Below are 57,671 nucleotides of genomic sequence, written 5' to 3'. Positions count from 1 at the left end.
GCGCATCGGGTTGTCAGTCTGGTGCGCGACAAGATCAGCCTCGAAAAGCAGGCTGCCCAGAAGGTCGTGTTGTCGGTGAAAGTGGGCGATGCCACGCGCAAAGTCGGGGTGATTACTCTGCCGGCGTTCTATGAGGATTTTGAGGCCCGGCGCAAAGGAGACAAAGACTATAGAAGTGCCAGCCGCGATGTCAGAAAGCTCCTCGACGAACTGAAGCAGGAGAAAGTCGACAGCGTTCTCATTGATCTGCGCAACAATGGCGGCGGCTCCCTGGAGGAGGCGATTGACTTGACCGGCCTGTTCATCGGCACAGGACCCGTCGTTCAGCAACGCGACAGCGACGGTAAGGTCGCGATAAGAAGTGCCGACTTTCCAGAGCCTGTCTGGAAAGGTCCTGTGGGTGTGCTGATCAATCGCGGGTCTGCTTCGGCGTCGGAGATCTTTGCTGCGGCAATCCAGGATTACGGTCGAGGCGTGATCGTTGGCGAACCCAGTTTTGGCAAGGGCACCGTTCAAACTGTCGTCAATCTCGATGATATGGCTCGCAACAACAAGCCGGAATTCGGCGAGCTGAAAGTGACAATTGCACAGTTTTTCCGGATCAATGGCGGCACGACGCAGCTACGCGGCGTGACGCCCGACATCAGCTTGCCGGCACTCTCCGATCCGACAAGCTTTGGCGAGACCAGTTATGACAACGCCCTGCCGTGGGCGCAGATCAAGCCCGCGAACTACGCGCCCGCCGACACCGTGATGAATGTGCTGCCGACACTACAAGGCCGCCACGATGCACGGGTTGAGGGCAATCCGGATTTCCAACGCCTGCTGAAGGACATTGCAGACGTTAAGGCGCAGCGCGAGAAAGGGGTTATCTCCCTCAACGAAGCCGAGCGTCGCAAAGAGCTGGCTGATAGAGAAGATCGGCTCAAGTCTCGAGCGCAAGCCGGCGATGGCGGAAATACCGGTGAAGACGATGGTCTCTATGCCAACGAGCGCAGCCTGAGTGCTGATATTGCCCTAGAGAACGCCCGCAAGAATGCGAAAGACGTCTTGCTGAACGAGACCGCCGCTATTCTCGCCGACGCGGCGGACTTGGAGGAAGGCGTTCTAAAGGCGGCCACAAAGTAATAGGCAGACACGGGTGAAGGATAATTTTTGACCGCCCCGAGCACACCAATTGGGCGCAAACAGAGATTCGGTGAGCATCGTGCGAACCGCGTGAGGCGTTTGGCTGGTCGCCGAGAACTGGTGGATGGCGGATTAAAGATCTTTCCAGCTATGAAAGACGGCGGCTTGACCCAGATATTCGCCGTCTGAGCGCGCAAGCTGCCAGACGGTTGCGTGTTCAATCCAGAACCGTCGCCCGGATTTCGCGATGCGAAGGCCGCGATAGTTGTCAACGAAACCCTGGGTCGAAACGCTGTCTAGAAAGCGCTGCCTTTCTTCACGCTCAGGAGCCTCCGCAGAAAGGCGCGACGGCATCCCGATAAACTCGTCCCAAGTATACCCGAAACAATCCTGGGCGGTTTTGTTCGCGTAGACGAAACGCGGATCATCGGATCGATCGTGTGCGAGCACGGCAAAGGGAGCGGACGCATAGAGCCATAGGCTGTCCCTCGCCGGATCTATCAGATTGCGACCTGTCATCTGACGAAAGCTTGCAATGATCAGCAAGCCGATCTCTTGCGCTTCATGAGCGGTCGTCACACGTTCCCTTCTGGCGCACACAGCTGGCCGGTCCGTACTTGCAGGCTACCATACAATACACTGTCCGCCGGCAATACGGCGTCGACCGTAGCTGCCACTCTGGTTTTCGGCCGGCATTTGTCGGCGTAGGTGGTGTTTCTGATGGTAGGAGCACCGCGAAGAATTCTGCAAATCTATGTTGAGTGCCGCTGAGCGGCTTCGCGCGCGTTCTTAAATTCCGGACCCGTCGAGCTCTCGCTCGTCTTCGCCTTCCCAAGGGGAGGGCATAGAGGTGCGAGTGAGATTGGCCGAAGGCATCGGCATCCAGCACTTCAATTCCGGCTCAGCGTATTGGATGATGCGGCCGGGCGAGGAATCAGAGGCGCGCCATCCTTCTGCACCGAACTGGTCGCCATTCGACCAATAGGCGAGATCAACTTCAGCCGCCCCCTGTTCGGACGGGCGGATCGTGACGAGGATCCGACTGCCGTTTTTCGGCGCGCTTGCCATGTGGCGCCAGGGGTCTGGCTCAGTCATCATTTTTCCTCCTGCCTTGCTTTCGGTTGCAAGTGTCGCCTCGCCATCGAAAACGGTCAACTCACACTTTGCGCAACCCACCGTCTATCCAATGACTGTCCGCCCAGGTTGCCCCGAATTGAAGCATGCCATTGTTCTCCGTCGGGCCTTGGCATCGGCCTTGTCCGGGAATGCGCTAGCTTTGCCCTATCGTGATCTTGACCTCGTGAAGGTGAGTGCCGGTGAGGGGAGCCGCTTAGACCGCGCAACGCTGATGACTGCCGCAACCCCTATCGAAGCGGCCGCACTCCAAACCAAAAGCACCTCAGGGCCCGAGAACCGTGAGAAAGAGCCTTGCCGGTTCCTTTCCGGTGTTGGTGAACCAATGCTCCATGTCCACGCGCAGCGTGGCCGTATCGCCGACGTTCAAGATAACCGTTTCCTGAACCGTGCAGACCTCCAGCTGACCAGCAAAGACATGAAATATCTCGCGGGTTCACCGCCTGGATGCGGCACAGGTCTACCGCAGGGCGCTTGAGACCGGCGTGACGGAGAGTGTCTATCATGCGGTGGCCGGCCAAACCGTTGCGCTCAAGGAGATCGCAGAGGTCATCGGGCGCCAGCTCGGCCTGCCGGTCGAGCCCGGCCGCGCGAGCATTTCGGCTAATTCGCCCACTTTGCAGCGGCAAACATGCCGGCCTCCAGCGCCAGGACCCGCTCACTTCTCGGCTGGCAGCCGCGCGGCCCGGGGCTCATCGCCGATCTCGATCAGCCCGTCTACTTCCTGGGCTGACGCCCGGTCGCTATACACCGGACGTCAAGAAATTGACCTTGCGTGCGTGAACTCCCCTTACGTGGATGTGTATCCCGTCTTGACGGTTGTGTAGAATTCGGCGGCATAGCGCCCCTGCTCGCGCGAGCCATGGGAGGAGCCCTTGCGGCCGCCGAAGGGCACGTGAAAATCGACGCCGGCTGTCGGCAGGTTGACCATCACCATGCCGGCCTCGGCGTTGCGCTTGAAATGCGTCGCGTGTTTCAGGCTGGTGGTGGCAATGCCCGAAGACAGGCCGAATGGCGTGTCGTTGGCAACGCTGAGCGCCTCGTCATAGTCCTTCACCCGGATCACCGAAGCGACCGGTCCGAAGATCTCTTCTTGGCTGATGCGCATCTGATTGGTCGCCTCGGTAAACAACGCCGGCTGCAGGTAGAAGCCAGGCGTGTCGCGCTTCAGCAACTCGCCGCCGAAGGCGAGCTTCGCGCCTTCCTGTTTGCCGATGGCGATATAGTCTGTGTCCTGGTTGAGCTGGCTCTGGTCGACCACCGGTCCAATGTGAGTGCCGGCCTTCAAGGCATCGTCGATGACCAGACCCTTCATGCGCTCGCCCATCGCCTGAACGAAGCGGTCGTGGATGCCTTCGGTCACGATCACCCGCGACGATGCGGTGCAGCGCTGGCCGGTGGAGAAGAAGGCGGAGTTGACGGCGGCCTCGACTGCAACAGTAAGATCGGCATCGTCGAGCACCACGAACGGGTTCTTGCCGCCCATTTCCAGCTGGTACTTGCGATTGTGCTCGACCGAGGCGAGCGCCACGCGTTTCCCTGTGCCGGTCGAGCCAGTGAAAGTGATCGCCTGGACGTCGGGGCTGTCGAGCATCGCCTGGCCGACGACCGAGCCCTTGCCCATGACCAGGTTCAACACGCCCTTCGGCAGGCCGGCGCGCACGAGGATATCGACGATCGCCCAGGAGCAGCCGGGCACCAGTTCGGCCGGCTTGAAGACGACGGTGTTGCCGTAGCAGAGCGCCGGCGCGATCTTCCAGGCGGGAATGGCGATCGGAAAGTTCCAGGGCGTGATGATGCCGACGACGCCGACCGGCTCGCGGGTGATCTCGACGCCGATGTTCGGGCGCACCGAAGGGATGACCTCGCCGGCCAGCCTCAGCGCCTCGCCGGCGAAGAAGTCAAAGATCTGGCCCGCACGCACGGTCTCGCCGATGCCTTCGGCCAGCGTCTTGCCCTCTTCGCGCGACAAAAGCCGCCCGAGTTCGTCCTTGCGCGCCAGGATCTCGTCGGCGGTCTTGCGAAGGATGGCGTGGCGTTCGAGAATGCCGGAGCGCGACCAGGCCGGAAACGCAGCTTTCGCCGCCGCAATCGCAGCCTTAGCATCTTCGGCCGAGGCGCGGGCATACTCCCCGATCACGTCGTTGGTGTCAGACGGATTGATGTTACGGACCATGTCGTTGCCGTCGATCCATTCTCCATCAATCAGGTTGCTGTGCATCATATCTGTCCTCCACGACGGTGAGCGCTTGAAATGTCCGCTCGCTTATCCGACGGGCACGGGGCTCAAACAAAGAACAATCTTTCGAGCCTGCCGTTGCCGAAAAGGCAAAGCCGCGAGAAGTCTGTGTGTTGCCATATCGGCAATGCTTACCGCGAAAAATTGTGCTTTATGAGATGCCAAATCATCATCATCATCGCTCCCATAACAAGCCAGGGGAACGATATGTCTCATTTCATGATGAACCGCCGGGGTTTCCTTTCCAATGCCGCTGCAGTCGGTGCGATTGCAGCGACCCACAGCCTGATCAATGTTTCGCCCGGTCGGGCCGCCGAGCCAGCCACAATCCGGATGCAACTCGGCTGGCTGCCCTCCAACGGGCTCCTCGGGGAACTGGTGGCTCGCAAGAAGGGCTATTACGCAGAGAATGGTGTCGAACTGGAAATCGTACCCGGCGGGCCGAATGTCGATGGCGTTGCCGGCGTTGCGGTCGGTCAGTCGACGATCGGCCAGATTTCCTCCAGTCCGTCTGTCATGCTCGCCCGTTCGGCCGGTGCGCCGATCAAGGCATTCGCGGCCGGTTACCAGAAACATCCTTTCGCCTATTTCTCCCGCAAGGCAAATCCGATCGCCAAGCCACAGGACATGATCGGCAAGACGATTGCCGCGATCCCGACCTCGGTCATCCTGCTGCGCGCACTTCTCGCCAAGAACGGGATATCGGAGGACCAGGTCAAGATCGTCAACATGGGTTCGGACATGAACCAGCTGGTAACCGGTCAGGCCGATGCGGTCTGTGGATGGCTGACCAATGTCAACGCTCTGAAGGTTCTGGGAGACGATCGGGTCGACCTGACGCTCTGGGACGGCGGCATCCGACTTTATGCCAATGTCTACTACACAACTGACGACCAGCTGGAAAATCACGCCGACCATCTTGCAGCATTCGTGTCGGGTGCAGCACGCGGATGGAACTATGCGCGCGAACACCAGGAGGAGGCGGTCGACATCCTGCTCGAATCCTATCCGAACCTTGACAAGGCAAGCGAGCTCGAGGCCATCGGGCCGCTGATGAAATTCGTCTTCAACGAAACCACTGCCAAAGTCGGCTGGGGTGGAATGGAGCGTGTGAACTGGGAGGAGCAGATCAAGACCTATGCGGACCTCGGCCAGTTCAAGGGGCCGGTTCCCAATGCGGACGACGTCTATACGATGGCCATCCTCGATGCCACCGCCGACGTCCGCAAGAGCGTAGGTTAAGGCGATGCTTGAAACGCTTAGCAGACCAAAGCCGGTGTCGGTCGACACAGCCAACGGCTCCGCAGTGTCGGTGACAAACCTACATATCCGTTTCGGCGCGGATGATTCCAGCTTCACCGCACTCTCCGACGTTTCGGTCGAAATCCCGACCGGCTCGCTCGTAACCATGCTCGGGCCTTCCGGCTGCGGCAAGTCGACGTTGCTGCGGACGGTCGCCGACCTTGTGCATATCAGCGACGGGTCGGTGTCCGTGCATGGCCAGACACCGCGCAAGGCGCGCGAGGGCCGCGATTTCGCCTTCGTCTTCCAGGAAGCGACGTTGCTGCCCTGGCGCAACGTGATCGACAACGTCCGCCTGCCGCTTTTGGTGGGCAAGCGCGAGGCGGGCGCGACCTATGCGGACCCGGAAGAGTTGATCGCCCTCGTTGGGCTGAAAGGGCGCGAAAAGGCGATGCCGCACGAATTGTCGGGCGGCCAGCGCCAGCGCGTGGCGATCGCCCGCGCGCTGGTGACCCGCCCACGCATCCTGTTGATGGATGAACCGTTCGGAGCGCTCGATGAGATCACGCGCGACAAGCTGAACGAGGAACTGCTGCGCCTGTGGCAGGAAACCGGAACCACGATCCTGTTCGTCACCCATTCGATCCCCGAGGCCGTCTTTCTCGGCCAACACGTCCTGATGCTTGCCGCCCATCCCGGTCGCGTCAAGGAGTTCATGAAGGTCGATCTGCCCTATCCGCGAACCCTCTCGATGCGTGACACGGTCGAGTTCATTCGCGTGACGGCCCACCTGCGTACACTTTTGGGAGAATGTTAATGGCTAATGCTCTTCCTTCGCATGCGGAAGGCCGCGCTTTGGTAGACCGCAACAGGTTCAAGATGCTTGACTCGGTCGGCGCCGTGGCCCTGCGTCACCTACCTGCAACGCTCGCGATCCTCGGCTGTATCCTCTTGTGGCAGCTCGTCGTCTGGGGCTTTGCGGTGCCAACGTTCATGGCACCCGGACCACTCGACGTGATCGAGGCCTTCGGCGAAAACGCCGGTGTGCTGTGGTCGAATTTCTTGCCGACGCTGATGGAGGCGGTTCTCGGCTTCGTGTTCGGCAATGTGGTCGCCGTCCTGCTGGCGGTCTGGTTTGTCTATAGCCCGCTTGCGGAGCGGGCGTTCTACCCGATCGCGGTCATCGTCAAGTCGATACCGATCATCGCGCTTGCGCCGATCCTGGTGCTGCTCGTCGGCAATGGCATTGCGCCGAAAATCATCATCGCCGGCCTGATCTGCTTCTTCCCGACGCTCGTCAACATGGTGCAGGGATTGAAGTCGGCGAGCCCGGCAATGCTTGATCTCATGCGCATCCTGTCGGCCAGCAATTCCGAGATTTTCTGGAAGGTTCGTCTTCCAAGCTCGCTGCCCTTTCTTTTTGCCGCGCTGAAGATTGCGGCAACGAGCAGCGTCATGGGTGCGATCGTCGCGGAGTGGATCGGATCGAGCTATGGCCTCGGCGCCCTGATCATCGAGGCGACCTACAATTTCCGTTCGCCGCTGCTCTATGCGACCGTGGTGATCGCTGCCTCTCTTGCCGTGGTTCTCTTCTTCGCCGTCTCGTTCGCGGAATCGAAGATCGTCCGCTGGAAACCGACGACGGACCACTAGGCCCCAAAACCCTTCTCTGCCGGACCGGATAATCGGTCCGGCCCACCGATGATGTCACTGGCTGTGAGCGCCCTCACATTTCGCCGGACACGCCCCCTATGGAGGAAAGACAATGGAAACAATCAGGGAACCCTTGCGCAACGCCAGGATCGTCGACCGCTCGGACGTGGTCGTGGTTGGCGGCGGTCCGGCGGGCATTTCCGCCGCCGTGTCGGCGGCACGCACCGGCGCCAGCGTCACCCTGCTCGAGCGTTATCCCTATGTCGGCGGCCTTGCCGCAGGCGGCATGGTTCTGGTGCTCGATGACATGGTCAACAGCGTTGAAATCACCGTGCGCGGCATCTGCATGGAGATGATCGAACGCATGAAGACGCTCGGCCTTTGCGTCACGCCGACCGATGGCGACCGGCAGCTCGATCTTCGCGATACGCCGGAAGCCTGGCGCCGCTGGGCACGCTGGGGCTTGTTCGACTTCCATACGCCGTCTGCGCCGCATCCGATCTGCTACGCGGCGGCATTTGATCCGGATGCTTTCAAGCGCGTTTCCTACGATATCCTGCGCGAATCCGGTGTCAAACTCAGGACGCACAGCTGGTTCTCGTCGGCGATCGTCGAGGACGGCACGATCAGGGGCGTGGTCTGCCAGACCAAGGCGGGGCGCGAGGCCATCATGGGCGACGTGGTGATCGACGCATCGGGTGACCTCGACGTCGCCGCCGACGCCGGCGCCCAGCATACGGACGGCAACTTCATCCTGACGACCGTTTCCCGCTGGGGCGGTATCGACACCGAAGCGGCCGAACGTTTCGAGTTCGAGGAGCCGGAAAGGTTCAAGGCACTCGATCACGAGGCCAAGCGGCTGATCGGCGGTTGCTGGTCGTTCTGGTGGCTGAAGACGCCGCTGCCCGGCGTGATCTGGCTGAACTGCCCGCACATGCCGAAGCTTTCCGGGCTCAAGGTCGAAGACCTGACCTATGCGGAACTTGAGGGGCGCACCCGCATCGCGCGCCTGCTCGATTTCGCCCGGACGAATTTGCCCGGCTTCGAAAACGCCCATGTCATTGACTTCGCGCCCCAGACGGGCGTCCGGCAGTCGCGCCTGCTCCAGGGCGAGTATGTCGTTTCCAAGGACGACGTAATGAACCGCCGTCACTTCACCGATACGGTCTGCCGTGGTCGCGACTACTACACGCCCTACCGGGCCATGCTGCCGAAGGAGGTCGATCAACTGATCGTTGCGGGCAGACATTACTCCGCAACGATCCAGGCTCAGAAGTCGAGCCGCGAAATACCGCCATGCATGGCAATGGGCGAGGCGGCTGGCGTCGCTGCCACCGTGGCGCTGAACGCCGGCGTGAAGGTGCGAAACGCCGATGTCAGGGCGATCCAGAAGCAGCTGCGCGCCCAAGGGGCGGACCCCGGGGACGTGCCATCCGAAAACGCAACCTATCTGGAGGCCGCAGAATGACATCTCTTCCCCTCGACGGTATCCGCGTCGTCGATTTCACCCAGGTCATGCTTGGTCCTTGCTGCACGCAAATGCTGGCCGACTACGGAGCAGAGGTCATCAAGGTCGAAAAGGCCAAGATCGGCGATCTTTCGCGCTGGTCGCTCGGATCGGATCCGGATGGCCTCAACAATCCCGTCTTCTCGTCGCTCAACCGCAACAAGAAGAGCCTGGCGCTCGATCTCAAACAGGACGAGGCGCGTGCCGCGGTGCGCGCCCTCATCGACACCGCTGACGTCGTCGTCAACAATTTTCGCCCCGATGTCATGGAGCGCATGGGTTTTGGCTATGAAGATCTCAAGAAGACCAATCCGCGGCTGATCTACGCCGTCGGAACCGGCTTCGGCTTGGAAGGCCCCTATCGGCACAAGGGTGGACAGGACATTCTCGCGCAGGCGCTTTCGGGTGTCATGCGGCGCAAGTCGGATGCGAGCCACCCATTGTCGATCTACGCAACGCCGCTTGCCGACTATTCGGCCGGCATGCATCTGGTCCAGGGCATTCTGCTGGCCCTCCTGCACCGCGAGAAAACCGGCCAAGGTCAACAGGTTGCGGTCAGTCTCTACAGTTCCATGCTCGCCATGCAGATGCAGGAGGGCACCACGCACATGATGCGGGAGAAGGACCTGAACTGGGGCGCCTTTCCTCTGACGGGCGTGTTCGAAACGACCGACGGTGCCATCGTCATGGTCGGCGCCTTCAAGCCGAACCCGCTCAGGGACATCTGCATCGCTCTGGAGATCGAGGACCTGTCCCTGCAGCCGCAATTTGCGGACTTCGACGCCCAGATGCAGCGCCGCCCGGAATTGCAGCAGGTCTTTCGCGAAAGATTTGCTCAAAACAACAGCGCGCACTGGCTTGCCCGCCTGGAGCAGGTGGACATTCTGTGTGCACCAGTGCGCTCGCTTCCAGAAGCCCTCGACGACGAGCAGACGACGATCAACCGCATGATCCTGGACGCCGGCAAAACGCAGGCCGGTCCTGTGCGCCTGGTTGGTTCGCCGATCGACATGTCCGCGGCGACTGTGACGGTGCGCATCGCACCGCCTGCACTCGGCGAACATAACGACGAGATCCTATCGGCGCTTGCCGTGCGCCAGGGAGATGCGGCATGAGCGTCGATTTTATTGTAAAGGATCGCATTGCCAGCGTCACGCTCTGCCGTCCGGAACGGATGAATGCTGTGGACGCGGCGACCGAACGCGAGCTGGAGGCGGTCTGGCAAGAGATCGAATCGCGCGACGACATAAGCTGTGTCGTGCTGACCGGCGCCGGAGAACGGGCATTCTGCGCCGGAGCCGATCTGAAGGGAGCTGAGACAAGCGGTCTCGATTACTGGAGCGAAAGTCGGCCGAACGGCTTTGGCGGGCTGGCTTTTCGCCGCTCGCTCGATGTTCCAGTTATCGCCAGGGTCAACGGCTATGCGCTCGGCGGCGGCTTCGAGATGGTGCTCGGTTGCGATATCATCATCGCCTCGACGACGGCGGCTTTCGGCCTGCCGGAGGCTCGCGTCGGACGCCTGCCGCTCGATGGCGGCATGGTCCTTCTGCAACGACGGATCCCGCACAATCTCGCGATGGGCGTGCTGTTGACGGGCCGACGGTTCTCCGCCGCCGAAATGCAAGGGTTCGGCATCGTCAACGAGGTCGTCGAGCCGGGGGAACTCGACGCCGCCGTCGTACGCTGGACAAATGAAATTGTCGCCTGCGCGCCCCTTTCGCTCCGGGCGATTAAGCAGACGGTCAATCGCACCGGCCATCTTTCGCCCGCCGAGGCTCAAGCGCTGCGCACGCCCGCACTGGTGAAGGCGCTCAAAAGCGAGGACGCCCTGGAAGGTGTCAGTGCCTTCCAGGAGAAGCGTGCGCCCGTTTGGAGGGGACGGTGAGCGTGCTATAGGTCGGGGCCCAGGGGGAGGGAAGGTTCCAATCGAATGCACGCCAGCATCCTGAAATACTTTGTCGCGGTCGCGCGGTCCGGGTCCATCCGCAAGGCCTCCGAGGAGCTCCATGTGGCATCCTCGGCGGTCAGTCGCCAAATCAAGAAACTGGAGGACGAACTCGGCATCGCCCTGTTCGAGCGGCTCTCCCACGGCTTGAAGCTGACCGTTGCAGGTGAAAACGTCCTGCGCCACGCCCGAGGCACGCTTGAGAATTTCGAGCTTCTGCGCAGTGACCTCGGTGCGTTGCAGGGAAAGAAGACCGGCCGTGTGCAGATGTCCTGCCTCGACAGCCTGGCGATCCAGTTCCTGCCGGACATGGTCAACGCCTTTCACCGCATCCATCCCGGAGTGAGCTTCCATATCCATACCGCCGGTCACGGCAATATCAGCAGCCTGGTGGCCGAAGGCGACGTCGATATGGGGTTGACCTTCGATCTGGCAAGGCCCGATGACACGGAGATGCTCTTCCGCGTGCCCATGCCGCTGATGGCTTTCGTCGGGCGTGGGCACCCGCTGGCCAGGCAGCGGGAAGTCTCGCTCGCCGAGTGCGCTCAGTACGATCTTCTGCTGCAACTCGACACACAGCCGATCCGTTCGCTCATCGAAATTGAACTTTCCGTCTTCGAGCGGACCGGACGGCCCTTTGTACTGTCGAACAGTCAGATGATGCTCAAGCCCTTCATGATCTCCGGCCAGGGCGTGGCTTTCTTTACGCCGATCGGTTTCCTGGCGGAGATCAAGGCGGGTGACCTCGTGGCCATACCGCTTTCCGGGTCGCGTCTTCAAAACCTGCACGTCGGAATCCTCGTGCAGCGGCGTCGCCAGCGCACGCACGCGGCCGAGGCGGTCATCGAGTTCGTTGGCGCGGAACTGCAGAAGTTCAGCGATCAGATCATGGAGGCTATCCGCACGTGAGCGCAGGCGCGGTCCCCGGACGACTTCTCTTGCGTCCCGGTCATGGGGCCGCACGGCGCGAGCAGGATCTCTTGCGGCATCTGCCGAGCGGCGTTTCACCGGCAGCGATCCCGGCCGATGCTCTGCTTATGCCGCCTCCCGTCAACGCCCATGACCATGGCTATGGCATCCGCACGCTCGATTTCGGCAACATTGATGATGCCCTGGAAGTCTGGATCCCGGGCCTTCGGCTGCGGCCCAGAACCGACCCTTACCTCGAAGCGCTCGTGGCGTTCTCCCGGCTGGCGCTGACGGGTGTCGGTGCGACCATGCATTGCCACAACTCGCTGAACATCGACCGGCTGGTAGAAGAGGCTGGCGCCGTGATGCGCGCCGCTCGCGATGTGGGCATAAGGCTCGCGCTCTCCTGTCCGCTGCTCGACTATGATCCTTGGGCCTATGACGGTGGGCCGCAGCGACTGCGGCCGTTTCTCGCGCCGGCAGACTGGGATGAGCTCAGCGCTTCGATACCGCACTATGCGCCGCCTTCTGTCCAGATCTCGGCGGCCGACGCGGTCGCTGCCGCAAACACCAGCCCGCTGATCGATGTTCAATACGGTCCGATCGGGCCGCAATGGTGTTCCAACGCCCTGCTCGAAAGCATCGCGGAGGCATCGGCGGCTACGGGCAGGCGCATTCATATGCATCTGCTTGAAAGCCCACGGCAGAGGCAATGGCTGGACCGGCGCTTCCCGCAAGGGGTCGTGCGACACCTCGACGATATCGGCTTCCTCTCGCCGCGCCTCGCGGTTGCCCACGGCGTTCAGTTGCGACCGGACGAACTGGAGCTTCTGGCTGCGCGCGGCGTGCAACTCGTTTCCAATCCATCGGCAAACTTGCGTCTGCGTTCGGGCGTGGCGCCGCTTGCCGCGATGCCGGAAACTATGCCGGCTATCGCTTTCGGTCTCGATGGGACCGGTTTCGACGATGATCAGGATCTCTGGCGGGAACTGCGCCTTGCCCATCTCCTGCATGGTGGCCAAGAGGTGACGCGGACCTTTACCGCCGCCCGGGTGTTCGACGCGGCGATCGAGGTCGGCGCCCGGGTCGTGAATGCTCGGGGAAATGACGATCTGGTGCTCGTGGACTACGGCGCACTGATCGCCGACAGTCTCATCGACGACCTGGATGAGGCGGAGATTTTGCTCGCCCGGATGACGGGGGCTCATGCGAAGGGGCTTTACGTCGGCGGACAGGAGATCATGCGCGATGGAAAGCTGACCAGGATCGACTATGAGTGCGCCCGGGCCGATCTGCTGCAGCAGGCACGCGCCGACCTTCCGCGGCTGACCGGCGAGCGTCAACGTGTGACCAAGCTCGCCGCTGCGACGCGGGCCTATTACTCCGGCTGGTGAACCTCAACAGCGAGAAGGTCAAGCGACGACCGGTGAGCCGCAGCGAGCTGCGGCTGCGGCGGCGCGGCATTCAACCAGACCGGATTTCCCGATCTCTTTGCGACCAGATATTTGACGGCCGGGATCAGCGGGTTGGCGGCTATCGCCTGCCGCAGCCGGAGCACGCGATCCTGCAAGGGAGCATCAGCCTGGTCTTTCCAGAGTTTGGCAGAGAGGACCGGAGCGATATTGACCGTTGCGGATATCGTGCCGGCGTAGTTGTCGGCGCCGGCATCGGCGAGCGTCGCCTCGTTGCTGGGGAACACGGCGAAATTCGGGATCTCGGCCAACTGTCGGGCGTAGTCGAGCTCGCCTGAGCTGTCCTTGGCGCCCTTGATGCGGTCGGGAAACGCCTCGGCAAGCCTCGAAACAAGTGCAGGGCTGAAGGTGATGCCTGTCATCTGCGGAAAGTTGTAGAGATAGATCGGGATCGGGCTTGTCGCCGTGCCCCGCACAAGCCGCTCAAACCAGGCGAAAAGTCCATCGTCGGAGGCCGGCTTGTAGTAGTAGGGCGGCAGGACCAATGCCGCCGCATAGCCGAGGCGATCGGCCAGTACGGTAAGCGCGATGGTTGTTTCGAGGTCCGGCGTACCGGTGCCAACCATCAGTCGTTTCGTATCGAGCGCCTCGGCAGCGGCCATCATGACCGCGCTGCGCTGCTCGAAAGACAGCGAGTTGGCTTCGCCTGTTGTCCCCAGCACATTCAGCCCGTCACAGCCATTATTCAGGCACCAGCTGGCATGTTCGACAAAGGCCGCGGTATCGATCCGGCCCTGATCGTCGAACGGCGTCGGCACGGCGGCAACGACGCCACCGAATTCGGTCACAGACATGTCTCGTTCCTGTAGTTGAGGTGTTGCTATGCCGCTGTTGCGGCTTTCTCGAAGCTGGCAACAAATGGGTGGTCCAGCGCTGTCGAACACTCCTTGCTCCATCCGCCAGGCGACCCCATTGCAGTAACGTCGGGGCCGAAGAATTCCTTGTTGACGCCGATGAAATGACGCTGGCCTTCAGGGATTTCCTGGTCCCAGACAATGGCATCGACGGGACAGATCGACAGACAGAGCCCGCAGTTGATGCATTCATCGGGGTGGATGTAGAACGTACGACCACCCTCGTAGATGCAGTCCACCGGGCAGGCCGCGGTGCAGTCGCCGTCCTTCACGTCGATGCAGGGCTCTGTAATGACATAGGCCATCTTGCTTGCCTCTGAGGAGTTGCTTGCAAGAGCAATCTTTCAGAGTTTCTCGTGGCGAAGAAGCATAGATATTCGCAACAGTCGTTGCCAAAAAGGCAACGTTTGGCCGCTGGCGGCATTCCGCCGCAATCCGTTCAACGTGTCATTTGCGCTTGCTCGCCAATTCGATAGATGACGATATGGCCAGAGACGGGCTCCTTACGGAGCCCGCTGCTCCTCTATTGCGCGGTAGCGCCGAGATCGACCTTCTCGAGAAGAAGGGCAGGGTGCTCTGCGGCTCCGACCAGTTCGAGCGCACTGATGCCGGCGGCGTCCTTGGCCTTGGCCGTCAGGGTAAACGTTCCCGGCTTGTTGATGAACTCGGAAAGCGCCATCGCAGCCTCCTGCAGTTTCGGTTGAGTGGACGCAAACTGTTGCAAGCCCGCCGTCGTCATCATCACGAGGATTCCGCGCACGCTGTCTTCGGTCATGGCGTTCTCATCGGCATAGAGTTTTATGCCCTTGGCCATGATCCCCTTGTCTTCGATCTTGAGCTTAGCCTCCCGGACCGTGAGGCCGAAGAGTGCCATCTGTGCCGCGGTCATGTCGCCGGAGAAGACGTCCTTGGTGACACCGCCCATGATCCCCGAGAAGGATAGGCTGCCCATGTCCTTGCCGCTCAAGGAAATCTCCTTGATGACGAGGTTCTCCTTCGGCTCGTCCCAAGCCAGTTCGAAGTTGGAAGAGAGGATCAGCTTGTCGAGACCGAGCTGTCGCAGCGCCTTGGAGGCTTCGTCTTCGGCGTCCGACGGAACGGGCACGCTGAGATCTTGATAGGCGACGCGGACTTCCGTCGGGATGCCATTGCGGGGCTTGGTCAATGCCACCTCATAGCTGTCCAGTGTGAACCGTATGCGCTCAGGAACGGAAGGCAGGGTCGCCTGGTCCGCTGGTGCCTCGTCCGAGGGAGCGTCCTGGTTGTCGGCGCCATCAGACGGATCCGCGTCGGGCAATGTCTCGGCGCTTGCAGATGGGTCTGTGTCACCGCCGGGCGCGCCTTGTTCTTCCTCGCCGGCTTCGCTTTCCGCCACACCTGCTGTCTCGCCAGGCATGTCGACGTCCAGACCCTTCAACCGGATCGTGCCGAACTCCGGCATGAGCGTGGTGAGGGGGAAGTCTTCAATCTGCTCTTCGTTCAACTCTACCAGCTTCGTCAGCGCTTCCATGGTCGGATCCCAGGAGAAGCCACTGATGCTCGCTTCGGAGAACTTGGCGTAGTCGGCGCCTTCGCCGATGGAAACGCCCTGGATCGCACCGTTAAAGGTGCGGCCTTCGAGCTGGACCGCCATCTTGTCGATGGCCAGTTCAATTGTCTTGCTCTCGCCGCTGTCATCCTTTTCGGAGATCTGCGTCTTGAGACCGATCATCTCGATGTCGCCCTTGCCGATGATGTCGGCAAGGGAAAGGGCGCGTTTTAAGAATGCCTGCCGCTCGGCAGGCGGCAGTGCGTCCAGATCGGCCGATTGCAGTTTCTCAAGTTTCTCGAGTGTTTCAAGAAGTGGTTCGGTCGGCATGCGGACGCTCAAGCCGCTGCTTCGCACCTCGTCATAGCTGAAAGACGACGTGCCGTGCGACAGGACGATGTTTTTGACCGAAATCGGGCCGTAGAGTGGTTTGGGTTCCTTGTCGTCAGGACCGGCCTTTTCCCCGTAAATCCGGGCGAGGTAGGCTGCATCAAAGTCCTTGCCGCTCATGGCGCCCATGGAGCCGCTCATTTCCTCCTGCTTCGGTGCGCCGTTCCCATCCTGGATATCCAGCGCCAACTCGAAGTTCGCCCCGCTGGCGGAATAACGCGCCACACGACCGCCGGCGATATCCTCAAAAGCAACGTTCTTGTAGACGGTCTTCTGCTTGGAGCCGGCGACCACCTGGCTGACCGTAACCTCCGGCGCCACGACACGCTTCGCCGCAAAACGCTCAATGCGCTTCAGTGGCGTCACGTTGGCCTGATCGCCGGTCTTTGCCGCGTCCGTGGCGAAATTGGGCTCCTCGACGCTTGCCTGCGGCACGGAAAGCTTGCCCATAGCCAGGTCGAGTTCGAGACCCTTCAGCTCGAACCCGCCTTTCAGGAAGGAAATCGTGGGGCGTCCGTCGATCGCAGCGACCCGCACACTGCCGCCGTCGCCGAAGGGAAGTGTAACGTCGCGCATATGAACGCGCCCGAGAAAATCCACCTCGACCGCCGCAGCCTTGCCGCCACGGTCGACAAGAAACCTGTCGGCCGCCCTTGTGAGCATGAACTTGCCAGCGGTTGCGCCAGCCACTGCGAGCGCGACGACCGCAACGGTGGCCCAAAGTGCTTTGCGACCGCCATTGCCGGTTCGAATTTCTGCCTGCGGCACGATTTCTGTCCTTTCATCAAACAAGACTGACAACGAATCTTAACGTGCCGTGTGACTAATGAGCCGTTTCACTTTATGCAAGTTTGGCGAGAAATAATCCGTTGGAGGAATTCTGGTTGCAGGAACCCTTGCGGACAAGGCGCCCTGCGGCCAGCGATTTGCCTTGTAGGCTTGCGGTGGAAAAGAGGCGGTCGTCGCCTGTTAGGGAGCGGCGGCGACGACATTTTCGGGGCGAACTGCGCTGTCTCTATCAACGGGATAATGCCGCTCGCCTGACTTAGCTAGCAGATGGTTCCCGCTAACCACCGAAGCCTGGATGATAGCCGCGTTTGATCGCGGCGGAGAGGACCGGGAAACGGTAGGCGTCCTATCCAACATTCCCTGTCGTCGCTATGCCGATGACCGAGATAAGGGTTTCCGTTCAGGGGGCGCACCCATTTGCCTCAGCCTGCTCAGCCCAGCTTCGCGCACGACGTCCGCGATCCGCGTGAACTGGGCCGACAGTGGATTGGTCTTTCGCCAGACCATTCCGATCGTTCGAGTGGGGCGGGGGCCGGCAAGCCGCGACACGCCAACCGAAGAGGACCGGGTTTCGGTCTCTATGGCCATCTGCGGTATCAGCGTCACACCTATGCCTGCACCCACCATCTGAACGAGCGTTGAAAGGGAACTCCCTTCCATCACGTCACGCGTCGATGCCGCTGTGATGTTGCAGACGGACAGGGCCTGGTCCCGGAAGCAATGCCCTTCCTCAAGCAGCAACAGGCGCATCTCGTGAAGCCTCTCCGCGGCCGGTACAGGCTTTTCGGCATCCTCCAGTGGCCGAACCAGGACGAATTCCTCATCGAAGAGCGGGATTTCCTCCAGGGCGGGCTCGGAAACCGGAAGCGCGACAATCGCGATATCCAGCTTCGCCTCCGCCAAATCCTCGATCAGTCTGCGCGTAATCGCCTCACGGGGCCGTGGATCGAGCCCCGGATAGAGCTGCGCGAGCGACTTTATGATGCTCGGCAGTAGATAGGGGGCGACCGTTGGAATGATGCCGAGGCGAAGACGGCCGGCAAGCGGCCCATGGGCTGCGCGTCCAAGGTCTTCCAGTTCGTCAACAGCACGCAGGATAGCACGGGCACGGCCGACGAATTCCTCGCCGAGAGCTGTCAGCCGAATGCGGCGCCCACCTCGTTCCACCAAGGGCGCCCCCAGCAATTCTTCCAGTTCCCTTATCTGCACGGAAAGCGCAGGCTGGGAGATGGCGCAACTCTCCGCGGCGCGGCCGAAATGGCCGATCCTGGCAAGGGCCTCGAAGTAGCGGAGGTGTTTCAACGTCAGGCCATTCATAACCTGAGCATATCGCAGCCTTCAGAATATACAATTGGAGTTTATGGAAATGGCTTGTTACTCATTGGTCACTTGGAAGACGCCTTGCGGCGGCGCTGACCCTAGGAGGCGTGCCCGCGAGGTCCTTTCGGTGTCCGTAGATTGAAGAAAATCCGTTGGAGGACCAAAATGGATACGAAGACAAACCCGGCCGGCAAATGTCCGGTCATGCACGGCGGCGCCACTGCTCTCGGCAACTCCGTCGTGGAATGGTGGCCCAACGCGCTCAACCTCGACATCCTGCACCAGCACGACAGCAAGACCAATCCGCTAGGAAAGGGCTTCAACTATCGCGAAGAACTCAAGAAGCTAGACGTGGAAGCGCTGAAGTCGGACCTGCGCGCCCTGATGACCGACAGCCAGGAATGGTGGCCGGCCGACTGGGGTAGCTATGTCGGCATGATGGCGCGCGTCACATGGCACGCGGCTGGCTCCTACCGGGCCGCCGACGGCCGCGGCGGTGCCAACACCGGCAACCAGCGCTTCGCGCCTCTCAATTCCTGGCCGGACAATGTCAACACCGACAAGGGCCGCCGTCTGCTGTGGCCGATCAAGAAGAAATACGGCAACAAGATCTCCTGGGCCGACCTGATCGCGCTGGCCGGCACCATCGCTTACGACGTCGCAGGCCTGAAGACCTTCGGCTTCGCCTTCGGCCGCGAGGACATCTGGGCGCCGGAAAAGGACGTCTACTGGGGTGACGAGAAACAGTGGCTCGCTCCGAGCGACGGCCGCTACGGCGACGTATCCAAGCCCGAGACGCTGGAGAACCCGCTTGCCGCAGTGCAGATGGGCCTCATCTACGTCAACCCGGAAGGCGTAAACGGCAGGTCCGATCCGCTGGCGACGGCTGCGCAGATGCGCGAGACCTTCGCACGCATGGGCATGGACGATGAAGAAACCGTTGCACTGACCGCCGGCGGCCATACCATCGGCAAGTCCCACGGTAACGGCAACCCAGGCGACCTCAGCCCCGATCCGGAAGCCGCAGGCCCGGAATTCCAGGGCCTCGGCTGGGTCAACACCAAGGGTCGCGGCATCGGCCGCAACACGGTTGTCTCGGGTATCGAAGGCGCCTGGACGTCCGAGCCGACGAAGTGGGACAACGGCTTCTTCGAGATGCTGTTCAAGCATGAGTGGACGCTGACGCACAGCCCAGCCGGTGCCTCGCAATGGGCGCCGATCACCATCGCCGAGGAAGACAAGCCTGTCGACGTCGAGGATCCCTCGATCCGCACCATTCCGATGATGACCGATGCGGACATGGCGCTGAAGGTGGACCCGATCTACCGCGAGATCGCGCTGCGTTTCAGCAACGACTTCGAGGCCTTCTCGGAAACCTTTGCCCGCGCCTGGTTCAAGCTGACGCACCGCGACATGGGCCCGAAATCCCGTTATCTCGGCCCTGATGTACCTGCCGAAGACCTCGTCTGGCAGGATCCGATCCCGACCGGCCGCAAGGACTACGACATCGGCGGCGTCAAGGCGAAGATCGCGGCATCCGGTCTGTCCGTCTCGGATCTGGTCGCCACGGCGTGGGATAGCGCCCGCACCTTCCGCGGTTCGGATTTCCGCGGTGGCGCGAACGGCGCCCGCATCCGCCTTGCCCCGCAGAAGGACTGGGAGGGCAATGAGCCGGCGCGTCTTGCCCGCGTTCTCTCCGTTCTGGAGCCGATCGCCCAGGCATCGGGCGCAAGCCTTGCCGACGTTATCGTGCTTGCCGGCAACTACGGCGTCGAACAGGCGGCAAAGGCGGCAGGCTTCGACATCGAAGTGCCCTTCGCCGCAGGACGCGGCGATGCGACCGCCGAGCAGACGGACGCGGACGGCTTCGCCCCGCTCGAGCCGCTCGCCGATGGCTTCCGCAACTGGCAGAAGAAGGACTATGTTGTGAGTGCGGAAGAGCTGCTGCTCGATCGCGCGCAACTCATGGGCCTGACAGCACCGGAAATGACAGCACTCGTCGGTGGTCTGCGCGTCATCGGCACGAACCATGCCGGCACGGCGCATGGCGTCTTCACGAGCCATATCGGCGCGCTGACGACGGACTTCTTCGCCACGCTGACCGACATGCGCTATTCGTGGGTTCCGACCGGCAACAACCTGTACGAAATCCGCGACCGCAAGACTGGCGCGACAAAGTATACGGCGACCCGCGTCGACCTCGTCTTCGGCTCCAACTCGGTTCTTCGCGCCTATGCGGAGGTCTATGCACAGGACGATAACAAGGAGAAGTTCGTCAAGGACTTCGTCGCGGCTTGGACCAAGGTCATGAACGCCGATCGTTTCGATCTGGCTGCATGATCCCTGGGTGTCCCCGATCAATGCCTTCCCCCGTCAAGCGGGGGAGGCTTCGGATCAGCCGTTTCAGGCGATGGGCCCATCCACACAATCTCGTAGGTTAGGAACCACTTGCCGGCTTCTTCGCCGGCGTCTCAGGTTTGACACTTCGGCCCGACGGCATCTTTCCGGCCCCCTCCCGCGCGTGAGCCTCAGGGCCGGCGACGATCGTGCCGGGTTTAGAGCTATCCCGGCGATTGTTTTCTTTCGATTTGTTCACTTCAGCCTCTTTTTCCATGCTCGCCGTTCCTCCGTTGCAAGACGAAACACTAACGGTGCCGCCGAAGCATGGTTCCGTGCCATCAGAGAAAACGCGGATACCTCCTTGAGGTCAAAACCCGAACACGCCACTTGCATATTCTTCTCGATGATGCGGCCGGATTCCCGCCGATCTATCGTCATTCCGCCGCGTTCGCCCGCTCAAAGCCAGGCTCACAGTCTGTAATCGGTGTGTCGCGAAGGTACTGCCTGAACGCGTCCCGTTGACCAAGCTCCCGGGCTGCCTTGTGGCCGCTGTGCACCGCATGGGCGATGGCACCAGGTGCGAGAGCATCGCCGACTGTTGTGATGGTGGCAATGCCGGCCGCGTCTACTTCTGCCCGGCGAAGATCCAGGGCCTCGCGGAGCACACTGCGCGGCCGGCGCAGGCCGACGATCAGGATCGAGTGGCAATGCATTCTCGTTTCCTCGCCGGTAAACACATGAGCAAGCGTGGCCGTTTCGCCGTCGAAACCAGTGACCATCCGCAGGGTCGTAACGGGGATCCGGCGCCGCAGCAGGGCACGGTGCACCAGCGGCAGCTCGTTTGTCATGATCGTCCAGGCCGATGCCTGGCCGGCGGGGGTTACGTATGAAACGTCAAGGCCCTTGGCCGCCAGATGCTCCGCCAGGACGCCGCCGTAATAGTAGTTGTCGAAATCGAAGACGAGGACTGGTCCCGTTGGCAAGCGTCCCGCAGCGATGTCATCAGGCGTATAGACAGCAGGATGCTCCAACTGGCCGACCGGGATTTCGAGCGTCGAATAGAGCATGCGCGTCCACGCGGCGCCCGTGGCGAGCACGAGGTGGTCGGGGGCAAGCTCGAGGATGTCGTCGACGCCAAGCGGGCTCTCAAGATACATGGACACGTTTGGAAGATCGGCGAGACGACCAAGGCGGTAGTCCACGACCCGGTTCCAGGCCGCAAGCCCCGGTAGCGTCATTTCAAAACTCAGTCGGCCGCCCCAGCTTGTCCCGGCATCGACAAGTGTGACTTCGTGGCCCTGGCGCGCAGCGGTGAGCGCGCATTCGAGACCCGATGGCCCACCGCCAACGACCAGGACTTTCTCGGACTTGCGAGCAGGTGCAATCCGCTCCGGATGCCACCCACGACGCCATTCCTCCCCCGCTGTCGGGTTCTGCGTACAGCGAACGGGGACGCCGTCATGCCAGCTCGAAATGCAGATGTTGCAACCGATACACTCGCGGATTTCCTCGATGCGGCCCTCCCTGATCTTGTTCGGCAGGAAGGGATCGGCGATCGAGGGACGTGCGCCGCCGATCAGGTCGAGAACGCCCCGACGGATCTGGGAGACCATCGTGTCCGGCGACGTGAAACGGCCGACGCCGACGACGGGCTTGTCGGTCATCCGCTTCACGAAATCGATCACCGGCTCATGGCTGCCTTCGCCGGTGAAACGCGAGGCGGAACAGTCTGTCGGGCTTGAATCCATCTTCACATCGAAGAGATCGGCATCGTCGGAGAGCAACGAGATCAATTCATGCGCCTCGGATTCCTCATGCGTGCCTGGTCGGCCACGTAATTCCTCCAGGCTGACGCGCAGCGCCACACCGCAATCGGCGCCGACCGCATCCCGCGTCGTCTCCAGCAGTTCGCGCACGAAGCGGATGCGGTTTTCGATCGGTCCACCGTATTCGTCGGAGCGGTGATTGTATTCGGGCAGCAGAAACTCGTAACCGAGATAGCCCATCCCGGCATAGACATAGACGATGTCGAAGCCGGCGCTGCGCGCCTTGCGCGCACCTTCCGCCTGCCATCGCAGAACATCACGGATATCCGATTTGTCCATGACGCGCGGACGCAGATTGCCCATGAAACCGACATGCGTCGCCATCCAGGGGATACCCGAGGGAGACAGTGGCGGCAGGCGGCTCGCCCGGTTCATCACCGCCGCCCCGCCGTGCCAGAGCTCCACGCCCGCAAGCGAGCCATGGCGATGGACGGCCTCTGTCATCAGCGCGTGTGCGCGGATGTCGTTGCGGTCCCAGAGCGTGGCGAAAGGAAGCGGCGTATCGTCGGAACTCGGGTCGATGGAACAGGCGCCCGTACAGATCACGCCCCATCCGCCCTCGGCCTTCGCCTCACGGAAGGCAGCGCGCACCCGTGGCAGGGCGTTGGTCATGCCGCTGGCATGCGGCACCTGGTAGAACCGGTTTGGCGCCGTGACCGGGCCGATCCGCACAGGTTCGAACAGCACATCGTAGCGAGCATCTCGCATCATGCTTTCAGTCCTTGTTCCCCGCCCGCCGTCTATTGGCAGGTCATTGACGACAGGATAGGCACTGAGCACGCCACTTCGCAAGGGAAATTATAAGATCGTATAATAAGTATAATTATCGTTTTATCGCAATATGATATTGCATATTTGTTCTGATACTACACAGTGGTTGCCCAGCTGGTTGAGATCCGCTCCGGGTCAAGGGCGAGAGCATCACGCATAGTTCGGCAGACAAGAGGCAGGGTTCATTGGCAAGAAAAGTCGTAGCAAAGGGCAGGGCGCGTTTTCACCGGGAAACGCCCGAGGACCGACGTCGGCAGCTTGGCGAAGCGGCCCTTCGCTGCATCGTCAAACATGGCAATGCCGGCGTTTCCGTCCGGCAGATCGCGGCGGAAGCGGGTGTGACGCAGGGCTTGATCACCCACCACTTCGGCGAGATCAACGAACTCGTCGCCTACGCTTTCGACATCATGTCCGAAGGGCTGCTGCAATCGCTGCTGAAAGCCGTTGCGGATGCCGAACCGACGCCGCAAAAGCGCCTGGATGCCTTCATCAACGTCTCCTTCTCGCCCATGCTGTTTGATCGAGGCGTGCTCGGCGTCTGGGTGGTGTTCTGGGGGCTCGTTCTCCATTCGCCGCGGATGAGTGCCTCGCAGCAGGGCGAGTATTCCAACTATGTCGCCGCCATCGAGGGATTGCTCGGCGATCTCGCCGCCGCCGAGGGGTTCGGGATCGCCGACATCCGCCTGTGCGCCATCGCCTTTACCGCCCTTCTCGATGGCCTCTGGCTCGCATGGTGCCTCAACCCTGCCTCCTTCAAGCCTGAGGAAGGCATGCAGCTCTGCCGCAACTGGGTCGAAGGTTTGCGCCGCGGCGCTTACGCATAACCGAGGCGTCTGGCGGTGACCGGTGAGTACCATTGCGCCCGGGGCGACGCGGGCAATTCAGCCCGTCCAACCCCAATGACGAATGCTCTCTCATAAAGAGGGGCGGAGCGTTGCGATGTCCTCCCGAAGGAAGGGGGCGCGATCCGCGTCGACTTGCTCCTGATAGGTGCGGGCATATTGGTGACCCGAATAGACCGCGGCGGCGATCAGGCCGGGCGCCAGGCAGTCGCCGAGCCGGACGACGGTCTTGATGCCGGCATCGGCCCAATCCGCCTCCCGGGCTTTCAAGTCCCGCCAAAGGGTTTCATCGGGCAGCCGCGCCGTGACCGGGACGAGTGTGGCGCAGTCGATCGACCGGATTTTTCCGCTGTAGATACAGGCAAGGTCAAGCCGATCCTGCGTCCGGCCGGCAAGGCTCATGGCGGGGATGATCTCGACGCCAAGGTCTATGAGACGCTTCTGCACGCGACCCTGTTCCAACGTGTTCTTGCTCCAGGGTGAAACCTGCGGCTCGGGCGTGACGAAGTTTACCGTCCGGCCGGCCTTGGCCAGCAGTTCGGCAAGCACGCTGCCCATATAGAAGCTATCGTCGTCGAAGACCACGACGGGGCCACGTTCAGAAACCGCATGCGCCCCTTCGGCAAGGAGGGCATCAGGCGAAACGAGTGCGCCCTCTGCGAGAAATTCGAGCGGCCGCCGGTGGGTGCGTCCCACGCCATCGCACCGCCAGTTTGCACCGGTGGCAAGCGCGACGTGAGGTATGCCGTATTGCAGAACGTCCTCAGCGCTCAACGGACTGTGCAGATAGAGCTCAGCATTGACCTTGGTGCTCAACTGGCCAATGCGCCAATCGCGAACCCGGCCCCAGGTGGCAAGTCCCGGCAACCGGCATTCACGCGCCACCCGTCCGCCCCATTCCCCGCTTCCTTCCGCGAGCACGACATCGACCCCACGCTGCGAAAGCGCACGCGCCGCCTCCAGGCCTGCGGGTCCTCCGCCGATGATCAGGGCAGGTTCGGGCGCGGGCATCGATGCGATGATCTCAGGGTGCCAGCCCTTGCGCCATTCCTCCCCGATCGTGGGGTTTTGCGTACAACGCATGGGCACATTGGTATTGTCGCCGGAAGCACAGATGTTGCAGCCGATGCACTCGCGGATGTCGTCGATGCGACCTTCCTCGATCTTCTTCGGCAGGTAGGGATCGGCGATCGACGGACGTGCCGCACCTATGAAGTCAAGAATGCCCTGGCGAACAACCCGCACCATGCTGTCCGGCGAGGTGTAGCGCCCGACGCCGACCACAGGCTTAGTCGTGACGGATTTGACGAAGCGGATGTATGGCTCCTGGTAGCCTTCCTCCGAGAAGCGGGCTGTCTGGCTGTCGTTGGACCAGTCGGAGAGGTTGACGTCCCAGAGGTCCGGAAGCTCGGCGAGCGCCGAGATGATGTCCTTGCCTTCTCCCTCACTGGTAATCCCGGACGGCCCCATCAGTTCGTCGACGGCGAGGCGCACGGCAAGCGCGCAGGTATCGCCGACCGCCTCCCGCGTATCCTCGATGATTTCGCGGAACAGCCGGAGCCGGTTTTCGAAGGAGCCGCCATACTCGTCGCTGCGGTCGTTGTGGCGGCGGGAAAGGAAGTGCTGCAGCACGCTCATGTCATGGCCCGCGTAGAGATAGACGATATCGAATCCGGCTTTCCTGGCCCGCAATGCGGCATTGCGGTACCAGCGGCGCATATCGGCGATGTCGGCCTTGTCCATGGCGCGCGCCTGGACCGGGTCGAGGCTGTCGCTGACGGCATGCGATGGAGCAAGAGGGATCATCCGGCTGAACCGGTTGGCGACATGCAGGCCGTTGTGAACCAGCTGGATCGCCGCGAGGCTGCCATGGTCATGGATACGTTCGGTAACTGCCGAAAGGGCCGGCAGGTCCCCTTCGTCCCAAAGCCGCGCTTCATTGGCCGGCGTTAAGTCCGAGGTCGGGTGGATCTCCGCCTCCTGGGTCGAAACGACTGCCCAGCCGCCCTCGGCTTTCATACCACGCAGATGGGCCTCGGCATTCGGATAGCGGTACCCCATGCCGGAACAGTGCGGCACCTGATAGAAGCGGTTGCGCGCCTTGACCGGGCCGATCTTGACGGGTTCGAACAGAATATCGAAGCGTGGGTCTCTGGGCATCATCACTACCATGGATAGAATTGTTGTTTGGGACGGCGCGGGGCGCTACCGTTTGGAGGGGCCAGCATAGCCCGGCGCTTTCCCCACGCAAGATCATTGCTATACAAACGTATAATTTCCGCCATGGCAAATTGTTTTGATGTCATTTCGTTTCGTCATGATCCCCTTTGCGTTGCAGCAAATCCCTGCAAATTGACCTGGATCAGGGTCAGAACCACGACATGAAACGACGTAAAAACAGTAACTTATCCAGACGATCGGTCGGCTATCGCTTGGGCGATCATAGGTGTAGGCGCATTGCAGGATCGATTGCCGCAATGTCGCGCTATATCGATAAAGTAAAATAATATCATATGCTTCTGCCGATAATTATAAGGTCGTATAATTTCTCTTGCACCAGTTTTCAGTTTGTGCGTAATTTGAGGCACGAGAAAACACTGTCCGGGCCACGATGCGCCGGACGAAAATGGGTTCTGGCACGCCAAGGTGAATTCCACCTGTGGCTGCAGGTCTGCGCATTCGAAATTTACCTTTAGTGGTCGCTGTTGGAGCCTTACCCGCTCCCGCAGGGAAGGAGCCGTGTGATGAGTCAGGTGCAAAGCTTGCCTGTTTGGTCGATCGCGTCGCCGCTTGCCGGCGGTGCGCTCCATGCGGCCGGCTCGGGCCTGTTTCATACTCTTTTGCCGTTGCGGCTGGTTTCGGCCGGCGAGGGCGCGAGCATTGTCGGCCTTGCTGTCATGGCCGAAAGTGCCGGGTTTCTGGTCGGCTGCGTCGGCTCCACGCGCCTTATCCGATCCGTTGGGGAAGTGCGCGCCTACGCGGCTTTTTCAGCGCTTGCAGCGGTCCTTCTTCTTTCGATCGCGTTTAATCCCGGTATCGCAGCACTCATGGCCGTGATGGCCGTGATGGGCTTCGTCAATGCCGGCCAGACTGTGATCATCGAGAGCTGGCTGAACGCCATGGTGCCGAACAGCGGGCGCGGGCGGGCCCTGACGCTCTACGTGCTCGTCATCGGCCTCTTCTACGGGCTCGGCCAGTTGCTTGCACGCGATATCGATCCCGCTGGCAACGACATGCTGATGTTTTCGGCTGCCTTCTATGTGCTGGCGCTGGTGCCCGTCACCGCCATCTGGGTGGGGGAGCCGCAATTGCACGCGCCGGTTGGCATTCACATCCTGCGTGCGTTCCGCACCTCGCCGCTCGGGGCTTTCGCTTGTCTTCTGACGGGGCTCGTCTCCTCGACCTTCGCCAATATCGGCTCTCTCTACGTACTCGATCTCGGGTTCACCCAGGACCGCATCGCGCTCCTGATGTCGGCCGTCGTACTCGGCGCTCTCTTCCTGCAGTTTCCCCTGGGCGCGCTGTCGGACAAACTCGACCGCACCAACATGATGCTGACGCTTGCCGTGGTTCTCGTCGTCGTATGCGGGCTGTTCTTCACGATTAGCGTTGCGACACCCTTCTGGATGCTTCTGGTCCTGTTCTCGGCCTTCGGCGGTATTTCCGAGATTTTCTATCCGCTCGGTGTGGCGCACGCCAACGATCGTGCCGAGCCCGCCGATTTCGTCCCGCTCTCGTCGAACCTGCTGCTGATCTGGGCCTTCGGCGGCACGGTCGGGCCGTTGATCGGCGCGACCGGGATTGAGCGCTACGGTGCAAACGCCTTCTTCTGGTACGCCGGCGCACTCTCCATCGCCTTCGCAGTGTTTGCTCTTTGGCGCCGCCTGCGGCGAGCCAGCGTGAAGAGGCGCAAGGATTTCGTCACCTACCCACAGACCTCGCCAGAGGTCTACCAATGGCTGCCTGCCGCCGACAACCAGACCCCCGAAAAGAACGAGAAGCCGTGATGTCCGTTGTCAGCTCCTTTCCACGCGCCGTTCGCTGCCTTGATCCCGTTTTCATCCCGATGCGGGACGGTTGCCGCCTGGCGGCGACGATCTGGTTGCCTGAGGATGCCGAGGTGTCGCCGGTGCCGGCGATCCTCGAACTCATTCCCTATCGCCGCCGCGACGGCACGGTGTTCCGCGACGTCAAGATGCACCCCTATGTCGCCGGCCACGGCTTTGCCTGTTGCCGGGTCGACATTCGCGGTTCTGGCGACAGCGAAGGCATTCTGACCGACGAATATACCGAGCAGGAATTCGACGATGCCGAGGACATCATCGCCTGGCTCGCCGCTCAGCCCTGGTCCACTGGTGCAGTCGGCATGACAGGTATTTCCTGGGGCGGCTTCAACGCCTTGCAGGTTGCGGCGCGCCGGCCGCCGGCACTGAAGGCGGTGATCGCACTCTGCTGTTCCGACGACCGTTATGCCGACGATGTGCACTACAACGGCGGCTGTCTTCTCACCGAGGACGCCATGTGGTCGTCCTTCATCCTGGGGCTCGGCGCCTTGCCGCCGGATCCGCAGGTGGTCGGCGATCGCTGGCGCGAAATGTGGATGGAGCGGCTGGGGGCGTCCAGCTGCTGGTCCGACATCTGGCTGGAGCACCAGCGGCGAGATGCCTACTGGCAGCGCGGCTCGATCTGCGAGGATTTCTCGAAGGTAGACATCCCCGTCTACGCAATCAGCGGATGGGACGATACCTACTTCAATGCGGTGCCGCGGCTTATGGAGAACCTGCCTGGGCCGCGCAAGGGGCTCGTTGGCCCGTGGTCGCATGCCTACCCCTTTCTCGGCGAGCCGGGACCGTCGATCGGCTATATGCAAGAGGCGATCCGCTGGTGGCGGCAATGGCTTTGCGGCATCGAAACCGGGATCATGGACGAGCCGGCTTACACGGCTTGGATCATCGACCCGCACCAACCGGCACCCTTTTATGCCGATCACCCCGGTCGATGGGTCGGCGAACCCGCCTGGCCGTCGCCGAACGTAGAGATCCGCACCTTCCATCTGAACGCGGCGGGGCTCACCGACGAGCCCGTACCAGGCGAGGTGCCTATCCTCTCGACGCCCAGCGTGACGATGCGGGATTTCGGCCGCTTTGGCGGCTACGGCGGATCGGCCCCCGACATGGCGCTCGACCAGCGGCGCGATGACGGCCTTGGCCTCGTCTTCGATACCGAGCCGCTCACTGCCGAATTCGACATGCTCGGAGCGGCGGAAGTCGAAATCCGCGGCACCTGCGATGTCGCCAATGCGCAATTGGTCGCGAAGATCTGTGATGTCGCCCCCGATGGAACGTCAACGCTGGTCACGTGGGGCTGCCTTAACCTCACTCATCGCAACAGCCATGAGCATCCGGAACCCTTGCGGTCGGGCGAGGACTTCTCTGCCCGCATTGCGCTTGGCCATATCGGCCGCCGTTTCCCCGCCGGCCATCGTCTGCGCCTGGTGCTGGCGACACAGCTCTGGCCGATCCTCTGGCCGTCACCGGAGCGTGCGACGATCCGGCTGGTGCCTGGATCGTGCCGGCTCCGACTGCCGCTGCGAATGCCAGTCGCGGGAGAAGAGCCGCCCGTCTTCGCCCCGGTCGAGATCGCACCACCCCTTGATGTCATTGAGATCGCGCCGATGGAACACCGCCGCGAGTTCCATCGCGACGTTGGTTCCGGTCGGGAGGCGGTCGTGCTCACAAGCGATTTTGGCAGGTACTGGCTGCCCGACCGGTCGATCGTGACCGCCGCCAGTGTGATCGACCGCATGGAACTGACTGACGGCGAGCCGCTCTCGGCCGCGTTGAAGACGGGCTGGCAGATGGCCTTCGTCAGCGGTGACGCTGATGTCGAGACCCGCTCGAAAGTCACATTGACGTCGACCATAACCCAGTTTCGCCTGCAGTGGCAGCTTCTGGCCCTGGAGCGGGGAGAGGTCGTCTTCGAGCGCGCGGGCGAACGAGATTTCGACCGGGACCACCTCTAGCTCCGTTCAACCAAAACAATATGGGGGGAACCATGACATTCTTCATTCTGCGACGGGTAGGGCTCGGCATCGCCATCCTCTTCGTCGTCGCGCTCATGCTCTTCAGTCTGATGCACATGATCCCGGGCGATCCGGCGGTCGTGGCACTCGGCGCTCGCTCGACCCCGGAAATGCGTCTCGCCTTCCACGAGATGATGGGGCTCGACCGTCCGTTCTACGAACAGCTCGGCCTGTTTGTCAGCAGGCTCTCCGTCGGGGATCTCGGCGAGGACGTGTGGAGCCGGCGGCCGGTGCTGACGATGATCGCGGAGGTGATGCCGCACACGATCACACTCGCGCTTGCAAGCTTTGCCTGGGCGGTCGCGCTCGGCGTTGCCCTTGGCTGTCTGGCGGTCCTTTATCGCGGACGCTGGCCGGATTGGCTGATCGGCCTGCTCTCCATCGGCTTCGTCGCCGTGCCGTCCTTCGTCGTCTCTCTCTATACGCTGCTGCTCTTCGCCGTGACGCTGAACTGGCTGCCGGCGATTGGCGCCGGCGAGATGACCGATCCGCTCGGCTATATCAAGGCCCTGATCCTGCCGTCCTTCGCGATCGGCCTCGGCTGGGTCGGCTACGTCTCGCGCATCGTGCGTGCCGCCATGATCGAAGCGATGAACGAGCCCTATGTTCGCACGCTGCAATCCTTCGGCGTGGGGCAGCGCCGGGTGGTACTGCGCTACGCGCTTCGACAGTCCATGCTTTCCGTCCTCTCGGTCATCGCCATCGGCTTTGGCGGCCTTCTGACAGGCTCGGTCTTCGCAGAGATCGTCTTTTCGCGACCGGGTCTCGGAAAGATGACCTATGACGCCGTCATCACCCGAAATTTCCCTGTGGTCATGGGCACCGTCATGGTGACCGCCGCCCTCTATATCGCCTGCATGATCTGCGCCGATATCCTCGCGGCTCTGCTGGATCCGCGCGTGAAGAGGGCCCTTCAATGAGCGAGGCAGTCTCCAACATGCATGTCGCCACCGGCTTCAACCAGCCACGATCCTTCCGGATCGCGCGCACGCTGCGCCAGATCCTTTCCACGCCGCTCGGCGCCATCGGCGTGGTGCTTGTCACCCTGATCGTGCTAGTCGCGGCGCTCGCGCCCTGGATCGCCCCCTATTCACCAACCGCAATCAGCGTGACCGATCGCCTCGCCGGCCCGTCGGCTGCCCATTGGCTGGGCACCGACCAGCTGGGCCGCGATCTGTTCACCCGCGTCATTCTCGGCACACGCACGGCGATGACGGTCGCGCTGGTCTCGCTCACCGCCGCTCTTGCCGCCGCCATTCCACTCGGCCTGATTGCCGGCTACGGCCCGCGCTGGCTCGATGGCCTGCTGGTCCTCGTCTTCGACAGCCTCAGTTCGTTGCCGATGATCATGTTCGGCCTGGCGATTGTCGTGCTGCTCGGGCCCGGCGTCTCCACGGTGATCCTGGTGATCGTCGCCTATTCCGTCCCGTCCTATGCACGGCTTGTGCGGGCGCAGACGCTCAGCCTCAAGGCACGGGATTTCATCCGGGCCGAGCAGGTGATGAACGCTTCGAACCTACGCATCCTCTTCGTCCATCTCCTGCCCAACGTCGTCGGGCCTCTGCTCATCCTCGCCTGCCTCGACCTCTCCACGGTGATCACGCTTGAGGCCGGGCTTTCGTTCCTCGGCCTCGGTGTCAAGCCGCAGGTGCCGAGCTGGGGCAATATCCTGTCCGATGGCTTCTCGGTGATCCGCAACACGCCGGTGCCGGTCCTTGTCGGCAGCATACCCATTGTGCTTGCCACGATCGGGTTCACCTTTTTCGGCGAGGCGCTGCGCGACGCGCTCGATCCCAAGCTCGCAACGGAGAAGTCGGCATGAGCACGGAGCAACAGCAGACGCGCCCGGTGCTTGAGATCGACGAACTGTCGATCTCCTATGGCGGCAGGCCCACGGTCTCGAATGTCAATCTCACCATCCAGCCGGGCGAAATTGTCGGTATCATCGGCGAGAGCGGTTCGGGCAAGTCGACGCTTGCCCATTCCATCCTCGGCCTTCTGCCTTCATCGGCCGCCGTCAGCGGCAAGGCCCTGTCGCTTGCCGGCAGGAATTTTCTCGGGGCCGACGGGCCGGCATTCCGGTCCGTTCGCGGACCGGGGGCCGCCATGGTCTTCCAGAACCCGATGACGACCTTCAGCCCGCTGCACCGGCTGGGCGATCAACTTACCGATTTGCTGTGGCGCGAAACGAGTTTGTCCAAGGAAGAGAAGCGGCAGCGGATCGTCGCGGTCTTCAAGCAGGTTGGACTTTCCAACGCTGCCGAGCGGTTGTCGAACTATCCGTTCGAACTCTCCGGCGGCATGCTCCAACGCGTTGCAATCGCCGCGGCGCTGATGATGCGGCCATCACTCTTGATCGCCGACGAACCGACGACCGCCCTCGACGTCACCATGGAGGCGCAGATCCTCCATCTGATCCGGGAACTGCGCGCCGAGGCGGGTGTCGCCGTGCTGATGATTTCCCATCATCTCGGCGTCATCGCCGAAATCTGCGACCGTGTGGTCGTCATGTATGCCGGCCGCGTGGTCGAACAAGGCCCGGTCGAGGACATTTTTGCAAACCCGACACACCCCTACACCAGGGCGCTCTTTGCTTGCGAGCCGGCGCTGATCGCTCCCGGCGTTGATCGGATGCCGGTTATCGACCACGAGGCCCTGCGCCGTCACGCAGACGGGAGGAAGACGGCATGACGAAACGGACACCCATCCTCGAGGCGCACGGCCTCGGCATCACCGTCGGAACGGGCGGTGGTGTCTTTTCCGCCGGCCGCAAGCTCGACATTGTCGTCGACGTATCCTTGTCGCTCCGGCCCGGCAAGATCGTCTGTGTCGTGGGAGAAAGCGGCTCCGGCAAGACCACGCTCGGCATGGCGCTTGTCGGCCTCACGCCGCCGACAACGGGAGAAATTATCTTTGACGGAACGCCGCTTCGGGACTTCTCGAAGACCAGCTTCAGGCCGGTCCGCGAAGAGACCGCACTGCTCTTCCAGGACCCGGCGTCCTCTTTCAATCCGCGGCAACGTATCGGCGACATCCTTGCCGAACCCCGTCGCATTGCAGGCAACGGCGCAACGACGTCCGAAGCCATTGCCTCCCTGGCGCAGCTTGCCGGATTGCCGTCCTCGCTGCTTGCCCGCTTTCCCCATGCCCTTTCCGGCGGCCAGGCGCGCCGCGCGGCGGTTGCACGGGCGCTCGCCGTCGTCCCGCGCCTGATCGTTGCGGACGAACCGACGGCCGGCCTCGACGTTTCCGTGCAGGGTGGGGTGATGAACCTCTTCCTGGACATCCGGGAAAAACACGATACCGCCTTCCTGATCATTACCCACAATCTTGCGGTGGCGCGGCACATTTCCGACGAGCTGGTCATCATGTATCTCGGCCGTGTCGTCGAAAGCGGGCCGACGGCGGAGATCTTCCGCAATCCGCAGCACCCCTACACGAAGGCTCTGCTCGACAGCGAACCGGTTCCGGATCCGAGACATCGGCGAAGCGAGCCGCCTGTGATCGGCGAAGTGCCGAGCATCTTTGCGCGGCCTTCCGGCTGCGAATTCCACGAGCGATGCCGTTTTGCGCAGGACCTGTGCCGAAGCCAGGCTCCGCAGGAGACCGCCGGGGCGAACAGCCAGCGCGTGCGGTGTCATTTTCCGATCGGGGAGGCAGTGGGCGAGCCGGCGCTCGCTATTGCCTAACCATATCGAGCCACCATCTGAGGAGGGAGAATTCAGATGTCCATGAACAGACGACAATTCCTGGCGGCATCGGCCGCCGCCGCAGGGGCGCTGATGCTCAGGCCAAGCCTTTCCTATGCCATCGATGGCGACACACTTGTCGTGCGCGGCGGCACGGATATCCAGATCCTCGACCCCGCTTTCCAGAACGGGTCGCTGGAGGAAGAGATCGGTCGGTGCATCTATCCCTCGCTCATTCGCCTGAACGACGTGCGTGCGACGCCCGGCTGGCAGACCTATGCCGCCAAAAGCCTTGTGCAGAAGTCGCCGACGGAAATCGAATTCGAGTTGCACGACTGGCTGGAATGGACTGACGGTTTCGGGCCGGTAACCGCCGAGGACGTCAAATATTCTTTCGAACGTGTTGCGACGCCCGCCAACAATTCTCCCTGGGCCTATGCCTTCGACACGATGGAGACGGTCGAGGTCACAGGCGAGCGTACAGCGATCATCCGCCTGAAGACGCCATCCGTTCCGTTCTGGGTGACGACGCTCCCCTACTACATGGGCCATATCGTCAGCCGGAAGGCCGTCGAAAAGGTTGGCGGAAAATTCACGACGGAACCGCCGGCAACGGCCGGGCCATACGTCATTGACAGCTGGGTGCCGAAGCAGTCGCTGCTCCTTAAGCTCAACCCGGCCTGGAAAGGTCCGCAGCCGGCATTCCCTGCAGTGAAGTTCGAAATCGTGCTCGACGACGAGGCTGCAGCGCTCGCCTACGAGGCGAAGGCAGTCTCCTACACCAAGGTCAGCCTCAACACACTGGCGACCTATCGCGACAGACTGCCGGAAGGAACCGAACTCATAGAGATGAACGGCAGCCGGCTGATCTGGTTGAGCCTCAACCTGACAAACCCGAAGTTTGCCGACGAGCGGGTGCGCCGGGCGATCCAGCATGCAATCGACGTCAGCCAAATCATGGCCGGCTCCTATTCCGATCTGGCCCAACCGGCGACCGGCGTCGTCCCACCCGGCATGATCGGCCATCGCGAGGCGATCCTTTACGCACCGGATATGGAAAAGGCGCAAGCGTTGCTGGAGGAGGCTGGCGTTTCCGATCTCAGCATCACGCTTTCGGCGCTGAACGACAAGACAAGCCTCTTGACCTGCCAGATCGTGCAGGCGCTGCTCAGCGTCATCGGAGTGAACGTGGAGATCAATGCCGTCGACGATGCAGTCTTCTGGACCCTTGGCGACAAGGCGCCCGACGGCGGCAATACGCTTGAGATGGTGCTGATGAATTTCGCTGGAGGCGTCGACCCGGCAGAAAACCTCGCCTGGTTCCGCCCCTCGCAGATCGGCCAGCTCAACTGGTCGCAGTTTGACAGCCCGGACTTCGAAAATCTTTATCTGCAGGCTATGGCCGAGCCGAATCAGGCCAAACGCAACACCATGTACCAGAAGATGCAGGACCTTATGGAACAGTCGGGGGGCTTCGTTTTCCTGACGCACGAGACCTTCGCCGCCGTGGCGCAACAAGGCATCAAGCCTTTCCTGCTGGCGGATGGCTACATCGACATTCCCCGGTTCGAAAAGGCGTAAGGAGCTGCCATGAAAATACTTGTGACGGTTAAGCGGGTGGTTGACTACAACGTCAAGATCCGGGTGAAGGCGGATGGCTCGGGCGTCGAGCTGGCGAATGTGAAGATGTCGATGAACCCGTTCGACGAGATCTCGGTGGAAGAGGCGCTGCGGCTGAAGGAAGCCGGCAAGGCCGACGAGGTCGTGGTCGTATCGGTGGGTCCGGCCAAGGCCGAAGAGACGTTGCGCACCGCTCTCGCCATGGGCGCCGACCGGGCGATCCTGGTCGAGACCGAAGACCAGGTCGAGCCGCTGGCTGTCGCCAAGATCGTCAAGGGTGTGGCAGAAGTCGAACAGCCTGGGCTGATCATCGTCGGCAAGCAGGCGATCGACGACGATTCAAACCAGACCGGCCAGATGCTGTCGGCCTTGCTTGGCTGGGCCCAGGGCACCTTTGCCTCCAAGGTCGAGATATCAGACGGCAAGGCGACGGTGACGCGCGAAGTCGACGGCGGCCTGCAGACGATCGACATCAAGCTGCCGGCCGTGGTCACCACCGACCTGCGCCTGAACGAGCCGCGTTATGCCTCGCTTCCCAACATCATGAAGGCGAAGAAGAAGCCGCTCGACAGACACACCCCTGCCGATTTCGGCGTCGACACCACGGCACGGCTGAAGGTGCTGAAGACCGAGGAGCCGGAAGGCCGCAAGGCCGGCATCAAGGTCAAGTCGGTGGCCGAGCTGGTCGAGAAGCTTAAAGTCGAAGCCGGCGTATTGTAAGTTCAGGAAAGGGAGATTTCATCATGGCTATTCTGCTTCTGGCTGATCACGACGGCAGCCACCTTTCCGACCAGACCGCAAAGACGCTGACGGCGGCCACCAAGATTGGCGGCGACGTGCATGTGCTGGTCGCCGGTGCCGGCGCCAAGGCGGCCGCCGACCAGGCCGCCAAGCTTTCCGGCGTTGCCAAGGTGCTGGTGGCCGAGGACACAAGCCTTGCCAACAATCTGGCCGAGCCCTTGGCAGCCCTCATCGTTTCGCTGGCCGGCAATTACGACACCATCCTTGCCGCCGCCACCTCGGTCGGCAAAAACGTGCTGCCGCGGGTTGCCGCCCTTCTCGACGTCGTCCAGGTCTCGGAAATCACCGAAGTTGTCTCTTCCGACACCTTCAAACGTCCGATCTATGCCGGCAACGCCATCCAGACGGTGCAGACGACGGAGGCCAAGAAGGTCATCACCGTGCGCACCGCCTCGTTCGCCTCGGCCTCCGAAGGCGGCTCTGCCTCGGTCGAAACGATTGCGGCTGTTGCCAATCCGGGTCTGTCGACCTTCGTTGCCGACGCGCTGTCGTCGTCGGATCGTCCGGAACTGACGTCTGCCAAGATCATCATCTCGGGCGGCCGTGCACTCGGCTCGGCGGAGAAGTTCCAGGAGGTCATCCTGCCGGTTGCCGACAAGCTCGGTGCTGCCGTCGGCGCATCGCGCGCCGCGGTCGACGCCGGCTACGCCCCGAACGACTGGCAGGTCGGCCAGACCGGCAAGGTGGTCGCGCCCGATCTCTACATCGCCTGCGGCATCTCCGGTGCGATCCAGCACCTGGCCGGCATGAAGGACAGTAAGGTCATCGTCGCCATCAACAAGGACGAGGAGGCACCGATCTTCCAGGTCGCCGACTACGGCCTCGTTGCCGACCTCTTCGAAGCCCTGCCGGAGATGGAGCGGGCTTCCTGAACAGACTTCAGAAGCGACGGCTGAACGATGAGGTTCAGCCGTCGATCCTGATCGTTCGCGCGCCGACATGCAGCGCGCGCCCGGCGCCAAGGCCCATGGTTGCCGCGCCGAAGCCGAGCGCCACGAACAGGATGGCGGCGGCGTCAAAACTTCCCGTCCAGTCACGAATGAGCCCGACGAGCAGGGTGATCGCAGCAGCCGATATCAGCGCGACGTTGACGCAGCGGGAATTGGGCGGCCTTGTGCCTCTCCTCGCGCAAGGTCGCCTCGCCGGTGACACCGAATCCGGCAGGCGCCGTGGGTCCGGGCGCACCGGAAGATGATCTCTCATACGAGGCAGACCGGCCTCGCATCATCACGGCGCCAGCAAACTATGATTCTTCGTCAAGAACTATGAATGCCGAACGGGTGGATTGCCGCGCGCGCCAACTCCGTGTCAGCGGATGGTCAGCATCCCCTTCCGAAAGGTCTGACCTGTGTCGCGCGTCTTACTCCTTGGCCTTGCAATTGCCGCCTTGTTTGGTGTCCCGGCGTTTGCACAGGACGCCGGGGCGCTCCTGCGCGATCGAGAGCTCCAATCGGTCCGGCCTCTCCCCGCGGCGCGTCCAGCAGAAGTCGACGACACGCGCACCGACCTGCAGCGCACCGAGCCGGGAGGGGTAACGGTGAAGGTCACCCACCTGATCTTTTCCGGCAAGACCGATCTCTTGACCTCGAATGAACGCGTACGGCTTGTCGAGAGCGTAGCCGGAAAGGCCCTTGACCTTGCTGGTCTGCGCAATCTTGCCATTGAGGTAACACGGCTCGCTCAAACCAAGGGGCATCTGTTTGCACGGGCGTTTCTGCCGCCGCAGGACGTGACCGAAGGTGTCGTCGAGATCACCCTCATGGAAGCCCGGGTCGAGGACGTGGGCCTCGTACGGGTCGGTTCGGTGCGGGTGAGGGAGGAGGTCTTGCGCGGTATCGAACAGCGCTATCTCAACGACCGTTCATCAATGACGGAGCAGCAGCTCGAGGCGGCGTTGCTGCAGATGAACAGTCTGCCCGGCTTGAAGGTACGGGCGAGCGTGGAAGCTGGAGACAACCCTGGCACCTCGAAGGTCTCGATCGGCATTGAAGAGGGACCGATGTTCTCGGGGCAGGTGTGGGCGGACAACTTTGGTTCCGCAAGCACCGGCAGGGCCGAAGGCAATGTCCTTTTCAATTTTACCGATCCTTGGGGCTACGGCGAGCAGTTCGGGCTTCAGAACGTCACTTCGCAAGGCCTGGTCTATGGCCGCTTTTCGGCGAGCGCTCCGATCGGTACGGCAGGAACCTTCTTCAATGGTGCCTACAGCTACCTGACCTATCACGACGTGACCGATACGGGCCGTGCCGCAGGCCTTGATGGAGACGGGCATCAGCTCGTTGTCGGCCTCACTCATCCCCTGGTTCGCGACCGGGTCACGGACGTCAGCGTCGGAGGGGCGGTAACGGGGAAGGCGCTGCGAAACGGTTCTGCCGCGGGTGAACTCGATGACAAGCGCCTTCTCACGGGCACGCTGTCCCTCAGCGGCGTCCAAAGGGATTTCGGTGGGGCAACGACCTGGGGATTGGATGCCACCTACGGCGTCCTCGATCTGTCGCGCGTCGAGAGCTCGGCCGCCGCGGATGCGGCGGGCCTCCAGACGGAAGGTGGGTTTGCTCGCCTCAATGCACGTCTCGAGCGGCAGCAGAGCCTCGCGGACCGTTGGACATTGCTTGCACGTGTGAGCGGGCAGTGGGCCTCGACCAACCTTGAATCGTCCGAGGAAATAGCGCTCGGCGGCCCCTATGGGGTCCGCGGCTGGCCCGTCGGTGAGGCGTCTGCCGACATAGGCGCGATAGGAACGCTGGAGCTGCGCCACGATCTGGCCGTGCCAGAGGACTGGGGCCAACTTCAATTGGGCGGTTTCTTTGACAGCGGTTATGTAAAGATCAATGCGCGCCCTGAGGGCGTTACGCTCTCCACCGCCACTAGGAAGAACGAATACGCGCTGTTTGCCGCCGGCCTCACTGTCGACTGGCAGCGCGAGAACCTTTCGCTGACGGCCGGTTGGGGCATGGGCCTCGGTGACAATCCAGGGCGAAATGCGAACGGCACCAATGTAGACGGCAAGACAGGCCGCAATCAACTTTGGCTATCGGGCCATCTCAGCTTTTAGGAGGAACGAGCATGGGCAAACGTTATTCCAGCGTGATGATGGCGCTCGTCGGCAGCACGGCGCTTTCGACAACCGTATTGGCCGGCGACCTGCCCACCGGGGGCACTGTCGTTTCCGGCTCCGGGAGTATTTCCACGCAAGGTTCGACGCTCACCGTCCATCAGACAAGCGATCGGCTGGTCACGAACTGGAACAGCTTCTCGATCAGCAGCGCCAATTCGGTGGTCTTTCAACAACCTTCGTCTTCCTCCGTTGCTCTCAACCGCGTGATAGGCGTCGACCTGTGCGACGCTGGTGGAAAGACGGCTGCGCAGCGACACGTAGATCGCGAGGATCACGCAGCTCAAAAGCATGACGCTGACGCCGGCTCCGAAGCCAGCGGCAAGGTTGCCGGAGAAGACGAGCGCTGCGAAGGCAACACTGGTCCCGAGGCCGTCTATGCCGGCAACAAGGCCGAACATGACGGAGGAGATGGGTCTGGTGGTCACTGCTGTCACGTTCGCCCTTGCAGCCTGTTGCATCTTTGAGATCGCCAAACCGGCAGGTCGTCGGGCGAAATGGGTCTTGCGGAAGGCAGGTGGCATGTGACCAACACCTTCTCAGGATCAACGGGAATGCCGCCGAAAGCCACCGAGGAGCCACGCCGATCGCCATGGATTGCGAGGGCGTTCGGTTTCGGCAGCCTGCAGGCAGGCCGAGGTTCTCAATGCCGCCCCCGGAGACGGGCTATGGAGGTGCGCGGTGAGTCCAGATGTCAGCCGTGAGGTCGATCCGAGACGGGCGAACCGCAGCCATTGCTGCTGCCCGGTCCAGGCCAGACGTTCGTCGATGTCCTGTCACCGGGCGCCATTTCACGCTGGAATACGTTCAATTCGTTTCAAGGCATGGACCCCGCGAAGTTCACCGGCAAGCGCCGTTCGCCATTTTGGCGCGCTCCCACTGTTCCCGGGCCGACTCGATACCGCCCGAAACCAGTTCCAGCTCGAAGTCCTGAAGCTCCTCGCCTCTGGTGGCGTTGCCAATCAGGCTGCCGAGATCGGCAAGACCAGCCTTGACCTGTTTGGCATCCAACTTCAGATTGCGGCCTTGCGCTTCATCAAGGATTAGCTCGATCAGTTCGGCCTCGTTTGCAGCAGCTGCCAGACGGGCCAGCGCATCTCCATCCTTGCGAAGACTGGAATAAAATTCGACTGCCTGATGATCGCTCACTGTGTTCCTCAAGATCTGGAGTTGTTGGCGCTGCCTCGTATTTGCCGAGACCTGCCATTCTCGCTGCGTCGATCTTCGGGGAAATCAGTCGTTCATGAAAGCGCATGGCGCTATGGCAAGCATGTCATCGGCTATGAATTCCGGTCTGAGGCGGGCGGGTTTCACAGCGTCGACGACGATTTCATCGTTATTCTGCGGGTATCAAGCCGGAGGGAACGTCCGCGTTGGGCCGGTCGATCAGGCCCTCGCCAGCCGGCATCCGGCAAGTCAGCTATCGACGTCCCCACAGAATGGACAACCGCACTTCATGGGCGACGATCTATTTCGGGATGGCCGAATTCCTCGCCACATCACCTCTTCGCACCCTCACTGACAGTCGGACTATGGGACAACATCCGACGGGTCTCCTCAACCTCGAGCGCTTTCCGCCTTGGTTGACCGCGCGCGTGGAGGATCATCCGTATTCAACCTGACTGCAGTCTCTTGGGCTGGTGCCATGCGCTGACGGCGACCATCGGAGGTGTGCCTGTCAAACGTGGATTTCGACACGGGAGCATGGTCGGTGGGGCTGGCTCCTATGTATTACCTTCGTGTGGCCCTTGCGCTCTGCTTTTTCTTTCTAAGCTCGTCCGCATGGGCCGAAAGACGCATCGCGCTGGTCATCGGAAACTCGGCTTACCAGCACGCGCCACAGCTTGCGGACCCTCAGAATGACGCCAGTGAGATGGCGTCCAAGTTGACAGGGCTGAGGTTCGTGGTTGTGACGGAGGCGTGACCTCGACCTGGCGGGAATGCCACGGTCGATCCGGGAGTTTGTACGCAAACTCGAAGGCGATGACGTCGCACTCTTTTTCTATGCCGGACACGACCAGCAGGTAAACGGGGACAACGACATGGTCCCGGTCGACGCCCGATGGTTTCGATGAAAATGAAAAAGATTGGCGATGCAGCCATGGCTGAAGCGGAGCGCCGGCATCGTTGTGCGGATTTCAACCACATCATTCGTCGCGCTCGTTGGTCGAGCACAGACAATCGTCGACGGCGATGTCGCCGCCGACGATTGTGCGTGTTTAGAAATTTCTCTGGAAGCGTACGACGCCGCCAAAGGCGTCTTCGTGTCCGCGGAAGCCGCGGAAGGCGGTGTAGTCAAGCTCCGGCGTAATCTTGAAGCCCGGCGCAACCTCGTAGGAAACGTTGAGTGCCGCGTTCCAAGTGCCATCTTCCTCGAAGTCGATCTGGGTGTTCACGGTTGCCTTCTCGCTGACCTCCAAGGAAAAGCCGCCCCACATCGCCCAATCGCCATACCAGCTACCGTAATAGTTCGGCTGGCTGGGGTTGGACTGGTAGCCGGCCATGACGAACAACGAGAGCGCGTCGGTGACCTCGAGATTGACGCGCGCCTTGAGGGCCCAGGCATCGTAGCGGGTGTCGTAGGCAGCCATGCCGAAGAGCACGCCCCAGTCCTGCTCGTATTTGACGCCGCCGAGGAGATGCGGAATGCTGTCGGCCCGCAGGTCAAACCACTCACGGCTTGCCACGCCTGAGGCATCCACCGTCGCCAGCTCCCAAGAACCGTTGCCTTCCTCGGCGCCGACCATGGCTGAGAAGCCGCCTCCGAAGTCATGGGTGTAGCTCGCCTGCATCGTGCGGTCGCCGGAGTAGTAGATGACGTCGTCGTAGATGACGTTGCCGGCACCCCAGGTCCAGTTCGCAAAGAGGGAATCGGCAATGCCGACCGAGAAGCCGGCAATCTCGATGAGCGCTTCCGAAATGTATGTGCGTTCCCCTGATGCCTTGTGCTCGAAACGAGTCTCCACATAGGAGCGCAGCGTACCAAACTCGGTTTCGTTGCGGGCGTCGAAGCGAAGCGTGGCGCGCGCCTTGCCAGGCATGCCATCGAGCGAGCCGCCCCAGTAGACATCGTCGCCCGCAGCAACCTCGTGGCGGAGATAGCCACTGATCTTCAGGCAGGTTTCGGTTCCCGGAACGTAGAAGAATCCGTTGCCATAGGCATCACAGACGCGGAGATATTCGACGGGTTCCGCTTCCGAGGCCATTGCCGGTTGTATGCCGGTCATCACGCAGAGCGCTGCAGCCGCACCTTTCAGCAAGAGAGGTGACGTCGCACTGGTTTGCTTGTTCATGTCGAGTTGGTTCTCTCGTTGGTTTGGAAAGCAGGAAAAGCTTCGCCGGCTCCGTCCACGGCACGCGTGACAAGCAGATCCTGATTGGGGGTGGATGGAATGGGCGAGGAAGGGCCGGCGTCGGTTGCGATGCCGGCCCTGGAAGGCGTTATCCGCGCGGCGGCCAGACTTCGCCAGTCAGGCCGGTCTTCGGTTCACCAAGGAGAGGCGTCTTCAGGGCGCGGATACCATCGATGCTGATCAGCCAGATGATGTTGCGGTCATACTCCGTGAAGACCGCGAAGCTGGCGTTTTCATAGGTGTAGTCAGGCATTTCCTCAGGCTTGGGGAAGCGCGGGACGTAGTAGCCGGCGATCTTCGGGTCCTTCGGATCCCTGACGTCGAAGATCTGAAGGCCGGCATTGTAGAAGGCATAGGGCAAGATGCCGTCGCGCCCGTGGCCCGGCTGATGGGTCGTGCCGGACCGCTTCGGACCGAAGCTGCCGCGCCGCTGGCAATAGTCCGTGAACTCCGCTTCTGCCGGCGGGGTCGGGCGCGGGAAGGTGGCGACCACCTTCGGGTCCTTCGGATCCTTGGCGTCGATGACCAGCACGTCCTTGTAGGGCTCGTAGCAGTTGGAGTTCATCGGATAGCCGTTGGCAAAGACATAGCCGGTGCGCTCGTACTGGCTGGTATCGGCATTGTCGAATTCAGTGCCGGCAAAACTCGGTGGAATGCTCAGATGGCCGAGCATTTTCGGCGTGCCGGGTTTGGTGAGGTCGAAAGTGTAGAAGCCAAGACCGCCCATGGCGCCGAATCCGATCGTTCCACCCTTTTCGACGGGCTTCGGCAGGAACAGAGGCATGCGCGAACCCATCCAGGACGTGCGGTTGCCGGCGCGCGGGTTCATCAGGTAGGTGTCTTCGCTTTCCTTGTCGCCGACCACCTGCCCGGGAACGGTGACCTGGCTCACGAAAAGAGGATTGGCCGGGTCCGTCATGTCCCAGGCCTGGTATCCCGGCGAGTGCAGGTAGTCCGGATACTCGGTCAAGGCGTAGCTGTCATCGGGCGCCGCCGAAAGATACATGTACTTGCCGCCGAACCAGGCGGGAGCGTCGAGCGACCCGGTGCCCTGCTGCTTGCCAACAGGCGCGTCCGGGTTCTTGATGTCGGTCGTGCGGGTGGCGATCAGCTTCCAGTCGCTCGGCAGCGGGCCGTTCATCTCGTAGACCTTGAAGCCCTTGAGCGAATTGTACTGGCGCAGCGTCTCGACGATGTCAGGCTGCGTGCGCTTGTTGTCGAGGATGCCGAAGCGACCGATCTCGTAGGAGGCAACGACGACGTTCTTCTGGAGCTTCTCGCTCCAGGCGATCGTCATGCCGCCGAAATAGTCCTGTACCGTCTTGGCGTCCCAGTCCTCGCTGGATCCTTCCGGTCCCCAGACGCCGCCCTTGGAATAGACGACTTCGGCCTTGGCCGGGTCCGTGATGTCGAGCACCCGCATGTAATCGCGGTCATGCAGGTACATGTAGCGCTTGCCGCCGAAATCCGCGACGTCGGGCCAGGCATGCCACGGCGACGTGATATGCGGGTAGAAGGCGATTTCCTCGACATTGCTCTTGTAGGTCTTGTCGTCCCAATGGTCGAGCTGGCCCGGGAAGTTCGGCGACGCGCCGAGTGCGGTGGCGCGCGGCGCGTTGAACTTTCCTGTTGCCGGGTCCATGCCGTAATCCTTGCCAGGCGTCAGCGCTGGGGGCTGCTTGTCATAGGTCAGCTCCGACCAGCGCTTGAGGTGGGGATCCTGGATGTTGATCTCCGTCGGCACTTCCTTTTCCCAGCCGGCGCCAAGGGCAGAGCCCGCCGCCAGACACAAAATCGAGCATGTGATAATCAGCCTTTTCGGCATGTTCGTCTCCTCCTGCAATATCGGTGAATGCCCGCGTCCGAGACCGGCAGCGGCGCAAGGCAAACGGAGGACGACGGCGAACACCTAACGGCGACGCGTTTCGAATTCCTTTGTTGTGTCAGTGGATTGCGCAGGCTTCCTCATGCCCGCAGAAATCACGCCGCTCCCGTTTGCTAGGCGATATGAAACAGAGTCGCTTTCCCCATAACAATCGCGTTAATCAGCATTAATTCATGCGGATTTCTTATGAGTACGCGTCCGCGCTCCGTTCTTGCGGGCTGCAAGGGCTGCCGCTTCCCCTTCCTCGACGGCGTAGACTTCCAGCGGATAGCCGAAATGCTCGTCCATCAGCAGACGGGCGCGCTCGGCGTTGCGGTCGAGCACCGCCTCCATCAGATCCGTATGCGGACCGATCGACTGCGCCTTGTGCAGCGCAGCCATCGCCGCCTCGTACCCGGCGGTCTCACCCGCCGCCGCGCGCAGCGCCGGGGCGAAGGCCAGAAAGCGGTAATGGCGCTGGAGCTGGTCAGAAATGGTGGAGCGGAAGCGCATCAACCAGCTCGATTGCGCCGCACTAAGCAGGGCGGCGTGAAAAGCCTCGTGCCGCTCCATCCAGGAATCAACGGCAAGGTCGGAGGAATCCTCGACAATCGTCTTGCAGCGCGACAGGCGGTAATGCGCCGTGACGATTGCCGATTCCCACTCGGGACCGCCGCGCTCCATGGCTTCCAGCAGCAACGGGATTTCGACGACGGCGCGTGCCTTGGTCAGATCCTCCAGCTCGGCCCGCGATACGGGCGCGACTGTGAAGCCGCGATTGGAGATCGCCACGACCAGGCGCTCCGCCTCCAGCCGTGAAAGAGCCTCGCGCAGCGGCGTCCGCCCGACATCGTAGGTCTTGCTGAGGAGATCAACCCGTAATGGCGCCCCCGGCTGCAGCCGGGTCATGAGGATCTCAGTCCGCAAAATCCGGTAGGCGGCCTCTGTCTTTGTGCCGTTCTCTTGCTCTTCGCTCACTTGCACTCCCCAGGAAATGCCACCTCGATGCGTGGCGGTGATATATTCGAGAAAAGTATATGATAATCGCAAATCACCATAATTGTATACTATCTCGTTGACTTTGCCGCGCGGCTGCGCTTCCTCCTCCCTGTCGTGCTGTCATTGCGACAGCTGGAGGAGGAACACATGGCGACCACGAAATCGAAACTTATCACAAGCCTGATGGCCGTCGGCCTGATGCTCGCCGCGACTGGCTCGGCCGCCGCCGATCCGATCCGCATCGGCATCGGCAACTTCGGCGAACATCCGCCGCTCAATGCCGCAATCGCCGGCTTCAAGAAGGCTCTCGCGGAAAACGGCTTCGTCGAAGGCAAGGACGTCATCTACACGGAGAGCCACACCAATTTCGACGCTTCGCTCGTGCCGCAGATGATCGCGAAGCTGCAGGCCGAACAACCGAAGCTCGTCTACACGGTCACCACGCCGGTTTCGCAGATTGCCAAGAAGGCGCTCGCCGGCTCCGGCATTCCGGTCATTTTCACGGCCGTGACTGATCCGGTCGCTGCCAAGCTGGTTCCGTCCGCTGAGAGCGGTGACGATGGTATCACCGGTGCGACCGACAGCCAGGACATGGCTGCGGTTCTCGCTTTCACCAAAAAGCTGCTGCCGAACGCCAAGCGCATCGGTCTTCCCTACAATCCGGGCGAGGCCAATGACGTCGCGCTGCTGGAAACCGTTCGCAGGATAGCACCGGAACAGGGCTTTGAAGTCGTCGAAGTCGGCGTCGACAATCTCAATGACATCCAGCAGCGCATCACCTCGCTCGCCGGCAAGGTGGACGTCATCTACGGTCCGACCTCCAACATGATCCAGCCGGCCATCGCCGCCGTCGCGTCGGCCGCGCGTCAGTCGGGCATCCCCGTCGTCAACGCCGTCGATACCGCAGTGCTCGAAGGCTTCGTGCCGGCAAGCTTCGCCGTCAACTACGAGCAGGTCGGCGAGAATGCCGGCAAGATCGCAGCTGAGGTTTTGAAGGGCAAGGACCCGAAGTCCATCGCCCCGGTACGCCCTGCTGTCGAAGATCACCAGGCGCTGATCTCGAAGAAGGCAATGGCCGCCTTCGGCATCGAAATCCCGGCTGCGCTCGCCGACTGCAACTGCATCGTCGAGTGACCTGACGTCATCAGCGGACGGTGTACGCAACACCGTCCGCCTGGGCGCCAACAGCGCTCTGCCCTTTAGTCTTATTCACAATTCCGAATGCAAGGCGCTCAGACGTCGTTGCTGGAATTGCCCAGAGGAGGAACGGATGCTCGAAATCCGATCTGCACGTAAGGTCTTCTACAAGGGACAGCCCGACGAGAAGATCGCCCTCAACGATCTCAGCCTAACGCTCCCTTCCGGCAACTTCGCCATCGTCATCGGCTCGAACGGCGCCGGCAAGAGCAGCATGCTCAACGCCATCTCCGGCGCACTGATGCTCGATTCCGGCAAGATCCTGATCAACGGAAACGATGTCACGGCGCTGCCGGTGCACAAGCGCGCAAGCCGCGTCGCCCGTGTGTTCCAGGATCCGATGAAAGGCACCGCCGCCTCGATGACGGTAGCGGAGAACATGCTGCTCGCCGAATTGCGCGGAAAGAAGCTCGGCCTCAGCCGTGGCCTCAACGCCAAGCGGGTCGCCAGCTACCGCGACCGCCTCGCCGCGCTGAACCTTGGGCTGGAGAACCGACTGGACACGCGTGTCGAGCTGCTTTCCGGCGGCCAGCGGCAATCGCTTTCTCTGATCATGGCGACGTGTGACCAGCCGGATCTCCTGCTTCTCGACGAGCATACCGCCGCGCTTGATCCTCGCACGGCTGACATCGTCATGCAGGCGACGGTGCGCGCCGTCGAGGCCTTCAATCTCACCACGCTGATGGTGACGCACAACATGCAGCACGCTGTCGATTTCGGCCATAGCGTGGTGATGCTCGACGCCGGTGCGATCCGTCTCGAAATCACCGGCGCGGAAAAGGCCGAGGTCACGATCCCGAAACTCATCGGTCACTTCGGCATGAAGACCGACCGCATGCTGCTGGCAAGTTGAGACGGACATGGAAACAGTTTCTACGATAATTTCGAACTTCATCGCCCTCGTGCCGGTCACGCTGGCGCAAAGCCTTATCCTTTCCTTCATTGTGCTCGGCATCATGCTGCCATTCCGCACGCTGAACTTTCCGGATTTGACCAGCGAGGGCGCATTCCCGCTCGGCGGCTGCGTCTGTGCACTGTCGCTCGCCGGCGGCGCGCCGGGCTGGCTTGCCATTCTCGTGGCGATGGCCGCAGGCTTCCTGGCGGGCAGCTGCACGGCATTCGTGCATCTGCGCTTCCGCATCCATACACTCTTGGCCGGCATCCTTATGATGACCATGCTCTACAGCATCAATCTGCGACTCATGGGCAAATCCAACCTCTCGGTCTATGGCACGCCAACCATTTTTGATGGCGTACCCTTCCTCGAGCCGGGCTTCCCGGTCAGCAAGATCGTCGTCGCGGGTCTGCTCGGTTTGGCCGTTTATTGCCTGCTGAACCTCTACTTCCGGACCGAACGCGGCACGGCCATGCGCGCCGTCGGCTCCAACCCGGATATGGCGGAAGCGCAGGGCATCAGCATCTGGGCGGCCACCATCGGTGGGGTTGGTCTTGCCGGCGCCTTCTCGGCGACCAGTGGCGCTCTGATGGTGCAATCGCAGGGTTTCGCCGACGTCAACATGGGGATCGGCACCCTGATCAATGGTCTCGCCGCCCTGATGATCGGCGAAGCTATCGTCGGCAAGCAGACCATCCGCCGCCAGCTCGCGGCGCCTTTCGTCGGTGCCATCGTCTACTACCAGCTTGTCTCTCTGTGCCTTGCAGCCGGAATGCCGCCGACCGACCTTAAGCTCGCGACCGGTCTCTTCGTGCTCGCCATGCTGGCCCTGCCGACCCTCAAGCGTAGCCGCGGCCCCATGCCGGCCCGCGAAGCCATTCGTGAATAGAAGGACTGCCTCTATGAAGATCGATATCCATGCCGTCGAGGCGCTGGACCGCGACGACCCGCTTGCAGGCTTCAAGAGCCGCTTTGATTTGCCCGAGGGCGTCACCTATCTGGACGGCAATTCGCTCGGCGCGGCTCTGCACGCCTCTTATGCCGAGATCGAAAAGGCCGCGAAGCGCGAATGGGGCCAGGACCTTATCCGCAGCTGGAACAAGGCCGGCTGGTTTGCCCTGCCGCTGACGCTCGGCGACCGCGTCGGCCGCCTTATCGGAGCAGCGCCCGGCCAGACGGCCGTGACCGACCATACCTCCGCAAACGTCTACAAGGCGCTGCATGCGGCCCTTGGCCTCAATACGGGACGCCATGTGATCGTGGCGGAAGGCGGGAGCTTCCCGACCGACCTCTACATGGCCGAAGGCGTGATCGCGACGCGTCCCGGCACGGTCATGCGACTGGAAGGCGTCGATGCCCCCCGGATCGAAGACCTGATCGACGAAACCGTTGCCGTGGTGCTCGTCAACCATGTCAACTACAAAACCGGCGCGCTGCGGGACATGGAGGCGCTGACCAGGCAGGCCCACGCCGCCGGTGCGCTCGTCGTCTGGGACCTCTGCCATTCCGCCGGCGCGCTGCCGGTCGAGCTTGACCGTTGCAACGTCGATTTCGCCGTCGGCTGCACCTACAAGTACCTCAACGGCGGCCCCGGCGCGCCGGCCTTCATTTACGTGGCCAAGCGCCATCAGGAGAAGGCAAGCCAACCGCTCAGTGGTTGGTGGGGCCATGCCCGCCCGTTCGGCTTCGAACGCAGTTACGACGGCGGTGCGGGCATCTTGCGCTTCCTCTCCGGCACGCAGCCGATCCTGTCGCTGCGCGCGCTGTCGGCAGCCCTCGATCTGTGGGACGAGGTGGACATGACGGCTATCCGCAGCAAGAGCATCGCGCTCACCGATCTCTTCATCAAGCTCGTCGAGGCGCGTTGCGGCGCGCATGGCTTGAAATTGGTCGGGCCGAGGGATGGCACTGTGCGCGGCAGCCAGGTCTCCTTTGAACACGAGGGGGCCTATGAAATCATGCAGGCCCTGATCGAGCGCGGTGTGATCGGTGATTTCCGCGCGCCTGCCACCATCCGCTTCGGCTTCACGCCGCTCTATACGAGCTTCACGGATGTCTGGAACGCCGTGGACGTGCTGCATGACGTGATGGAGACCGGCGCGTGGCGCGATTCCCGCCATGCGGTGCGCAGCGCCGTGACCTGATCGCCAACATACACGAGGATGAAAAGGCGCTTTCCCGGCCGGGAGAGCGCCTTTTCGCGTTTGCTCCTGGCCGAAGACTTATCACATCTCGATATCAATTCATTCAACCTATACGGATTGTTATATCAGACCACTCATTGCATCCATTGCTGGACAGGGAGGCTCAGCCTTCCAAGGAATGGCGAAAAGGCAATCTCATGGCACAGGAAACGCATGCTCAGCTCTATATCGGCGGTAAGTGGAGGGCGACTTCCGACACGCTTGCCGTCATCAACCCCGCCAATGAAGATATCATCGGCAAGGTCGCAGTCGCCCGCGAAACGGATCTCGCCGATGCGACCGATGCGGCCTGGCAGGGTTTTCAGGTCTGGAGCCGGACATCGCCCGCAGCGCGCGCGGCCATCATCCTGAAAGCAGCCCAACTGCTGCGCGAACGCTCCGAAGAGATCGCCCGCGCGATCACGCTGGAAAACGGCAAGCCGCTCTCCGAGGCACGGATGGAGGTCATCCGCGGTTGCGAGTTTTTCGAATGGGACGCGGGCGAATGCGTGCGCCTCTATGGCCGGGTCATCCCGAGCGCTCCGGGGATCCGCTACATCGTGCTGCATGAGCCGATCGGCCCGGTCGCGGCCTTTTCGCCGTGGAACTTCCCGATGAGCCAACCCGCCCGCAAGATTGGTGGGGCGCTTGCCGCCGGCTGCTCGATCGTCATGAAAGCCTCCGAGGAGACACCAACGGGTGTCGTGCACATCGCCCGCGCATTCCAAGATGCAGGCCTGCCGGCCGGGGTCCTAAACCTCGTCTTCGGCCATCCTGCCGAAATCTCAGAATATCTCATCCCGCAGGACCGCATCCGCATGGTCGCCTTCACCGGCTCGACTGCTGTCGGAAAGCACCTGACGACGCTCGCTTCGCAGGTCATGAAGCCGGCGCTGATGGAGCTTGGCGGGCATGCGCCCGTGATCGTCTGCGAGGATGCCGATCCCGTGGCCGCCGGCATTGCCTGTGCGACCCGCAAATATCGCAATTCCGGCCAGGTCTGCACCTCGCCGACGCGGTTCTTCGTCCACGAGGCGCTGTACGACCGCTTTGTCGCATCCTTCGTGGAAAAAGCGCAGTCCATCAAGGTTGGCGATGGCCTCGATGCCTCGACCCAAATGGGACCGGTCGCCAACGACCGCCGCATTGCGGCCCTTGAGGAGCTTGTGGACGATGCCCGCTCCAAGGGCGCGCGCGTTCTGTGCGGTGGGGGGCGCCTCGATCGCAAGGGCTACTTCTTCGCACCGACGGCGATTGGCGACTTGCCGGATGATGCCCGCGCGCTTTCCGAAGAGCCATTCGGCCCGCTCGCGCTGATCAATCCGGTTGCCTCGGTGGAAGAGGCTCTCTCGAAAGCGAACGCGCTTCCCTTTGGTCTGGCCGCCTATGGCTTCACGAACTCGATGGCCAATGTCGATCGCCTCATGCAGGGCATCGAGGCCGGCAACCTTTCGATCAACACGTTGGAGGCCTCCGTCGCCGAAACGCCGTTCGGCGGTGTCAAGGAAAGCGGCCTTGGCCGTGAGGGTGGCGCAGAAGGCCTGCATCACTATACCGTGGTGAAGAATGTCTCGCTGCGCATCGCCTAAGCGCGTCTGACGCGCGGCAACCGTGCGAAGCCGAGGCCGGAACCGTTATCGTGACGGTTTCGGCCTCCTTGCGTTTCGTCAGCCGATCACCGGGATCATATCGCGCAGCACCTTGCGCAGCACGGTGCGGACGGCGAGCGTCGCGGGGGAGGGCGTGCGCTCGCGCGCGGTGATGACGGCAACATCCCGGGCAATGGACGGCTCGACCAAGGGCCGGGCAGAAATCTTCCGGCCGTTCAGGCCGGTAAAGGCATAGGTCGGCAGGATGGCAAGACCCGCCTCGCGCTCGACGAGGGAAAGGGCGGTGTTGATCTGGTGCACTTCCAGGGAAGGACGCAGCGGCACTCCGGCGCTTTCGAAACCGACTTCGGTCAAAAGGCGGATGTTGCTTTCGCGTGTCAGTGTGATGATCGGCTGATCGGCGAGCGCGGACCAGGCCACTTCCGCCTTCGTGCAGATGGCATGGCCCTCGGGCGCGAAAACCATCAGCTGGTCACGCAGGACGCGTTGTATCTCAAGGCCGTCCTCGTCGCTGGCGAAGGTGCCGACGCCGAGGTCACAAAGGCCGCTGCGCACCCGCGGGGCGATCAGGTCTGTCACCACGTCCTCGATCCTCAGCTTGAGGTTCGGGTGGGCCGCGGCGACTTCCTGCAACAGGCGCGGCAGCACCGTCGCGCCGAGGAAGGGCGGGGCGGCGATGCGCACGAGGCCGGTCCTCAACTGCCCTAGGTCGTGCACCGCATCGACGGCGCGCTCGATTTCCGCCAGTCCCGGCAACGCTCCGGCGGCAAAAATGCGGCCGGCTTCGGTCAGTTCGACGCGTCGGGTCGTGCGGTCGAAGAGCCGTGCGCCGAGCAGAGCCTCGAGGTCGCGGATCGCATGCGAGATGCCGGCCTGGCTGGTGCGCAATCGTTCGGCGGCGCGGGAGAAGTTGCCGAGTTCGACCACGGCTTGGAAACATTTGATCTGACGGAGATTGAGCATCGGGTCATCCATACTGATTTCAGCATGAATATATACGAACTATGTATCTTTATGAATAAGATTTTCCCGCGCTAAATGGCGGCAACAGAGACTTGGCGGCCTGCTTCACGCGCCGCCGGACGGACATGCCACAGGGAGCGTCATGAAATACCAGCGTAAAGATGCAAAGGCTCATTCCCGCGCCACGATGCGCGGCATCTGGGCGGCGGCGAACACGCCGTTTACGGCCGATGGCGCCATCGACGAAGAGGGCTACCGTCGGAATGTCGAGCATTGGATTTCCGACCTCGGCATCGACGGCCTCTTTATCGCCGGCAAGCAGGGCGAGTTCTTCTCCATGTCGGTCGACGAGCGCAAGCGCATGTTCGATCTCTCGGTGAATGCTGCCGGCGGCCGGGCGCAGACAATCATGTCCTGTTCGGATCAGAACATGGACGTGGTGATCGATCTTGCCCGCCATGCGCAGGCCTGCGGCGCCGACTACATCGTCGTGCATGCGCCGATCCTGCATTTCTTCAAGCAGCAGGACGAGACGCTGCTGCGCTATTACGAGACCATCGCCTCCAAGGTGGATATCGGCATGGCGCTGTGGTCGCATCCCGACAGCGGCTACCTGATGAGCCCGGAACTGTGCAACCGGCTCGCCGATATCGAGACGGTGGTGGCCATCAAATATTCCGTGCCGCGCGACCTTTACAAGAAACTGACGGCACTTGCCGGCGACCGCATCCTCGTCTCGACCGCTTCGGAGGAGGAGTGGCTGGATAACGTGCTGGAGCTGGGCTGGCAGCTTTATCTCTGCTCGTCGCCGCCCTACACGCTCCAGAGCAAGGCAGACCGCCGGATGGCCGAATACACAGCACTTGCCTTCGCCGGAAAAGCCGAGGAAGCACGCACCGTCAGCGCGAGCCTGCAAGGCGTGCGCGACGCCTTCCGCAAGACCAAGCCGGCGGAAAAGCCCCATGCGCACCAGAAGTACTGGCAGGAATTGCTCGGCCAGGTGGGCGGCGCAGTTCGCCGTCCGCTGCTGCAACTGACGGACGAGGAAAAGAGACTGACCCGAGCCGCCTTTGAAGAGTGCGGCCTGAATTTGGGTTAAACGGGAGAGGGAGGAAAACCATGACCAAGCTGAAAGCCTTCAACCTGCAGAAGTGGATCGACGAGCACAAGCACCTGCTGAAGCCGCCGGTCGGCAACCAGCAGATCTGGAAGGATGCCGATCTGATGGTGACCATCGTCGGCGGCCCCAACAAGCGCACCGACTATCACGACGATCCCGTCGAGGAGTTCTTCTACCAGCTCAAGGGCGACATGGTGCTGAAGCTCTATGACGGCAAGGACTTCTACGACGTGCCGATCCGAGAGGGCGACATCTTCCTGCTGCCGCCGCACGTGCGCCATTCGCCGCAACGCCCGATGGAAGGCTCGATCGGCCTGGTCATCGAGCCAACACGCCCCGAAGGCCTGCTCGACGCGGTCGAATGGTACTGCTTCGAATGCACGGAACTGGTTCATCGTGCCGAGGTGGATCTCGAATCCATCGTCGACGATCTGCCGCCGATCTACCAGGCTTTCTACGCGGACGAGAAGCTGCGCACGTGCCCGAAATGCGGCACCGTGCACCCCGGCAAGACCCCGCCCGAGGGCTGGGTGACGCTCTGAACCGGCAGCAAGACAGGGGAACCGTTATGTCGACAGTCGAAGCCATATGCCTCGTCGGCTGGGGCGCCATCGGCCAGCGGGTCGCAGCACTTCTAAGGGCGCGGGGCGCGAGTGCTCGTATCGTCGGGATCGCGGTGCGTGATCCGAAGGAAGTCGAGGGGACCATGCCGGAAGGGGCGGTTCATCTGGCGAGCCCCGAGGCGTTGGCTGCGACCGGGGCGACATTGGTCGTCGAGGCCGCAAGCCGCGAAAGTGTGCTGCCCTTCGCCCGTGCCGCACTGACTGCGGGCATGGATTTCGCCGTTTCCTCCACCTCGGCCCTGGTGGATGTCGCCGTGCTCGACGAACTCGTCGAACTGGCGCAGCGGAGTGGTCGCAAGCTGATCATTCCGCCGGGCGCGCTCGGCGGCATCGACGCCCTCTCGGCGGCGTCGCGCTTGGGGCTAGACAGCGTCGAGCACGTCATCACCAAGCCTGCGAGGGCCTGGCTCGGGACGCCGGCCGAGCAGTGCTGTCGCCTGACAGAACTGCAGGAAGCGGAAGCCTTCTTCGAGGGGTCGGCGGCCGAGGCGGCAACGGCCTTTCCTCAAAATGCCAATGTGGCGGCGACCACCTCACTTGCCGGTATCGGCATGCATCGGACCCGCGTGCGCCTCGTCGCCGATCCCAAAGCCGTGGAGAACATGCACAGCATTCGCGCCTGTGGCCCCTTTGGCACGCTGGAAATCCGCCTTCAGAACCGCCCGCTCGCCACCAATCCGAAATCCTCCGAGATGACGGCGCTGAACCTCGTTCGCCTTATCGAGAACAGGACCAACGCGCTCGTCCTCTAAACGGCGGTATACACTGGGCCCATTGTCCGACCGGCTTGGTCTGGCCGCAGTAGCACCGAAACGTGGCGGAGGATAATCAACTTCTCACAACCCAACGGGAACAGAGGTGCCGTTCGTCTGATCCATCACGTCACACACGTCTTGCACTATCGTAGCCGTTGCCGGGACCACCGCACCGGACCTGCCACTATGAGCCAGCACCCGGCGGCATCTAGGTCTGCCCCATGCCAACGGGCAGTCTCGAGGTGGCGCCGACGTAAGGCCTTTGCGGTTTCCACCACCAGCCGGCGTGTCAAAAGACCAGTTGCGGTCAAGCGCCAGCGGAGAGCCGGCGCGACGCGATATAGGAACTGTCGCCATTTTTCGTCCAATCTCGCTGGCGACAAAAATGCGTAGATGTGGGAAACTGCGGCGAGCCTGAACTCAGCAAAATCAAGTCCGCTGGAGACGTCACTGCTGTGGATCGAAAGCTTGCCGCCATCCTTTCGGCCGACGTTGCTGGATTCAGCCGCCTCGCCGCGCTCGACGAGGAGGGAACGGTTCGGATACTCGATCAATGTCGCGGCGGGATCGACGAATTGGTCAGCAAGCATGGCGGCCGCATCTTCGGTAGTGCAGGCGACGGCTTTGTCGCCGAGTTCTCAAGCGCGGTTCAGGCCGTCCGGTGCTCAGTAGAAATCCAGCGCCATCTTTTCAGTCTCTCAGGAGATATTCCACCCGATCGCCGCTTGGAGTTCCGTATTGGCGTCAATCTGGGTGACGTGGTTGTTGCTGGAGGCGATCTGCTCGGCGACGGCGTTAACATCGCCGCCCGCGTGCAGGAGATGGCCGCTCCGTCGGGCATCTGCATTACCGCGTCGGTGCGCGAACATCTCGACGGCAAGGTACCGTTCGCGCTGATCAACCTCGGCGAGCGGAGCTTGAAGAACATCCCTCGGCCAGTTTTGATCTTTGGTGTCGACTGGCAGCAGGAGAAGTCTGTCGGCGGTAATGTTGCGTATGCGGCGCCCCTTGCCCGCAATGGCAAAGACCAGCCATCGATCGTCGTTATGCCCTTCGACAACCTCAGCAGTCTGAGCGACGAGTACTTCGTGGACGGCGTTGTCGAGGAGATCACCGCCGCGCTCTCGCGTATACGGAACTTCTTTGTCATCGCGCGACAGTCCGCATTCACCTACAAGGGACGCTTCGTCGATGTCCGTGAAGTCGGCAGGGAACTCGGCGTCAATTATGTCGTTGAAGGCACCGTTCGCCGGGGCGGCGACCGACTGCGGATTTCCGTGCAACTGGTCGATGCGGAGACGAGGACCCAGTGCTGGTCCGATCGTTGCGAGGGCGCGATCGAAGATATGTTCGAGTTTCAGGATCGGATCGCCGCGCAGGTGGCGGGCGCCATCCATCCGGCCATTCGCGATGCCGAGATCGAATTGGCCAAACGCAAGCCGCCGACCAGCCTACGGGCGTATGATCTCGTCATGCGCGCCTATCCGAACCTTTGGGGGCGGCGCAAAGACACCAACAACAAGGCGATCGAACTGCTTCGGCAAGCGATCGCCGTCGATCCGCCTTATGGCCGCGCGCATGCACTTTTGGCGTGGTGCCATGCCTCAAACGCCTCATACTTGTGGACAGAAGAACCGGAGCGCGAGCTCGAAAACGCGCGCGCAGCGGTTGAGGCTGCTGGATCGATCAGCGATGATCCAACCGCGTTGACTGCCGCCGGCGCGGCAATGAGCATCTGCGGCGACCAGGAGCGCGCGACCACGCTTATAGAAAAGGCGCTTGCGCTCGATCCGAACAACGCCTGGGCATGGGCGCGCCTGGGCTGGCTTGCGATCTACAAGGACGAAGCCACCCGCGCAACTGAACATTTTCAGCGGGCGATGACTCTGAGCCCAAGAGATCCGCTTACGTTCAACATGAGATTGGGGATGGCCTTTTCCTTGGCCATGGAAGGGTCTCATTCAGAAGCAATCGCGATAGCCCAAGAGGTCGTCAACACCTATCCCGACGTGAGCTGGTGCTATCGCCACCTCGCAGCCTGGTCGGCGATAAGCGGCGACTTGAAAACCGCCCGATGGGCCGCCCAGAAGCTATTGGCGGCCGAGCCTGGCTTTACCATCGAGTGGTATAGAGCGCTGCCCTGGTTTCAAAATATACCTCATTGGCAGGATGAGATGGCCGAGGGCTTGCGGCAAGCAGGATTGCCTGAGCGATGATTAGCGTTCTAAGGGAGCTGTTTTGGACAACCTTGGGCCACCTGACCCAATTGCATCATGCCGGTTTCGAGGGTAGGGGGCAGCAGCATTCTTGCATATGTGCCATGAACACTTCGGCTGGCGTCCTATGGTCGAGACACTTTCTCGGCTGTTTGTTGAGATGACGAGCAGCTGCTCGATCGCCAGTTCGCGCAATTGCGGTTGCCGCACAAGCGTCCTCAAACGCTGCCGCCGCTCTTTGCGGATATCGTCGGCAACCGTTGCGAAGTAGCCGCTATGGTCGGGGTGCTCGCGATCGTGAAAGGCGTTGCACCAGATCTCACGATAGATCGTCGACCGATGACGGTCGAGTTGGCGTGCCATTTCGTTGCTCGGCAGATTTGCGTTTGACAAAGTGGAAGAGGCGGCGCCGATCAACCAGATTCAGCTGCGAATAACGGTGAGGCATCCCAAAATTCCCACGGGGAAACCATTGAAATTATTGGCATTTCTTACTCGGAAATAGAATGCACCCCTGTGAGTTCATGGCGAACTGCGACTTGCGCGTGCAACGCTAACCGACACGTCGCATTTGCGCGAGCAGTTTCTTGCGGAAGACTTCCGCGGGCGTTCGGTAGCCCAAGCACTTCCGCGGTGTCGAGTTGAGCCGATCGCAAATGTCCTTCAGTTCACCGTCGGTGATCGAAAGCGGATCAAC

General features: G+C 61.9%; 51 protein-coding genes and 2 pseudogenes (1 of these 53 running past the window's edge). 33 read left to right on the top strand and 20 right to left on the bottom strand.

Annotated features, from left to right (window positions below; all coding sequences use genetic code 11):
• A protein-coding gene (locus tag HT585_RS27425) for a carboxy terminal-processing peptidase (RefSeq protein ID WP_176355963.1) crosses the window boundary here: on the top strand, positions 1 to 1,128 show its 3' portion. 966 nt of this gene lie to the left of the window's left edge; 1,128 of the gene's 2,094 nt are visible here — the last part of the coding sequence; its start codon lies off the left edge, out of view; it ends in the stop codon at positions 1,126 to 1,128.
• Positions 1,129 to 1,260: 132 nt separating this feature from the next.
• On the opposite strand, the gene HT585_RS27420 is transcribed toward HT585_RS27425, so the two are convergent.
• From HT585_RS27420 to HT585_RS27405, 4 genes are all read right to left on the bottom strand, one after another.
• Positions 1,261 to 1,707 carry an MEKHLA domain-containing protein gene (locus HT585_RS27420; RefSeq protein ID WP_343214095.1) on the bottom strand — a complete coding sequence of 149 codons (447 nt, stop codon included), beginning with the start codon at positions 1,705 to 1,707 and terminating at the stop codon, positions 1,261 to 1,263.
• A 210-nt stretch (positions 1,708 to 1,917) separates the two neighbouring features.
• Positions 1,918 to 2,223 carry a hypothetical protein gene (locus tag HT585_RS27415; RefSeq protein WP_176355962.1) on the bottom strand — a complete coding sequence of 102 codons (306 nt, stop codon included), beginning with the start codon at positions 2,221 to 2,223 and terminating at the stop codon, positions 1,918 to 1,920.
• 304 nt (positions 2,224 to 2,527) lie between these two features.
• Positions 2,528 to 2,632 carry a cupin domain-containing protein gene (locus HT585_RS27410; RefSeq protein WP_246707970.1) on the bottom strand — a complete coding sequence of 35 codons (105 nt, stop codon included), beginning with the start codon at positions 2,630 to 2,632 and terminating at the stop codon, positions 2,528 to 2,530.
• Positions 2,633 to 3,052: 420 nt separating this feature from the next.
• Positions 3,053 to 4,486, bottom strand: coding sequence for an aldehyde dehydrogenase family protein (locus tag HT585_RS27405; RefSeq protein WP_176355961.1), 1,434 nt, complete (start codon positions 4,484 to 4,486; stop codon positions 3,053 to 3,055).
• 222 nt (positions 4,487 to 4,708) lie between these two features.
• Here HT585_RS27405 and HT585_RS27400 point away from each other — a divergent pair, with 222 nt between their 5' ends.
• The 8 genes from HT585_RS27400 (at position 4,709) to HT585_RS27365 (ending at position 13,151) form a co-directional block, all read left to right on the top strand.
• A complete protein-coding gene (locus tag HT585_RS27400; RefSeq protein WP_176355960.1) occupies positions 4,709 to 5,743 on the top strand; it encodes an ABC transporter substrate-binding protein in 1,035 nt (344 codons plus the stop codon).
• Between the two features lie 4 nt (positions 5,744 to 5,747).
• Positions 5,748 to 6,560 (top strand): ABC transporter ATP-binding protein, encoded by an 813-nt coding sequence (locus HT585_RS27395; protein WP_176355959.1) that lies wholly within the window; start codon positions 5,748 to 5,750, stop codon positions 6,558 to 6,560.
• Between the two features lie 62 nt (positions 6,561 to 6,622).
• Entirely contained in the window at positions 6,623 to 7,396 is a 774-nt protein-coding gene (locus HT585_RS27390) for an ABC transporter permease (protein ID WP_246707982.1), read from the top strand.
• Between the two features lie 112 nt (positions 7,397 to 7,508).
• Positions 7,509 to 8,864, top strand: coding sequence for an FAD-dependent oxidoreductase (locus HT585_RS27385; RefSeq protein ID WP_176355957.1), 1,356 nt, complete (start codon positions 7,509 to 7,511; stop codon positions 8,862 to 8,864).
• Complete coding sequence (locus tag HT585_RS27380) at positions 8,861 to 10,018, top strand: CaiB/BaiF CoA transferase family protein (RefSeq protein ID WP_176355956.1); 1,158 nt, start codon at positions 8,861 to 8,863, stop codon at positions 10,016 to 10,018. The genes HT585_RS27385 and HT585_RS27380 overlap by 4 nt, the downstream gene beginning before the upstream one ends.
• Positions 10,015 to 10,788, top strand: coding sequence for an enoyl-CoA hydratase-related protein (locus HT585_RS27375; RefSeq protein ID WP_176355955.1), 774 nt, complete (start codon positions 10,015 to 10,017; stop codon positions 10,786 to 10,788). The genes HT585_RS27380 and HT585_RS27375 overlap by 4 nt, the downstream gene beginning before the upstream one ends.
• Positions 10,789 to 10,833: 45 nt before the next feature.
• Complete coding sequence (locus HT585_RS27370) at positions 10,834 to 11,757, top strand: LysR family transcriptional regulator (protein ID WP_176355954.1); 924 nt, start codon at positions 10,834 to 10,836, stop codon at positions 11,755 to 11,757.
• 71 nt (positions 11,758 to 11,828) lie between these two features.
• Positions 11,829 to 13,151, top strand: a complete 1,323-nt coding sequence (locus HT585_RS27365) for an amidohydrolase family protein (protein ID WP_343214107.1) — start codon at positions 11,829 to 11,831, stop codon at positions 13,149 to 13,151.
• Here HT585_RS27365 and HT585_RS27360 read toward each other — a convergent pair.
• The 4 genes from HT585_RS27360 to HT585_RS27345 all read right to left on the bottom strand — a co-directional run bounded on the left by HT585_RS27360 (position 13,136) and on the right by HT585_RS27345 (position 18,107).
• A complete protein-coding gene (locus tag HT585_RS27360; protein WP_176355953.1) occupies positions 13,136 to 14,023 on the bottom strand; it encodes a dihydrodipicolinate synthase family protein in 888 nt (295 codons plus the stop codon). The genes HT585_RS27365 and HT585_RS27360 overlap by 16 nt on opposite strands.
• 26 nt (positions 14,024 to 14,049) lie before the next feature.
• A complete protein-coding gene (gene fdxA / locus HT585_RS27355) occupies positions 14,050 to 14,388 on the bottom strand; it encodes a ferredoxin (protein ID WP_176355952.1) in 339 nt (112 codons plus the stop codon).
• A gap of 218 nt (positions 14,389 to 14,606) precedes the next feature.
• Positions 14,607 to 16,769: a hypothetical protein gene (locus tag HT585_RS27350; protein ID WP_176355951.1), complete on the bottom strand. Its 2,163-nt coding sequence runs from the start codon at positions 16,767 to 16,769 to the stop codon at positions 14,607 to 14,609.
• Between the two features lie 390 nt (positions 16,770 to 17,159).
• Positions 17,160 to 18,107, bottom strand: coding sequence for a hydrogen peroxide-inducible genes activator (locus HT585_RS27345; protein WP_176355950.1), 948 nt, complete (start codon positions 18,105 to 18,107; stop codon positions 17,160 to 17,162).
• Positions 18,108 to 18,275: 168 nt separating this feature from the next.
• Here HT585_RS27345 and katG point away from each other — a divergent pair, with 168 nt between their 5' ends.
• Entirely contained in the window at positions 18,276 to 20,450 is a 2,175-nt protein-coding gene (gene katG / locus HT585_RS27340; protein WP_176355949.1) for a catalase/peroxidase HPI, read from the top strand.
• A gap of 97 nt (positions 20,451 to 20,547) precedes the next feature.
• On the opposite strand, the gene HT585_RS27335 is transcribed toward katG, so the two are convergent.
• Together HT585_RS27335 and HT585_RS27330 are read right to left on the bottom strand one after the other, a co-directional pair.
• On the bottom strand, positions 20,548 to 20,724 hold the full coding sequence (locus tag HT585_RS27335) for a hypothetical protein (protein WP_176355948.1): 177 nt from the start codon (positions 20,722 to 20,724) through the stop codon (positions 20,548 to 20,550).
• Positions 20,725 to 20,884: 160 nt separating this feature from the next.
• On the bottom strand, positions 20,885 to 22,987 hold the full coding sequence (locus tag HT585_RS27330; RefSeq protein ID WP_176355947.1) for an oxidoreductase: 2,103 nt from the start codon (positions 22,985 to 22,987) through the stop codon (positions 20,885 to 20,887).
• Between the two features lie 245 nt (positions 22,988 to 23,232).
• On the opposite strand from HT585_RS27330, the gene HT585_RS27325 reads away from it, so the two are divergent.
• Positions 23,233 to 23,871 (top strand): TetR/AcrR family transcriptional regulator, encoded by a 639-nt coding sequence (locus HT585_RS27325; protein ID WP_176355946.1) that lies wholly within the window; start codon positions 23,233 to 23,235, stop codon positions 23,869 to 23,871.
• A 90-nt stretch (positions 23,872 to 23,961) separates the two neighbouring features.
• On the opposite strand, the gene HT585_RS27320 is transcribed toward HT585_RS27325, so the two are convergent.
• Positions 23,962 to 26,049 carry an oxidoreductase gene (locus tag HT585_RS27320; protein ID WP_176355945.1) on the bottom strand — a complete coding sequence of 696 codons (2,088 nt, stop codon included), beginning with the start codon at positions 26,047 to 26,049 and terminating at the stop codon, positions 23,962 to 23,964.
• A gap of 584 nt (positions 26,050 to 26,633) precedes the next feature.
• Here HT585_RS27320 and HT585_RS27315 point away from each other — a divergent pair.
• The 9 genes from HT585_RS27315 to HT585_RS27275 are packed head-to-tail and all read left to right on the top strand — an operon-like array spanning position 26,634 to position 36,953.
• A complete protein-coding gene (locus tag HT585_RS27315; protein WP_176355944.1) occupies positions 26,634 to 27,896 on the top strand; it encodes an MFS transporter in 1,263 nt (420 codons plus the stop codon).
• Positions 27,896 to 29,911: a CocE/NonD family hydrolase gene (locus tag HT585_RS27310; protein WP_176355943.1), complete on the top strand. Its 2,016-nt coding sequence runs from the start codon at positions 27,896 to 27,898 to the stop codon at positions 29,909 to 29,911. Before HT585_RS27315 ends, HT585_RS27310 begins: the two co-directional genes overlap by 1 nt.
• Before the next feature lie 32 nt (positions 29,912 to 29,943).
• Entirely contained in the window at positions 29,944 to 30,891 is a 948-nt protein-coding gene (locus tag HT585_RS27305; RefSeq protein ID WP_176355942.1) for an ABC transporter permease, read from the top strand.
• On the top strand, positions 30,888 to 31,793 hold the full coding sequence (locus tag HT585_RS27300) for an ABC transporter permease (RefSeq protein WP_246707969.1): 906 nt from the start codon (positions 30,888 to 30,890) through the stop codon (positions 31,791 to 31,793). The genes HT585_RS27305 and HT585_RS27300 overlap by 4 nt, the downstream gene beginning before the upstream one ends.
• Entirely contained in the window at positions 31,790 to 32,662 is an 873-nt protein-coding gene (locus HT585_RS27295) for an ABC transporter ATP-binding protein (RefSeq protein WP_176355941.1), read from the top strand. The genes HT585_RS27300 and HT585_RS27295 overlap by 4 nt, the downstream gene beginning before the upstream one ends.
• Positions 32,659 to 33,660, top strand: coding sequence for an ABC transporter ATP-binding protein (locus HT585_RS27290; protein WP_176355940.1), 1,002 nt, complete (start codon positions 32,659 to 32,661; stop codon positions 33,658 to 33,660). Before HT585_RS27295 ends, HT585_RS27290 begins: the two co-directional genes overlap by 4 nt.
• 36 nt (positions 33,661 to 33,696) lie before the next feature.
• Positions 33,697 to 35,241: an ABC transporter substrate-binding protein gene (locus tag HT585_RS27285; RefSeq protein ID WP_176355939.1), complete on the top strand. Its 1,545-nt coding sequence runs from the start codon at positions 33,697 to 33,699 to the stop codon at positions 35,239 to 35,241.
• Positions 35,242 to 35,250: 9 nt separating this feature from the next.
• Positions 35,251 to 36,000, top strand: coding sequence for an electron transfer flavoprotein subunit beta/FixA family protein (locus HT585_RS27280; protein WP_176355938.1), 750 nt, complete (start codon positions 35,251 to 35,253; stop codon positions 35,998 to 36,000).
• A gap of 23 nt (positions 36,001 to 36,023) precedes the next feature.
• Complete coding sequence (locus tag HT585_RS27275; RefSeq protein ID WP_176355937.1) at positions 36,024 to 36,953, top strand: electron transfer flavoprotein subunit alpha/FixB family protein; 930 nt, start codon at positions 36,024 to 36,026, stop codon at positions 36,951 to 36,953.
• A gap of 34 nt (positions 36,954 to 36,987) precedes the next feature.
• Here HT585_RS27275 and HT585_RS32310 read toward each other — a convergent pair whose 3' ends face one another.
• Positions 36,988 to 37,284 (bottom strand): hypothetical protein, encoded by a 297-nt coding sequence (locus HT585_RS32310; RefSeq protein WP_425513793.1) that lies wholly within the window; start codon positions 37,282 to 37,284, stop codon positions 36,988 to 36,990.
• Between the two features lie 157 nt (positions 37,285 to 37,441).
• On the bottom strand, positions 37,442 to 37,633 hold the full coding sequence (locus tag HT585_RS27265) for a hypothetical protein (protein ID WP_176355936.1): 192 nt from the start codon (positions 37,631 to 37,633) through the stop codon (positions 37,442 to 37,444).
• On the opposite strand from HT585_RS27265, the gene HT585_RS27260 reads away from it, so the two are divergent.
• Together HT585_RS27260 and HT585_RS31615 are read left to right on the top strand one after the other, a co-directional pair.
• A complete protein-coding gene (locus HT585_RS27260) occupies positions 37,619 to 39,136 on the top strand; it encodes a ShlB/FhaC/HecB family hemolysin secretion/activation protein (RefSeq protein WP_176355935.1) in 1,518 nt (505 codons plus the stop codon). The genes HT585_RS27265 and HT585_RS27260 overlap by 15 nt on opposite strands.
• Positions 39,137 to 39,147: 11 nt before the next feature.
• Positions 39,148 to 39,663, top strand: a complete 516-nt coding sequence (locus HT585_RS31615) for a two-partner secretion domain-containing protein (RefSeq protein WP_210270587.1) — start codon at positions 39,148 to 39,150, stop codon at positions 39,661 to 39,663.
• Between the two features lie 373 nt (positions 39,664 to 40,036).
• On the opposite strand, the gene HT585_RS27250 is transcribed toward HT585_RS31615, so the two are convergent.
• On the bottom strand, positions 40,037 to 40,345 hold the full coding sequence (locus HT585_RS27250) for a hypothetical protein (RefSeq protein ID WP_176355934.1): 309 nt from the start codon (positions 40,343 to 40,345) through the stop codon (positions 40,037 to 40,039).
• Between the two features lie 577 nt (positions 40,346 to 40,922).
• On the opposite strand from HT585_RS27250, the gene HT585_RS32305 reads away from it, so the two are divergent.
• Positions 40,923 to 41,120 carry a caspase family protein gene (locus tag HT585_RS32305; protein ID WP_425513795.1) on the top strand — a complete coding sequence of 66 codons (198 nt, stop codon included), beginning with the start codon at positions 40,923 to 40,925 and terminating at the stop codon, positions 41,118 to 41,120.
• 7 nt (positions 41,121 to 41,127) lie between these two features.
• Positions 41,128 to 41,271 carry a caspase family protein gene (locus HT585_RS32300; protein WP_425513794.1) on the top strand — a complete coding sequence of 48 codons (144 nt, stop codon included), beginning with the start codon at positions 41,128 to 41,130 and terminating at the stop codon, positions 41,269 to 41,271.
• Between the two features lie 144 nt (positions 41,272 to 41,415).
• Here HT585_RS32300 and HT585_RS27240 read toward each other — a convergent pair whose 3' ends face one another.
• From HT585_RS27240 to HT585_RS27230, 3 genes are all read right to left on the bottom strand, one after another.
• The gene (locus HT585_RS27240; RefSeq protein ID WP_176355932.1) at positions 41,416 to 42,489 is read right to left on the bottom strand and encodes a porin; all 1,074 of its coding nucleotides are present in this window, start codon (positions 42,487 to 42,489) and stop codon (positions 41,416 to 41,418) included.
• Between the two features lie 148 nt (positions 42,490 to 42,637).
• Positions 42,638 to 44,374 (bottom strand): LVIVD repeat-containing protein, encoded by a 1,737-nt coding sequence (locus HT585_RS27235; RefSeq protein ID WP_176355931.1) that lies wholly within the window; start codon positions 44,372 to 44,374, stop codon positions 42,638 to 42,640.
• Between the two features lie 231 nt (positions 44,375 to 44,605).
• Positions 44,606 to 45,391 carry a GntR family transcriptional regulator gene (locus tag HT585_RS27230; protein WP_176355930.1) on the bottom strand — a complete coding sequence of 262 codons (786 nt, stop codon included), beginning with the start codon at positions 45,389 to 45,391 and terminating at the stop codon, positions 44,606 to 44,608.
• 168 nt (positions 45,392 to 45,559) lie between these two features.
• Between HT585_RS27230 and HT585_RS27225 the strand changes: the two genes are divergently transcribed.
• The 5 genes from HT585_RS27225 (at position 45,560) to HT585_RS27205 (ending at position 51,276) form a co-directional block, all read left to right on the top strand.
• Entirely contained in the window at positions 45,560 to 46,546 is a 987-nt protein-coding gene (locus tag HT585_RS27225; protein ID WP_176355929.1) for an ABC transporter substrate-binding protein, read from the top strand.
• Positions 46,547 to 46,682: 136 nt separating this feature from the next.
• Positions 46,683 to 47,462, top strand: a complete 780-nt coding sequence (locus HT585_RS27220) for an ABC transporter ATP-binding protein (protein ID WP_176355928.1) — start codon at positions 46,683 to 46,685, stop codon at positions 47,460 to 47,462.
• Between the two features lie 7 nt (positions 47,463 to 47,469).
• On the top strand, positions 47,470 to 48,393 hold the full coding sequence (locus HT585_RS27215) for an ABC transporter permease (RefSeq protein WP_176355927.1): 924 nt from the start codon (positions 47,470 to 47,472) through the stop codon (positions 48,391 to 48,393).
• Between the two features lie 13 nt (positions 48,394 to 48,406).
• Positions 48,407 to 49,648: a kynureninase gene (kynU, locus tag HT585_RS27210; RefSeq protein ID WP_176355926.1), complete on the top strand. Its 1,242-nt coding sequence runs from the start codon at positions 48,407 to 48,409 to the stop codon at positions 49,646 to 49,648.
• A gap of 197 nt (positions 49,649 to 49,845) precedes the next feature.
• A complete protein-coding gene (locus HT585_RS27205) occupies positions 49,846 to 51,276 on the top strand; it encodes an NAD-dependent succinate-semialdehyde dehydrogenase (RefSeq protein ID WP_176355925.1) in 1,431 nt (476 codons plus the stop codon).
• Between the two features lie 78 nt (positions 51,277 to 51,354).
• On the opposite strand, the gene HT585_RS27200 is transcribed toward HT585_RS27205, so the two are convergent.
• Positions 51,355 to 52,260 (bottom strand): LysR family transcriptional regulator, encoded by a 906-nt coding sequence (locus HT585_RS27200; RefSeq protein ID WP_176355924.1) that lies wholly within the window; start codon positions 52,258 to 52,260, stop codon positions 51,355 to 51,357.
• 142 nt (positions 52,261 to 52,402) lie between these two features.
• On the opposite strand from HT585_RS27200, the gene HT585_RS27195 reads away from it, so the two are divergent.
• From HT585_RS27195 to HT585_RS27180, 4 genes are all read left to right on the top strand, one after another.
• A complete protein-coding gene (locus tag HT585_RS27195) occupies positions 52,403 to 53,359 on the top strand; it encodes a dihydrodipicolinate synthase family protein (RefSeq protein ID WP_176355923.1) in 957 nt (318 codons plus the stop codon).
• Positions 53,360 to 53,379: 20 nt separating this feature from the next.
• Positions 53,380 to 53,922 carry a 3-hydroxyanthranilate 3,4-dioxygenase gene (locus HT585_RS27190; RefSeq protein WP_077502360.1) on the top strand — a complete coding sequence of 181 codons (543 nt, stop codon included), beginning with the start codon at positions 53,380 to 53,382 and terminating at the stop codon, positions 53,920 to 53,922.
• Positions 53,923 to 53,948: 26 nt separating this feature from the next.
• Entirely contained in the window at positions 53,949 to 54,755 is an 807-nt protein-coding gene (locus HT585_RS27185; RefSeq protein ID WP_176355922.1) for an aspartate dehydrogenase, read from the top strand.
• A 458-nt stretch (positions 54,756 to 55,213) separates the two neighbouring features.
• The gene (locus tag HT585_RS27180; RefSeq protein ID WP_176355921.1) at positions 55,214 to 56,974 is read left to right on the top strand and encodes an adenylate/guanylate cyclase domain-containing protein; all 1,761 of its coding nucleotides are present in this window, start codon (positions 55,214 to 55,216) and stop codon (positions 56,972 to 56,974) included.
• 168 nt (positions 56,975 to 57,142) lie between these two features.
• Here the strand turns inward: HT585_RS27180 and HT585_RS31910 are convergent.
• A pseudogene (locus HT585_RS31910) lies at positions 57,143 to 57,422 on the bottom strand (helix-turn-helix domain-containing protein); the annotation flags it as partial.
• A gap of 105 nt (positions 57,423 to 57,527) precedes the next feature.
• Positions 57,528 to 57,671 (bottom strand): annotated as a pseudogene (locus HT585_RS27175) (IS30 family transposase); the annotation flags it as partial.

The organism is Ensifer oleiphilus, from assembly GCF_013371465.1.
GTDB lineage: Bacteria > Pseudomonadota > Alphaproteobacteria > Rhizobiales > Rhizobiaceae > Ensifer > Ensifer oleiphilus.
Note: the sequence above shows the minus strand (reverse complement) of the source record. Positions and strands in the feature narration are given on the sequence as shown.

Bases quoted from the DNA above. Each gene is read 5' to 3' on its own strand.
- HT585_RS27380 (WP_176355956.1), top strand. From the start codon at position 8,861: ATGACATCTCTTCCCCTCGACGGTATCCGCGTCGTCGATTTCACCCAG.
- HT585_RS27280 (WP_176355938.1), top strand. From the start codon at position 35,251: ATGAAAATACTTGTGACGGTTAAGCGGGTGGTTGACTACAACGTCAAG.
- HT585_RS27285 (WP_176355939.1), top strand. From the start codon at position 33,697: ATGTCCATGAACAGACGACAATTCCTGGCGGCATCGGCCGCCGCCGCA.
- HT585_RS27385 (WP_176355957.1), top strand. From the start codon at position 7,509: ATGGAAACAATCAGGGAACCCTTGCGCAACGCCAGGATCGTCGACCGC.
- HT585_RS27400 (WP_176355960.1), top strand. From the start codon at position 4,709: ATGTCTCATTTCATGATGAACCGCCGGGGTTTCCTTTCCAATGCCGCT.
- HT585_RS27190 (WP_077502360.1), top strand. From the start codon at position 53,380: ATGACCAAGCTGAAAGCCTTCAACCTGCAGAAGTGGATCGACGAGCAC.
- HT585_RS27315 (WP_176355944.1), top strand. From the start codon at position 26,634: ATGAGTCAGGTGCAAAGCTTGCCTGTTTGGTCGATCGCGTCGCCGCTT.
- HT585_RS27320 (WP_176355945.1), bottom strand. From the start codon at position 26,049: ATGCCCAGAGACCCACGCTTCGATATTCTGTTCGAACCCGTCAAGATC.
- HT585_RS27235 (WP_176355931.1), bottom strand. From the start codon at position 44,374: ATGCCGAAAAGGCTGATTATCACATGCTCGATTTTGTGTCTGGCGGCG.
- HT585_RS27195 (WP_176355923.1), top strand. From the start codon at position 52,403: ATGAAATACCAGCGTAAAGATGCAAAGGCTCATTCCCGCGCCACGATG.
- HT585_RS27295 (WP_176355941.1), top strand. From the start codon at position 31,790: ATGAGCACGGAGCAACAGCAGACGCGCCCGGTGCTTGAGATCGACGAA.
- HT585_RS27345 (WP_176355950.1), bottom strand. From the start codon at position 18,107: ATGAATGGCCTGACGTTGAAACACCTCCGCTACTTCGAGGCCCTTGCC.
- HT585_RS32305 (WP_425513795.1), top strand. From the start codon at position 40,923: ATGTATTACCTTCGTGTGGCCCTTGCGCTCTGCTTTTTCTTTCTAAGC.
- fdxA (WP_176355952.1), bottom strand. From the start codon at position 14,388: ATGGCCTATGTCATTACAGAGCCCTGCATCGACGTGAAGGACGGCGAC.
- HT585_RS27330 (WP_176355947.1), bottom strand. From the start codon at position 22,987: ATGATGCGAGATGCTCGCTACGATGTGCTGTTCGAACCTGTGCGGATC.
- HT585_RS27335 (WP_176355948.1), bottom strand. From the start codon at position 20,724: ATGGAAAAAGAGGCTGAAGTGAACAAATCGAAAGAAAACAATCGCCGG.
- HT585_RS27305 (WP_176355942.1), top strand. From the start codon at position 29,944: ATGACATTCTTCATTCTGCGACGGGTAGGGCTCGGCATCGCCATCCTC.
- HT585_RS31615 (WP_210270587.1), top strand. From the start codon at position 39,148: ATGGGCAAACGTTATTCCAGCGTGATGATGGCGCTCGTCGGCAGCACG.
- HT585_RS27405 (WP_176355961.1), bottom strand. From the start codon at position 4,486: ATGATGCACAGCAACCTGATTGATGGAGAATGGATCGACGGCAACGAC.
- HT585_RS27290 (WP_176355940.1), top strand. From the start codon at position 32,659: ATGACGAAACGGACACCCATCCTCGAGGCGCACGGCCTCGGCATCACC.
- HT585_RS27200 (WP_176355924.1), bottom strand. From the start codon at position 52,260: ATGCTCAATCTCCGTCAGATCAAATGTTTCCAAGCCGTGGTCGAACTC.
- HT585_RS27395 (WP_176355959.1), top strand. From the start codon at position 5,748: ATGCTTGAAACGCTTAGCAGACCAAAGCCGGTGTCGGTCGACACAGCC.
- HT585_RS27360 (WP_176355953.1), bottom strand. From the start codon at position 14,023: ATGTCTGTGACCGAATTCGGTGGCGTCGTTGCCGCCGTGCCGACGCCG.
- HT585_RS27220 (WP_176355928.1), top strand. From the start codon at position 46,683: ATGCTCGAAATCCGATCTGCACGTAAGGTCTTCTACAAGGGACAGCCC.
- kynU (WP_176355926.1), top strand. From the start codon at position 48,407: ATGAAGATCGATATCCATGCCGTCGAGGCGCTGGACCGCGACGACCCG.
- HT585_RS27225 (WP_176355929.1), top strand. From the start codon at position 45,560: ATGGCGACCACGAAATCGAAACTTATCACAAGCCTGATGGCCGTCGGC.
- HT585_RS27215 (WP_176355927.1), top strand. From the start codon at position 47,470: ATGGAAACAGTTTCTACGATAATTTCGAACTTCATCGCCCTCGTGCCG.
- HT585_RS27205 (WP_176355925.1), top strand. From the start codon at position 49,846: ATGGCACAGGAAACGCATGCTCAGCTCTATATCGGCGGTAAGTGGAGG.
- HT585_RS27415 (WP_176355962.1), bottom strand. From the start codon at position 2,223: ATGACTGAGCCAGACCCCTGGCGCCACATGGCAAGCGCGCCGAAAAAC.
- HT585_RS27240 (WP_176355932.1), bottom strand. From the start codon at position 42,489: ATGAACAAGCAAACCAGTGCGACGTCACCTCTCTTGCTGAAAGGTGCG.
- HT585_RS27185 (WP_176355922.1), top strand. From the start codon at position 53,949: ATGTCGACAGTCGAAGCCATATGCCTCGTCGGCTGGGGCGCCATCGGC.
- HT585_RS27300 (WP_246707969.1), top strand. From the start codon at position 30,888: ATGAGCGAGGCAGTCTCCAACATGCATGTCGCCACCGGCTTCAACCAG.
- HT585_RS27375 (WP_176355955.1), top strand. From the start codon at position 10,015: ATGAGCGTCGATTTTATTGTAAAGGATCGCATTGCCAGCGTCACGCTC.
- HT585_RS27310 (WP_176355943.1), top strand. From the start codon at position 27,896: ATGTCCGTTGTCAGCTCCTTTCCACGCGCCGTTCGCTGCCTTGATCCC.
- HT585_RS27370 (WP_176355954.1), top strand. From the start codon at position 10,834: ATGCACGCCAGCATCCTGAAATACTTTGTCGCGGTCGCGCGGTCCGGG.
- HT585_RS32310 (WP_425513793.1), bottom strand. From the start codon at position 37,284: ATGAGAGATCATCTTCCGGTGCGCCCGGACCCACGGCGCCTGCCGGAT.
- HT585_RS27390 (WP_246707982.1), top strand. From the start codon at position 6,623: ATGCTTGACTCGGTCGGCGCCGTGGCCCTGCGTCACCTACCTGCAACG.
- HT585_RS27275 (WP_176355937.1), top strand. From the start codon at position 36,024: ATGGCTATTCTGCTTCTGGCTGATCACGACGGCAGCCACCTTTCCGAC.
- katG (WP_176355949.1), top strand. From the start codon at position 18,276: ATGGATACGAAGACAAACCCGGCCGGCAAATGTCCGGTCATGCACGGC.